This is a genomic window from Treponema bryantii, from assembly GCF_900111035.1.
GTDB lineage: Bacteria > Spirochaetota > Spirochaetia > Treponematales > Treponemataceae > Treponema_D > Treponema_D bryantii_C.
On the sequence record NZ_FOFU01000002.1, the window covers coordinates 115344 to 173014 of the forward strand.

45 protein-coding genes and 1 riboswitch (2 of these 46 cut by a window edge) are annotated in these 57671 nt (G+C 37.8%); of the genes, 20 read left to right on the forward strand and 25 right to left on the reverse strand.

The window, feature by feature from the left end; genetic code table 11:
• The 3 genes in view from BMY21_RS03780 to BMY21_RS03790 are tightly spaced (each overlapping or abutting the next) and all read right to left on the reverse strand, a layout consistent with a single transcriptional unit that may run on beyond the window.
• Positions 1-330: the 5' end (the start) of a chemotaxis protein CheB gene (locus BMY21_RS03780; protein ID WP_074641077.1), read on the reverse strand. The gene continues 723 nt to the left of window position 1, outside the view; only the first 330 of its 1053 coding nucleotides appear in the window; the start codon lies at positions 328-330; its stop codon lies off the left edge, out of view.
• Complete coding sequence (locus tag BMY21_RS03785) at positions 327-770, reverse strand: hypothetical protein (protein ID WP_074641078.1); 444 nt, start codon at positions 768-770, stop codon at positions 327-329. The genes BMY21_RS03780 and BMY21_RS03785 overlap by 4 nt, the downstream gene beginning before the upstream one ends.
• Positions 757-1263 (reverse strand): chemotaxis protein CheW, encoded by a 507-nt coding sequence (locus tag BMY21_RS03790; RefSeq protein WP_074641080.1) that lies wholly within the window; start codon positions 1261-1263, stop codon positions 757-759. The genes BMY21_RS03785 and BMY21_RS03790 overlap by 14 nt, the downstream gene beginning before the upstream one ends.
• A 126-nt stretch (positions 1264-1389) precedes the next feature.
• Here BMY21_RS03790 and BMY21_RS03795 point away from each other — a divergent pair, with 126 nt between their 5' ends.
• Both BMY21_RS03795 and urtA read left to right on the forward strand, forming a co-directional pair.
• Entirely contained in the window at positions 1390-4422 is a 3033-nt protein-coding gene (locus BMY21_RS03795; RefSeq protein ID WP_074641082.1) for an adenylate/guanylate cyclase domain-containing protein, read from the forward strand.
• Positions 4423-4440: 18 nt separating this feature from the next.
• Positions 4441-5637, forward strand: a complete 1197-nt coding sequence (gene urtA / locus BMY21_RS03800) for an urea ABC transporter substrate-binding protein (protein WP_083379671.1) — start codon at positions 4441-4443, stop codon at positions 5635-5637.
• 14 nt (positions 5638-5651) lie between these two features.
• On the opposite strand, the gene BMY21_RS03805 is transcribed toward urtA, so the two are convergent.
• Positions 5652-8528: an EAL domain-containing protein gene (locus tag BMY21_RS03805; RefSeq protein ID WP_177177710.1), complete on the reverse strand. Its 2877-nt coding sequence runs from the start codon at positions 8526-8528 to the stop codon at positions 5652-5654.
• 174 nt (positions 8529-8702) lie between these two features.
• Here BMY21_RS03805 and BMY21_RS03810 point away from each other — a divergent pair, with 174 nt between their 5' ends.
• On the forward strand, positions 8703-9467 hold the full coding sequence (locus tag BMY21_RS03810; protein WP_074641086.1) for an HAD family hydrolase: 765 nt from the start codon (positions 8703-8705) through the stop codon (positions 9465-9467).
• On the forward strand, positions 9464-9910 hold the full coding sequence (locus BMY21_RS03815) for a low molecular weight protein-tyrosine-phosphatase (RefSeq protein WP_074641088.1): 447 nt from the start codon (positions 9464-9466) through the stop codon (positions 9908-9910). The genes BMY21_RS03810 and BMY21_RS03815 overlap by 4 nt, the downstream gene beginning before the upstream one ends.
• Here BMY21_RS03815 and gltX read toward each other — a convergent pair.
• The 3 genes from gltX to BMY21_RS03830 all read right to left on the reverse strand — a co-directional run bounded on the left by gltX (position 9905) and on the right by BMY21_RS03830 (position 14601).
• Complete coding sequence (gene gltX, locus BMY21_RS03820; RefSeq protein ID WP_074641090.1) at positions 9905-11476, reverse strand: glutamate--tRNA ligase; 1572 nt, start codon at positions 11474-11476, stop codon at positions 9905-9907. The two genes, BMY21_RS03815 and gltX, sit on opposite strands and share 6 nt — an antisense overlap.
• A gap of 86 nt (positions 11477-11562) precedes the next feature.
• A complete protein-coding gene (locus tag BMY21_RS03825; protein WP_074641092.1) occupies positions 11563-12939 on the reverse strand; it encodes a sensor domain-containing diguanylate cyclase in 1377 nt (458 codons plus the stop codon).
• Positions 12940-14601: a putative bifunctional diguanylate cyclase/phosphodiesterase gene (locus BMY21_RS03830; RefSeq protein ID WP_074641094.1), complete on the reverse strand. Its 1662-nt coding sequence runs from the start codon at positions 14599-14601 to the stop codon at positions 12940-12942.
• A gap of 221 nt (positions 14602-14822) precedes the next feature.
• Between BMY21_RS03830 and BMY21_RS03835 the strand changes: the two genes are divergently transcribed.
• The 6 genes from BMY21_RS03835 to BMY21_RS03860 all read left to right on the forward strand — a co-directional run bounded on the left by BMY21_RS03835 (position 14823) and on the right by BMY21_RS03860 (position 26342).
• Positions 14823-16709 carry a methyl-accepting chemotaxis protein gene (locus BMY21_RS03835; protein WP_074641096.1) on the forward strand — a complete coding sequence of 629 codons (1887 nt, stop codon included), beginning with the start codon at positions 14823-14825 and terminating at the stop codon, positions 16707-16709.
• Positions 16710-16797: 88 nt separating this feature from the next.
• Entirely contained in the window at positions 16798-20526 is a 3729-nt protein-coding gene (gene dnaE, locus BMY21_RS03840) for a DNA polymerase III subunit alpha (protein WP_074641098.1), read from the forward strand.
• The gene (locus BMY21_RS03845; protein WP_074641100.1) at positions 20523-21116 is read left to right on the forward strand and encodes a YggT family protein; all 594 of its coding nucleotides are present in this window, start codon (positions 20523-20525) and stop codon (positions 21114-21116) included. The genes dnaE and BMY21_RS03845 overlap by 4 nt, the downstream gene beginning before the upstream one ends.
• A 38-nt stretch (positions 21117-21154) precedes the next feature.
• Positions 21155-23317, forward strand: coding sequence for an ATP-dependent DNA helicase RecG (locus BMY21_RS03850; RefSeq protein ID WP_074641102.1), 2163 nt, complete (start codon positions 21155-21157; stop codon positions 23315-23317).
• A 43-nt stretch (positions 23318-23360) separates the two neighbouring features.
• Positions 23361-25259, forward strand: coding sequence for a substrate-binding and GGDEF domain-containing protein (locus BMY21_RS03855; protein ID WP_074641104.1), 1899 nt, complete (start codon positions 23361-23363; stop codon positions 25257-25259).
• A 243-nt stretch (positions 25260-25502) separates the two neighbouring features.
• Positions 25503-26342 carry a sigma-70 family RNA polymerase sigma factor gene (locus BMY21_RS03860; protein ID WP_074641106.1) on the forward strand — a complete coding sequence of 280 codons (840 nt, stop codon included), beginning with the start codon at positions 25503-25505 and terminating at the stop codon, positions 26340-26342.
• Positions 26343-26408: 66 nt separating this feature from the next.
• On the opposite strand, the gene BMY21_RS03865 is transcribed toward BMY21_RS03860, so the two are convergent.
• The 8 genes from BMY21_RS03865 to BMY21_RS03900 form a co-directional block, all read right to left on the reverse strand.
• Positions 26409-28118 carry a type 2 periplasmic-binding domain-containing protein gene (locus tag BMY21_RS03865; protein ID WP_074641108.1) on the reverse strand — a complete coding sequence of 570 codons (1710 nt, stop codon included), beginning with the start codon at positions 28116-28118 and terminating at the stop codon, positions 26409-26411.
• Between the two features lie 48 nt (positions 28119-28166).
• Positions 28167-29072: a carbohydrate ABC transporter permease gene (locus BMY21_RS03870; protein ID WP_074641110.1), complete on the reverse strand. Its 906-nt coding sequence runs from the start codon at positions 29070-29072 to the stop codon at positions 28167-28169.
• Positions 29073-29095: 23 nt separating this feature from the next.
• Entirely contained in the window at positions 29096-30016 is a 921-nt protein-coding gene (locus BMY21_RS03875; protein ID WP_074641112.1) for an ABC transporter permease subunit, read from the reverse strand.
• Positions 30017-30156: 140 nt separating this feature from the next.
• Positions 30157-31875 carry a hypothetical protein gene (locus BMY21_RS03880; RefSeq protein WP_074641114.1) on the reverse strand — a complete coding sequence of 573 codons (1719 nt, stop codon included), beginning with the start codon at positions 31873-31875 and terminating at the stop codon, positions 30157-30159.
• Positions 31865-32461 carry a hypothetical protein gene (locus tag BMY21_RS03885; protein ID WP_074641116.1) on the reverse strand — a complete coding sequence of 199 codons (597 nt, stop codon included), beginning with the start codon at positions 32459-32461 and terminating at the stop codon, positions 31865-31867. The genes BMY21_RS03880 and BMY21_RS03885 overlap by 11 nt, the downstream gene beginning before the upstream one ends.
• Positions 32462-32583: 122 nt before the next feature.
• Entirely contained in the window at positions 32584-33990 is a 1407-nt protein-coding gene (locus BMY21_RS03890) for a hypothetical protein (RefSeq protein WP_074641118.1), read from the reverse strand.
• Positions 33991-34000: 10 nt separating this feature from the next.
• Positions 34001-34477: a hypothetical protein gene (locus BMY21_RS03895; protein WP_074641120.1), complete on the reverse strand. Its 477-nt coding sequence runs from the start codon at positions 34475-34477 to the stop codon at positions 34001-34003.
• 4 nt (positions 34478-34481) lie between these two features.
• Complete coding sequence (locus BMY21_RS03900) at positions 34482-35474, reverse strand: hypothetical protein (protein WP_074641122.1); 993 nt, start codon at positions 35472-35474, stop codon at positions 34482-34484.
• 307 nt (positions 35475-35781) lie between these two features.
• Between BMY21_RS03900 and asnS the strand changes: the two genes are divergently transcribed.
• Positions 35782-37242: an asparagine--tRNA ligase gene (gene asnS, locus BMY21_RS03905; RefSeq protein ID WP_074641124.1), complete on the forward strand. Its 1461-nt coding sequence runs from the start codon at positions 35782-35784 to the stop codon at positions 37240-37242.
• Between the two features lie 99 nt (positions 37243-37341).
• Positions 37342-38616: a YhjD/YihY/BrkB family envelope integrity protein gene (locus BMY21_RS03910; RefSeq protein WP_074641126.1), complete on the forward strand. Its 1275-nt coding sequence runs from the start codon at positions 37342-37344 to the stop codon at positions 38614-38616.
• On the opposite strand, the gene BMY21_RS03915 is transcribed toward BMY21_RS03910, so the two are convergent.
• The 3 genes from BMY21_RS03915 to BMY21_RS03925 all read right to left on the reverse strand — a co-directional run bounded on the left by BMY21_RS03915 (position 38585) and on the right by BMY21_RS03925 (position 40173).
• On the reverse strand, positions 38585-39166 hold the full coding sequence (locus BMY21_RS03915) for a GNAT family N-acetyltransferase (protein ID WP_074641128.1): 582 nt from the start codon (positions 39164-39166) through the stop codon (positions 38585-38587). The genes BMY21_RS03910 and BMY21_RS03915 overlap by 32 nt on opposite strands.
• A gap of 64 nt (positions 39167-39230) precedes the next feature.
• The gene (locus BMY21_RS03920; protein WP_074641130.1) at positions 39231-39689 is read right to left on the reverse strand and encodes a DUF3021 domain-containing protein; all 459 of its coding nucleotides are present in this window, start codon (positions 39687-39689) and stop codon (positions 39231-39233) included.
• Positions 39690-39699: 10 nt separating this feature from the next.
• Positions 39700-40173, reverse strand: coding sequence for a LytTR family DNA-binding domain-containing protein (locus BMY21_RS03925; RefSeq protein WP_074641132.1), 474 nt, complete (start codon positions 40171-40173; stop codon positions 39700-39702).
• A 165-nt stretch (positions 40174-40338) separates the two neighbouring features.
• Here BMY21_RS03925 and BMY21_RS03930 point away from each other — a divergent pair, with 165 nt between their 5' ends.
• Positions 40339-42042: a class I adenylate-forming enzyme family protein gene (locus BMY21_RS03930; RefSeq protein ID WP_074641134.1), complete on the forward strand. Its 1704-nt coding sequence runs from the start codon at positions 40339-40341 to the stop codon at positions 42040-42042.
• A 50-nt stretch (positions 42043-42092) separates the two neighbouring features.
• Here BMY21_RS03930 and BMY21_RS03935 read toward each other — a convergent pair whose 3' ends face one another.
• Positions 42093-44243, reverse strand: a complete 2151-nt coding sequence (locus BMY21_RS03935; RefSeq protein WP_074641136.1) for an immunoglobulin-like domain-containing protein — start codon at positions 44241-44243, stop codon at positions 42093-42095.
• Positions 44244-44559: 316 nt separating this feature from the next.
• Between BMY21_RS03935 and BMY21_RS03940 the strand changes: the two genes are divergently transcribed.
• Complete coding sequence (locus BMY21_RS03940) at positions 44560-45222, forward strand: nitroreductase family protein (RefSeq protein ID WP_074641138.1); 663 nt, start codon at positions 44560-44562, stop codon at positions 45220-45222.
• Here the strand turns inward: BMY21_RS03940 and BMY21_RS03945 are convergent, their stop codons facing one another.
• The 4 genes from BMY21_RS03945 to BMY21_RS03960 are packed head-to-tail and all read right to left on the reverse strand — an operon-like array spanning position 45223 to position 47998.
• Complete coding sequence (locus BMY21_RS03945) at positions 45223-45975, reverse strand: ABC transporter ATP-binding protein (protein WP_074641140.1); 753 nt, start codon at positions 45973-45975, stop codon at positions 45223-45225. It abuts the gene before it with no gap.
• 11 nt (positions 45976-45986) lie between these two features.
• The gene (locus BMY21_RS03950) at positions 45987-46964 is read right to left on the reverse strand and encodes an ABC transporter substrate-binding protein (RefSeq protein ID WP_074641141.1); all 978 of its coding nucleotides are present in this window, start codon (positions 46962-46964) and stop codon (positions 45987-45989) included.
• On the reverse strand, positions 46954-47706 hold the full coding sequence (locus tag BMY21_RS03955; RefSeq protein WP_074641143.1) for an ABC transporter permease: 753 nt from the start codon (positions 47704-47706) through the stop codon (positions 46954-46956). Before BMY21_RS03955 ends, BMY21_RS03950 begins: the two co-directional genes overlap by 11 nt.
• A complete protein-coding gene (locus BMY21_RS03960; RefSeq protein WP_074641145.1) occupies positions 47696-47998 on the reverse strand; it encodes a thiamine-binding protein in 303 nt (100 codons plus the stop codon). The genes BMY21_RS03955 and BMY21_RS03960 overlap by 11 nt, the downstream gene beginning before the upstream one ends.
• A gap of 61 nt (positions 47999-48059) precedes the next feature.
• Positions 48060-48167: riboswitch (TPP riboswitch) on the reverse strand.
• A 140-nt stretch (positions 48168-48307) separates the two neighbouring features.
• Between BMY21_RS03960 and BMY21_RS03965 the strand changes: the two genes are divergently transcribed.
• Together BMY21_RS03965 and BMY21_RS03970 are read left to right on the forward strand one after the other, a co-directional pair.
• A complete protein-coding gene (locus BMY21_RS03965) occupies positions 48308-48715 on the forward strand; it encodes a flavodoxin family protein (RefSeq protein ID WP_074641146.1) in 408 nt (135 codons plus the stop codon).
• A gap of 12 nt (positions 48716-48727) precedes the next feature.
• Positions 48728-49267 (forward strand): glutathione peroxidase, encoded by a 540-nt coding sequence (locus BMY21_RS03970; protein ID WP_074641148.1) that lies wholly within the window; start codon positions 48728-48730, stop codon positions 49265-49267.
• Between the two features lies 1 nt (position 49268).
• Here the strand turns inward: BMY21_RS03970 and guaA are convergent, their stop codons facing one another.
• Positions 49269-51158, reverse strand: coding sequence for a glutamine-hydrolyzing GMP synthase (gene guaA / locus BMY21_RS03975; protein WP_074641150.1), 1890 nt, complete (start codon positions 51156-51158; stop codon positions 49269-49271).
• A gap of 76 nt (positions 51159-51234) precedes the next feature.
• Here guaA and BMY21_RS03980 point away from each other — a divergent pair, with 76 nt between their 5' ends.
• Positions 51235-54711, forward strand: coding sequence for a DUF2157 domain-containing protein (locus BMY21_RS03980; protein WP_074641152.1), 3477 nt, complete (start codon positions 51235-51237; stop codon positions 54709-54711).
• Entirely contained in the window at positions 54704-55153 is a 450-nt protein-coding gene (locus BMY21_RS03985) for a hypothetical protein (RefSeq protein WP_074641154.1), read from the forward strand. The genes BMY21_RS03980 and BMY21_RS03985 overlap by 8 nt, the downstream gene beginning before the upstream one ends.
• Here BMY21_RS03985 and BMY21_RS03990 read toward each other — a convergent pair.
• Positions 55141-56796: a putative manganese-dependent inorganic diphosphatase gene (locus BMY21_RS03990; protein WP_074641156.1), complete on the reverse strand. Its 1656-nt coding sequence runs from the start codon at positions 56794-56796 to the stop codon at positions 55141-55143. The genes BMY21_RS03985 and BMY21_RS03990 overlap by 13 nt on opposite strands.
• A 130-nt stretch (positions 56797-56926) precedes the next feature.
• Here BMY21_RS03990 and BMY21_RS03995 point away from each other — a divergent pair, with 130 nt between their 5' ends.
• Positions 56927-57643, forward strand: coding sequence for a PHP domain-containing protein (locus BMY21_RS03995; RefSeq protein ID WP_074641157.1), 717 nt, complete (start codon positions 56927-56929; stop codon positions 57641-57643).
• A 1-nt stretch (position 57644) separates the two neighbouring features.
• Positions 57645-57671 carry the start of a galactokinase gene (locus BMY21_RS04000; RefSeq protein ID WP_074641159.1) on the forward strand. Its footprint extends 1179 nt past the window's final position, so only the first 27 of its 1206 coding nucleotides appear in the window; the start codon lies at positions 57645-57647; its stop codon lies off the right edge, out of view.

The following is a 57671-nucleotide window of genomic DNA, read 5'->3' on the forward strand; positions in this document are numbered from 1 at the left end:
AATTTTTGAAGTAGAAAAATTTATAAACTCCGGCATCTCAACGAACTTTATATTCTGCGGAGTAAAATAAGGTTTTGCATCTGGAGTATAATAAATAATTGCAGGAACTTGTGTTGTATGGCTGTAATCTGAAAGTGTGCTTGGTCTTTCTGAATCAAAAAGATTTTTATCTGAAATTACGATATCGGGATTCTGTTGTGACAGGCCATCTTTAAGAGCACCATAAGAAGCAGCTTCTCCGACCCACTCAAGTTTTGCGGTTTTGAGAATTATTTCTTTTAATACAGAACGAACAACGGCAGAAGAGCCAGCCACAAGAACACGAATCATAATTCCTCCAGTTCGTTATCAGTCATATAATGAATTGTCTTATACACATCTAACAGAATCCGCAGTTTCTCATCCTTAAAGCCACAGGCAAGTACACCAAATTTCTTAAACTGTTCTGCATAAAAATCAGAAAAAAGAGACAATTCACTTAATGGAATTGTACAGACCTTACATTCCTGTGTAGTGATGATGGAAATATGATTAAGCGGATTTTCAGTATCCTCAGATTTCAATACAATCATTGTTTTAATTTCTGATTCGTGAGGAGACTGCATAAAAACTGAAGCTACTTCATCAAAATCATAGATACCGCTTTCTTTACCCTGAATCTGCTTCATATCAAGGTCTTTTACACCAACTGAAGAAGCCACACAGTCATTTGGTATCAAAAAGTCTATCTGTTGATAAGCAATGCTAATAAATCTATCAGGCTGCGGCAATTTCTTTTCCTACTTTCTCTATAATTGACTGAACGTTCAGTACAAATACTTCCTGCCCGTTTATGTTAAGGGTGCCATCATAAAAATCAGAAAGTTCTGCTTCTGAAAATTTTACTACATCTTTTTCTGAGGCAGTAAAAAAGTCTTTTACATCTGTAATTCGAAGACAGGTATGACTTTCATCATTCATAACGATAAAAAGAAGCGATTTTTGAGGTTCTTTTCCTTCAAGTACGGCGGAATCAATTACAACATAAGGATCACCGTATCTGTTAAGGACACCATTTACATAGGGAGGAACAAAAGGAAGAGGAAAGACTGTTGCATCACGCAGAATTTCTTTTACAATTTCAGCTGGAATTGCATATTGATTGTTACCATCTGCCTGATTTCCGATTGTAAAAATAAGCCAGGTTGTTTTCTTTTCAACTTTATGTTCTGTTGTTTTTTCCTGTTTGCCACTTTTAATTAATGATAAAATCTCTTCTGACATAATACTATATTATAGACCTATATTTAGAATATTTCCACTAATAAATTAGTGTTATTCATGATTTTAATAAGAATAGTATTTTGAAAAAATTTGCTTTTATATAATTTTGGGCAGATAATATTTATTATGAAAAAGTTAGTTTTTTCTATAATAATTCTAACATTTTCTTTTTCATGTTTCTCACAAAGCAGTTTCTTTGATAATTATGTTTATCAGTCTTGGAGTGAGTTTGGAGGACTTTCGGGGACTACTGCAAATGACATTTATCAGACGAGAGACGGTTATATAGACATAGGAACATACGAAGGACTTGTTAAATTTGACGGAGTTGAGTTCACTACACTGAACCGAATTTCAAACAAAGAATACGATTTTGTTTCTGCGAGAACTATTATACAGGACAGCCGGGGAGATATATGGGTTGGCTCTAATGATGAAGGACTTCACAGAATATCTGATGCGGGCAATAAGACTTATAAAATGGAAAACGGTCTGCCTAATAATTCAGTTCGTGCTCTTTGCGAAGATACCATTGGAAACATCTGGGTTGGAACAGCCAGCGGTGTAGTTTACATTACTCCAGACGGGAAACTTATAAATCCTCAGTTCGGAGCCGGAACCACAGCAAACGGTGTAATCGCATCAAATCTTTTCTGCGATGACCACGGACGAATCTGGCTTACGACCTCTAATGAAAATGGACTCTTCCTCTGTGAAGATGGAGTTTTTAAACCTCGTGAAGAATTCGAAAAATATTCAACCTATTTTGCAACGGCAATTTACCAGGATCATAAAGGAACTTTCTGGGTTGGTCTTGGAGACAAAGGAATTGCCACAATGCGCAACAACAAGGTTACTCTTTTAAAAACAGATACACTGCTTGACCACACGCCAACTTGTACCATTCTTGAAGATGACAACGATGTAATCTGGTTTGGTACAGAGCATGGTCTTGTCGTTTATGCAAATAACAAATTCGAAGAATACAAGGGAGCACCTGAACTTACCGATTCAAATATCAACAGAATCATTCAGGACCGTGAAGACAATATCTGGTTTGCTACAGACCGAAACGGTATTGGAAAAATGACTCACGGTAAATTCATAATGCACCGCCTTGGTAAAACTGTGAACAGTATTGTAGAAGCTCCTGATGGAAAAATCTGGGCAGCAACAGACAAGGGACTACTGTGTTATGAAAATGATGAACCTGTAGAAAACACACTCACGCGATATACAAAAGACCTTCGTGTTCGTCACGTAGAAGCAACCACAGATGGAAAAATTCTTGTCAGCTGTTATACAAAACCTGCTCAACTCATCTATAATGGAAAAACAATTAAAAGCTGGGATTCCGGCAATGGCCTTGCAGGAAATAAAGTCCGCGTTGCAATCGAAACTGATAAGGATGAATACTACGTTGGTACCACAACAGGACTCAGCATCATTCACAAAGATGGCAGTATTGTTTCCCTTAAGCAGAATACCGGAGATCTCGACACAGAATATGTAATGGCAATTTACAAGGATACTCACGGAATTGTCTGGGTTGGCACAGACGGCGGCGGTATCTTTCTGTTGAAAAATGAAAAGGTTTTCTCACACCTCACCTCAGCAGATGGAATTGCAGGAAATGTAATTTTCAAAATCAATCAGGATGCAAATGGAAACTTCTGGGTTTGTACTGGAAGTGGAATTACACGTATAAAAGATTTTGACACTACAAGAATCAGTAGACTTGAATGTAATACTATAAACTCTGAAAACGGAATTGGCACAAACTCAATTTTCCAGATTATGTTTGATGCTTCAAATGATGCATGGATAACAAATAATCATGGTCTTGCATCTCTTTCAATGACAGAAATTGAAGAGCTTTTTGAAGGTAAACGTCAGAGCCTTACGACAAAATATTACAACAGGAATGACGGTCTTGATTCTGACGGAGCAACCTCTACAGCCCGTGCCATCATAGACAGCATGGGCAGACTGTGGATTCCTCTTGTAGATGGAATAGCAGTTTACGATCCTCAGAAAATCCGAAAGAGTACAATACTTCCTCTGGTTCAGATTGAAACAATTACTATTGATTCAGTAACTCATCAAAATACCGGCGAACTCATTGTTCTGAAACCAGGTACAAAGAGAATTGACATTAAATACACAGGAATCAGTTTTGATGCGCCTGAGCGTTTAACCTTCTCTCACATGCTCACTGGCTTTGATAAGGATTATACAATTCCAAGTTCTGAACGCGTTGTTTCTTACACAAACCTTGCTCCAGGAAAACATTCCTTCCTAGTATATGCAATAAACGGAAACGGACTTCAGTCAAATAACGACGAAATGATGTTCTTCTATCAAAAGCCATATATATGGCAGCGTCCTATTTTCTGGGTTGTTCTGTTCTCGTTACTGGCAGGTACAGGAATTGCTTATTTTTTAATTCGCGAACACAGAATCAAAATGGAAAACATCCGGCTTGAAGCTCTTGTTCAGGCGCGTACCGTTGACCTTGAAATCGAAAAGGATAAATCAGATAAACTTTTGCGTTCTATTCTTCCTGATAAAATTGCTGACAAGCTTAAGGAAACAACCGGCGACAAATCTTTTGGTGAAGATTTCGAAAACGTTACACTGCTCTTCTCTGATATTGTCGGATTTACAAAAGTTTCCAGCGGACATAACGCTAAAGAAATTGTAAAGGCACTCAACAATCTGTTTACCCGTTTTGATGAACGTGCAAAAGATATGGGTGTCGAAAAAATCAAAACCATTGGAGATGCTTACATGGCTGCCTGTGGTGTTCCTGAAGCAAATGAAAATCATGCACGAATAATGATTGAGTTTGCAAAGGGCATGCTGAAAGACCTTGCAGAATACAATGAAACCGCAGATATTAAATTCCAGATTCGTATCGGTCTTAACTGCGGCCCTGTAACAGCAGGAGTAATTGGAACTCATAAGTTTATTTATGATGTCTGGGGAAATACAGTAAATGTTGCAAGCCGAATGGAAACAGCAGCAAACCCGGATGGAATAAGAATTACAGAAGATTTGAAAGAACATCTTAGTGATCAAAAGGATTTAAAATTCAGTGAGCCTATTGAATGCCAGGTAAAAGGCAAAGGCAAAATGAAAACTTACGACGTTTTATAGATTTAGGATAGGAGAGATATGAAAAGATATTTTACTCGGGCGGTTATTGTCGCTGCCTCTATTTTGTGTATTTTAACACTCGTTTCCTGCAAGAAACCTAAAAAGAAATATGTTAAGGTTGGTATTCTGCACTCCCTCACAGGTACTATGTCTATAAGTGAAGTTGGAGTTAGAGATGCAGAACTTCTTGCAATAAAAGAATTGAATGAAGCTGGAGGTGTGCTTGGCTGTCAGATAAAAATAGTAGAAGAAGACGGCAAAAGTAATCCCCGCATGTTTGCAGAAAAAGCACGTAAACTTCTTGAGGAAGATAAGGTAGCAACTATCTTTGGCTGCTGGACTTCTGATTCCCGCAAGGCTGTCAAAAAAGTTGTAGAAGAAGATTACGGTCTTCTCTGGTATCCGGTTCAATACGAAGGCTTTGAAGCAAGCCCTAACATCATGTATATGGGAGCTGCTCCAAACCAGCAGGTAGTTCCGGCAATTGATTACTGTATTACAAACATTGGAAAACGAATATATCTTCTTGGAAGCGATTATATTTTCCCTCGTACTGCAAATGCAATAATTAAAGCTCAGCTCAAAAACAATGGCGGAACATGCGTAGGAGAAACTTACGTTCCAATGCATGAAGCAGATTTTTCTCAGGTTATAAAGGAAATCCAGAAGCTAAAGCCAGACGTAATTATAAATACCCTGAATGGAAATTCTAACCAGTCTTTCTTTTCTCAGTTAAAATATTCTGGTATAGATGCTGACACTATTCCTGTAATGAGTTTTTCTGTTTCTGACAGCGAAATAAAATCTATAGGAATTGAAAAACTGAAAGGCCATTATGTTGCCTGGAACTATTTTGAATCAACTGCATCTGCAAAAAACACAAGATTTGTTTCTGCTTACAAAAAAGAGTTCGGTCAGAATAAAGCTGTAGGAGATCCTGAAGAGGCTGCATATATTGCTGTAAATCTCTGGGCTTCTGCCTGCACAAGAGCCGGAACCTTTGACGTTGAACCTGTAAGAATTGCAGCTAAGGGGCTAACCTATATCGCTCCAGAAGGAATGGTAACCCTCGAGGGCTCTAATCAGCACCTGAATAAAATAACCCGTATTGGAAAGATCAATGAAAAAGGTCAGATAGATGAGTTGTATTCTTCCGAAGCACCCGTACGTCCAGATCCTTATCTGAGCACTTATGCGTGGGCCCGCGGATTATAATCTGTAATTACAGTTTATAAATGAACATTTCCTGTAAGAGAGGTTGATCTTTCAACCTCTTCTTTTTTTGCATAGAGATGAGGCTGTCTTGTCGTAACGGTGGTTCCTTTTCCAATTTCGCTCTTAATATCAATTGTTCCGTTCATAAGATATAACAGGGTTTTAGCTATACTCAAACCAAGACCTGCACTCTGAATACTGGCATTAACCTCGTTATCTTCCCGCGCAAAACTTTTGCAGATATAAGGAATAAATTCCGGTGAAATTCCAATTCCAGTATCTTCACAGATAAAAGTTATAATACATTCATTCGGATTTTCAGCCTGTTCCTGTCTGAGTCCAAAACGGATTTTTCCGCCTTCAGGAGTATATTTTATTGCATTCATTAAGATGTTCATTACAACATTTGTTGTATGCATAATATCCTGATAAATATACGGATTAGTAATTTCCGACCAGTATTCTACTTCGATTCCTTTTTCATTTACATCTTTTTCAATAAGGGCATAGGTCTTTTCCATAGCCTTTGTAATATCAATAGGAACCTCATTCAGCTGGATATCACCGTTTTCCATCTGGGCAAGCTCATAAACATTGTTTATAAAGCTGAGCATATGTTCTTCTGATTTTTCAATTTTCTTTATATTTGCAAGAGCCGCAGAGTTGTCTTTCACGCTGTTCTTGATTTCATTTGTGAGACCGACCATTGTCTGCATGTCTTCGAGAATATTGTGTGAGACATTGTACATGAAAATATTTTTTGCGCGGTTTGCATTTGAAGCAAGGTCTGCAGTTCTCTGTAATTCAATTTTTCGGACAAGTTCTGCCTCTGCATCTGCCTTTGCCCTTTCTTCCAGAGTAATATCATTAAGGAATACGTAAAAAATATCACCGTAATTTTTTGTCTTTACAAAACGTCCATAATCCTTTACGTATTTTACAGAACCATCCTTTGCCTTTATCCTATATTCAACATAATCAATATTGTTATGTTCTGTAATTTGCATATCAATGCTTCTCTGCACGCGGGTAAAGTCATCAGGATGAACAATTCCACAGAACGAGTTTCCTACATAATCCCGGAATTCTTCAGCTGTCGAACATCCGTACATGCGGATAAGTTCGTTGTTAAAGGAAATAAGTTCCAGGCCGCCATCTGCATGATAAGAGAAGAATCCTCCAGGAATTCCTTCTGCAACCTCATTCGCAGCCATCAGCATATCTTCGCTAAGAGACGTTCTGGTTTTAGCAAAATCTCTGAGTGTGATATTTCCACAGGAAAGGACTGAAGATTTTTTCAGGTATGCTTCAAATTCTTTTACAGGAAGCGGCTTTGAAAAATAATAGCCCTGTATGTAATCACAGCCAAGTGTTCTTAAAATCTTAAACTGCTCTACAGTTTCGGCACCTTCGGCAATTACAAGAAGCCCCATGCGATGAGCCATTTTAATGATATTTTCAATTACAATTTCATTTTTTACAATATTTCGTACAAAGCTGATATCAAGTTTCAGAACATTCAAAGGAAAAGTGGAGAGAGAGCCAAGAGAAGAATAACCGGCACCAAAATCATCCATCTCAATTACAAAGCCCATTTCCTGAGTTCTCTTAACCTGAGAAATAATAAGATCCGTATTTTCCGAATAAAGAGACTCCGTTACTTCCATGTGAATAAGACTGTGGTCTATATTATATTTTTCAACAATCTGATATTGCTTATCAATACAGCCAGACTCTATAAAATCGCGTCGGGAAACATTAACAGAAATCGGAACCAGAGGAAGTCCATCCTGTTTCCATCTCTGAATATCTTTACAAACCTGTTCAAGAACAAAACAGTCTAGCTTTACAATAAAACCATTTCTTTCAAAAAGCGGAATAAACTGCCCCGGCGACATAAAACCATATTCAGGATGATTCCAGCGAACAAGAGCTTCTGCTCCTGCAATATTCCCACTTATTGTTTCATGCTTCGGCTGATAAAAAACCTGGAACTGACATTCTTCAAGAGCCCGCTCCATTGTTTCTGTAATACGCTGTTCATTCAAAAGCTGACTCTGCAGTTCATCTTCAAAAAAGGCATAGTCTTTTCCATACTTACCTTTAATTCTACTGATTGAAAGGAATGCTCTGTCGCAGCAGATAACAATAGGGATCTCAACATCTATCGGAGTATAAATTCCCATCTTAACTATCTGATGAGGAATTGGTGCTTTATCAAGAATCAGTTTACTTATGCGTGTAAGGCGCTGCATATCAAAATCATGTTCTGATTCAAAGAAAAGAATATACTGGTCTCCACCATAACGGCCAGAAATTCCTTCAGGCAGAGCCTTCATCATTTCTCTTGCAGTAAACGCCAGAAACTCATTACATTTTTCTACGCCATACAAACTGTTAGAAGATTTGAAATTATCAAAATCAAAAGCAATTAAAGAATATTTTTTTTCCGGATTGGCAGCTATAAACTGTTCCGTTTTAAGCAAAAACGCCTTTCTTGTCAAAAGTCCGGTAAGTGCATCTCTCTCAAGTTCATCAATAGCCTTATTTGCTTCTGCAAGTTTTATGGCAGTTTTAAGGCGATTTAAAACACGTCTTTCATCATAAGGCTTTTTCAGAAAATCCAGAACCTCGAGTGTTAATAATTCAGCTTCTAAATCTGAATTTTCTATATCTGTACTAATAAGAATTGGAATCTTTTCGGTCGGAATAAAGCCACGAAGTTTTTTGACAATAGGAGCGGCCAGTCGAATATCAATAATTGCAGAAGCAATATCATAAAGACCGTTTGAAAGAATTTCAAAAACATCTTCAGGTGAAGTATCTATAACTGTGTACTGAGATGAAATAATTTCTTTCAGCAAGGCTATATTTTCAGCATTGCTGTCCACAAGGAGAATTTTAGTTTTTTCAGTGTTGTATTGATTGCTCATCTACAGTCGCACTTAATATATATAATTATACCACAGTTTATAGGCATTACAAATTTAATATTTCTTTCGTAAACAAGAAGTTAAGTCACTTCTGTGCCTTGTCAAAACTGAAAAAATCTTTCATAATTTATTATGGAAAATATATCTATCATCTTGTCCGATCTGGACGGAACTCTTTTTCACGACGATAAATCAATTTCAGATTATTCAAAAGCTATGATTGCAGAAACACAGAAAAAAGGTGTGCTATTCGGCGTATGTACTTCACGTGCCGGAATAAATGCAATTAAATATCTGGACGGACTTTCTCCGGATATTCTCATTACAAATGGCGGTGGCATTGTAACCTGCAGAGAAAAAATTTATTCCTGTGAGTTCTCCGTTGAAGAAATACGTACTCTTATAGACGCAACTTTTAAGGTCTTTGGACCAGATGCAGTTCTTTCTGTAGACAATGAGTTTGGACTCTACTCAAATTCAAAAGAAGAACTTCCTGATAAATTCTGGGAGTACAATGATTTTTCTGATTTCAATGAACCCTGCATGAAACTTTGTATTGAATCTCTGGACAAGGAAAAAATTGAAAAGGTTGTTTCCAGCATTGGTCTGGACAAAATTGATTATCTTCCATTTTCTGATATTCCATGGTATAAACTCAGTAAAAAGGGTGCAACAAAAGAAAAGGCTATAGAAGCACTGTGCAGTCATTTAAAAATATCTCCCGCACAGATTGCAGCCTTTGGCGATGATTATAATGACATCGGAATGCTAAAACTCTGCGGCAAAGGCATTGCCATGAAAAACGCAATTCCAGAAGTTCAGAAAATCGCAGATGAAGTTTGTAAATCAAACGAAGCAGATGGCGTTGCAGACTGGATTAAGGAAAATATTTTATGATTAAGATTTTATTTGTATGTCACGGCAATATCTGCCGCTCACCAATGGCAGAATTTGTTATGAAAGAACTGGTACGCCGCGCCGGCCGCGAGCACGAATTCTTAATTGAATCAGCCGCTACCAGTCGTGAAGAAATTGGAAACGATATACACTACGGAACCCGGACAAAACTCCGCGAAATGGGTATTCCATTCAGCCGCCGTGCTGCCCGTCAGATTACAAATGCTGATTATGATGAGTTTGATTATCTTGTCGCAATGGACGACGAAAACGAATATTACATGAACCGCTGGTGGGCTCCAGACACTGACCATAAAATAGTACGGCTCTTATCCTTTGCAGGTAAGAGCCGTGACATTGCAGATCCATGGTATACAGGCAACTTTGACCAGACTTATGAAGATATTCTGGAAGGCTGCACTGCATTCCTGGAAAAATTATAATGTAGCAATAGCTTTCTCAATTCTGGCAAGAGACTTCTCTTCGCCAAGAACTAAGATAGAACCGATGAGCGGTGGTGAAACACGGCTTCCGGTTACAGCCATTCGGATTGGCATCATAAAGTCGCCAAGTTTAATTCCAAGAGCTTCTGCCTTAGACTTAGCAAGAGCTTCTGCACCTTCGTGGTCGAGGCTGAAGCACTGGTGAACAAAGTCTTTAGCTGCTTCAAGAACTTCCTTAGTCTTTGCTGCATCAATCTTCTTTGGAACAAGCTGTTCTACTGGAGGAACTGCAGGTTCTGTAAACATAAAGTGAACCATTTCTGCTGCTTCTGTAAGGAACTTAAGACGTTCCTGGATAAGAGGCATAAGTCCCATCAATGTCTTTTCAACATCTTCTGAACTCATGTTCATACTCTTGTCTACGCAGTAAGGCTTTCCGTCTTCGCCAAGAGCAACGCCAGAGAACTCTGGACCAACATTTGGTTTTGGCTGTGGGTTCTCAGGATTGATTTCGAGAGTTGCATCGCCAGTACCTGTAATAAATGGAAGAGTCCATTTGTACAGTTCTTCTGTTGAGAGCTGGCGGATATAGTTAGCGTTGAAATATTCAAGCTTCTTGTAGTCGAATACAGCCGGTGCCTTATTGAGGTGCTCAAGCTTAAATGCCTTTGCAAGTTCTTCCATTGTATAGAATTCTTTTCCTTCTTCGTAAGAACAACCGAGCATAGCAACGTAATTTACGATAGCCTGTGGAAGATAACCGCGGGCACGGAACTCGTTCAAAGATGTAGAACCGTGGCGCTTAGAAAGTTTCTTTCCATCTGAACCGTTTACCATTGGAAGGTGACAGAACTCAGGATGCTCCCAGCCGAAAGCGCGGTACATCTGAACATGCAGTGGAGTAGAAGGAATCCATTCCTGAGCGCGCATTACGTGGCTGATTTTCATAAAGTGGTCATCAACAATATTTGCAAGGTGATATGTTGGGAAACCATCAGACTTAAGCAAAACTGGATCTGGAGAAATATCTTCGTTCTTCCAAACGATATCGCCGAGAAGGTGGTCAGAGAATTTTGTTTCTCCTTCCATTGGAACCTTAAGACGGATTACGTATGGCTTACCTGCATCGAGATTAGCCTTTACTTCTTCCGGAGTAAGGTGACGGCAGTTGCGGTCATAACCTGGAGCCATCTTATTTTCTGTCTGAATCTTGCGGATACGGTCGAGGCGTTCTGCATCACAGAAACAGTAGTAAGCCTCTCCCTTTTCTACGAGTTCATAAGCATATTTCTTGTAAAGCTCAAAGCGTTCGCTCTGAACGTAAGGACCGTATTCGCCGCCTTTTGAACCGCCTTCATCCCAGTCGATTCCAAGCCATGCCATTGTATCGTAAAGATTTTGAACATATTTTTCATCGTAGCGTGTACGGTCTGTATCTTCGAGACGAAGGATAAATTTTCCGTTTTGTGAACGTGCAAAAAGATAATTAAAAAGTGCAGTGCGAACACCACCAATGTGCTGCATTCCAGTTGGGGAAGGTGCGTAACGAACTCTTACTTCACTCATAAAAAACCTCGTTATTTCAAAAAATCAATAATATAGAAAGTAATGATTGATTATAATGATTTTGAAGAGTTGTCTCAATAGATATGCTATCGGTGGCGGCGGTCGTGCTTCTTATAATAGGCAGCTTTATCTGAATACATTTGTTCATCTGCACGGCGGAAAACCGACTGCACATCTGAATCTTTTCCAGAAGCATAAATTGCATATCCTTTTGAAATGGCAAGAGGAGCTTCTGAATTAAACTCTGTATTTTTTTCATTTGTTTCTGCAACTGCAGAATCTATAGCCTTAAAAATTTCATCTAATTTTTTATCATCAGATATATCTAATACAGCTGCAAATTCATCTCCACCTATTCTGTAAAGGTTTTCTGAACCAACGAAGTCTTTTAAAATATCAGAAGCTGTAATAATCAGCATATCACCATAGTCATGGCCAAAACTGTCATTTGCAGGCTTAAGTCCGTTAATGTCAAAAACAGCAATAGAAAAATCAAGTTCTCTTTCTGCCAGCTGTGCATCAAGTTCTTTAATAATCTCTACATAAGCGTTTCGATTTGCAGCTCCAGTGAGAGCATCTGTATAAGCCATTTTATGAGCATCATCAATATACTGCTGAAGTTCGTTCCGTACATATTTCAAACAATTATACAGTTCCTCAAATTCATCTCGTTTTAAAGACTGAGAATCCTCCTCATACAGCTTGTAAGAATCATTATATTCAAAAGAATCAGAACGACGACCGGAAGCTATTTTTAATGCATGAGCAAGCTCATCAACTTCTTCAGTAAGCAGATTCATCTCTATATTGATAAATGATAACCGTCTGTGTAATTTACTGATTACAAGAAATACAATAATGCCACCGGCTAGCAGCGAAACAATACAAATAATCAGAACTGTTATAATATGTTCCCTTAGCCGTTTTTCATACCAGTCTGCATCAGCATCAACGGCAATTATTCCACCAACCTTTCCTTTGGAATTAAAAACCGGAACGTAAGCACTATAGAATCGTCCCCATTTATCTTCATACGGTTCTTTATCAAAAGCCGCAATTCCAAGACTTGCAGAATAAAGAGCATCTGTATAAACAATCGGCTCACCAAATTCACCCGGGTCAACAGGAGCAGGATCAATAGTAAACGAAAACTGTTTATTTCCCATATCCCGGATTCCATAAATATAATCAAGTTTAAAGTTATCCTGAAAGGCGCGTAGAATTCCCAGTGAATACTGATACTCAGGAGTATCTTCATCTTCTTTCTGAAGTTTTTCAAGCACGTCACCATCAAGGAGAGACGCTGCACTATTCAAAATATCCAGCATACGCCCCTGCATCTGTTGGCGTAAATCATTACGTGACTGAAGAATTAAAATTGTTCCAAGCGCGCCGTTAACAACCAGTAATAAAATAGAGATAACTAAAACTGATAGTTTTGAGAAACTGGCTCTGGATTTCATTTATTTTGTATCCTTACACAAGCTGACAGCAGAATCAAAATCCAGAGGTTTACCCCATACAAAGCCCTGAATAAAATCACACTTGTGCTCTTTCAGAATTTCAAGTTGGTTTTCATTTTCAACACCTTCTGAAATAACTTCGCAATTCATGATATGGCCCATATAAATTACAGAATCAACCATGTCACACATAACAGGATCTGTTTCAATATTATCAATAAGGCTCTTATCAATTTTCAAAAGAGTTACAGGCAGCTTCATAAGCTGAGCAATTGAAGTATAACCGGTTCCAAAATCATCAAGGGCAATCTGAACTCCAAGACTCTTAAGCGACAGGATATTTTCTACCGTAGTCTCCATAGATTCTGCAAAAGAATATTCAGTAATTTCAATTTCAAGATTTTCTGGAGGGAACTGAATTTCATCAATAATCTGTTTAAGTTTCTGTGCAAAATTTTCTGTTCCAATATTCTTTGCCGAAACATTTATTGAAAGAACAAAATCTTTTTTTTCATTTACAACAACAGGCTTAAACTCTGTCATAGCACGGCGCAAAACATAATCATCAATAGAAGTGATTAGATTTGTTTTTTCCGCAGCAGGAATAAAATTTGCAGGACTAATTATTGAACCGTCCGGCTTTTTACAACGAATAAGAGTTTCAAAACCACGGAGTTTCTTTTCATTTGTAGTAAACTGCGGCTGATATACAAGGTAGAAATAATTATTCTGCATTGCATCTTTTATAAGAAACTCTGCTTCTTTCTGTTCAAAATCCTGTTTCTTTAATGAATCAGAAAAAAGACACATTTTTTGATTCTGTAACTTGCGGGCCTCCATCAGCGCAATTTCTGCATCACGCATAACAGAAGCAGAATCCTTGTAATTATCATTTGAACCAATATGAACAATACCTGCTGCAAGAGAAACAATACAACTGTTTTTTACAAGCAGATCTTCACCTTCTTTTGGAGGAAGCATCATGACTTCAGAACGGATTACATTTTTGAGTTTTTCTTCCGGTACAGTTTTTTCATTCAGCAGCATTGCAAAAAGACCGCCGGTAATTCTGAAAAGCATTTCGTTCTCACCAAGCTTACCTTTCAGTTTTTTAGCAGTATCAACTAAAATAAAATCTGCGGCACGAATTCCATATACATCATTTATATTCTTAAAATCTTCTATCTCAATACATGCAAGATAAAAAGTTTGTTTTACGCTGAGTCTTTCATTTACTTCTTTCACATAATAACGTCTGTTTGGTAAGCCTGTAATAAAATCTGTAAGGCTGTTCATAGATGATCTTTTATAGAAGGAATAAATGATGATTATTGAAACAAGAGAAACAATATTAGATACAATTCCAGGAAGTGGTGCCAGAGAATGAACGGTAAAAATAGGAATCAGGGCAAGAGCAATCGATATGCCCATTATTGTAAAAGCAATTTTGCTGCCCTTCTTAAAATCTATAAATACCATTATGATACAGCACAAAGCATTAACGGCAGCAATAATACCCTGTAAAGAGACAATCGGAATTGTAAAACTTCCCATCGTCAGAATTCCGGAGTTTCCATTTGTAGTAGCTGAAATACAATAGATACAGAATATTGATAGTGTTGTAAACAAGGCTAAAAGAAGAGATTTTTTATAGTAAAACACTCAAATATCCTCCAGAATACCTGACGTAATAAATTCTCTCCCCCCATCCTTAAATCACAAGTTTACGTCTGAACTTTTCGATATAACATAATTTTATCATGAGCCATTTATATCTGCAAGAAAAAAGGCTGGTCAAAATAATTCTTAACTTATTTTGAATCATGCCGTATAATATAAAGGATTATTGTTAATAAAAATTTTAACAAAAAACAGGAGATTTTATGAGCTCAAAAAAAACTTACGCTAATGGCATCTATGTTCCGTGGTACGGATATTTAATGATTTTCCTTCTATATGCTACACCATTTATGGTAATGACACCAGTTGCTTTAATTACTGGTTTGTTCAGCATGGATGACTTTGGACTTGTTTTCGGAGCTCCAATAATCAACTTAATGGTTGCACTTGTCGTAATTGCAGGTGCATGTATGACATTTCTGTTGCGCTATATAATCATGAAAGCACAGCTTACTCCAGAAGGAATTAAAAAGTTCAATAAACAGCTTAAACTTGTAGACCTTTTTAATATTGTAATACCAGTTGGTTCCATGATTCTTATTGGACAGGTTATGGGTATCTATGTACGAAATCATGGCATACATCTTTCTGCATTTAATGGTGGAGAGCCAGGAATCTTCCTTAGTCTTTTGATGCTTGGTTCTCTTTTTGATGTAAGTCTTTTGTTCTATATTCTTCATATTCGTATTATTGAACCAAAACTCTATGTTATTCCTTTTAATAGCAAAGAGCTCCCTCTCAATATCATCCAGAGAAACGTTCTTACACTTACATTTGCACTTCTTGGTTGTGTATTCCTGATTATATCTGTTCTTACCCCTGCAAACCTCGCAGCAGGTCCTTCAGTTGTTTACAAACGAATCCTACCAATTCTGATTTATAGCGTTGCTTACTTTACTGTAGCTACATTACTTCTTGTTGCAGATATTATTCATTGTCTTAAGCAGATTGCAGCCATTACCTCAGCACTCTCTCAGAAAGATTATACTGTTGCAGATGGTAGACCAACACATCGTAGTGAACTTGGTATCATTATTCAGGGAATCAATGCATTTAAAGACCAGGCTAGAGATATGCTTCGCGAAATCGATGTTTCAACAAGAAAGACTTCAAATCAGTCTGATGACCTTGTTCACAACATGGACCTTACAAAAGAAAACGTTGCAAATATTGTTGAATCACTTTCAAGCATGAAGCAGGAAATTGAAAACCAGTCTGCTGGTGTAGAAGAATCTAACTCTTCTATCGAACAGATTATGGGTAATATTCGTGCCCTTAACAATTCTATTGAATCTCAGGCTGCAGGCGTTACACAGTCTTCTGCCGCTGTAGAAGAGATGGTTGCTAATATTGCAAGTGTTTCTCAGATTCTTGAAAAGAACAATGTTGTAGTAAACTCTCTTACTGATGCAGCTGATAAAGGTCAGCAGCAGGTTAAGACAGCCGTTAAAACTGCAGATGCTGTACTCCAGCAGTCAGCAGGTATTCTCCAGGCTTCAAGTATCATTCAGAGCATTGCCAGCCGTACAAACCTCCTTGCTATGAATGCCGCTATTGAGTCTGCTCATGCCGGTGAAGCTGGTAAGGGATTCGCAGTAGTTGCTGAAGAAATCCGAAAACTTGCTGAACAGTCTGGAGATCAGAGTAAAGCTATCGACGAAAACCTCCGCTCTCTTTCTGAAGCTATTGCCGGAATTACAACTGATATCAATCACGTACAGGCAGCATTCGAAAATATTTATGAGCTTTCTCAGAAGGTTCGTGAACAGGAAACTGTTATTGCCAACGCAATGGATGAACAGACTGCAGGTAACCAGCAGGTTCTCGAAGCAATGCGCGCTATCAGTGACACAACTGTAGAAGTAAAGAATGGATCTGCAGAAATGCTCGTTGGTGGTGAACAGGTTATCAAGGAAATGCAGAATCTTTCAGAAGTAACAAGAATTATTTCTGATAACATGAATCAGATCAATGACTTCTCTCAGCAGATTTCTGATGCTATTGCAATTACAACAGCTTCTACAAACAGCACTCAGGAAAATCTCAAGGGACTTATGAAAGAGCTGGATATGTTTAAGCTCGGTAAATAAGACTCGCCTTTATTAAGAAAAACACGGCAGCGCGCCGTGTTTTTTTTTGTCTTTTATGTTATACTAAAATCTCCGGGAGCATTAAAAAATGGCTGATTATCATGAATTTCCGGCTGCCCCAGAAGGTACGCCAGTTTCAAATTTCGTACATCTTCATGTACACTCTGACTATTCTCTCTTGGACAGTTGTGCCACACTCGACAAGCTTGTTGCAAAGGCAAAAAGTCTTAACATGCCTGCCCTTGCCCTCACCGATCACGGAAACATGTTCGGTGCGCTCAACTTTGAAAAGCTCTGCCATGTAAACGGAATCAACCCGATTGTAGGTGAAGAATTTTATGTTGCCTACGGAAGCCATTATGAAAAAGAAGATGTTCCTTACAGCCATAAAGGAGAAGAAGGAGACCGTCACGCACACTACTTCCACCTTATTCTTCTCTGCGAAAATCAGAAGGGCTATGAAAATATGTGCTGGCTTTCCAGCCGCGCCTTTTGTGATGAAAATGCACTTTATTATGGTAAACCACGTATAGATTTTGAACTTCTTGAACAGTATCACGAAGGAATTATCTGCTGCTCTGCATGTATTCAGGGAGAACTTCCTCAAATGCTTCTTGCAGGAATGGACGCAGAAGCAGAAGAACTTGCCCTTAAGTATAAAAATCTATTTGGTCCTGATCATTATTATATCGAACTTCAGGACCACGGAATTCCTGAGCAGAAGGTTGTTGCAGAAAAACTGATTGCACTTGCTCACAAACTCGACATTCCACTCGTTGTAACAAACGATATTCACTATGTAGAAAAAGAAGATGCCATTGCTCAGGATGCATTGCGCTGTATCGGCTTTAAAAATCTGCTTCATGAAAAGCATGCCAAAATGGGCGGCGACATGGATCTGGACAACTGGTATTTCAAAACCGAAGCTGAAATGCGCGCCCTGTTCCCGCAGTGTCCTGAAGCTTACGATAACACAATCAAGATTGCCAACATGTGTAATCTTACAATCAAACAGTATTCAACTCCTGAACTCAAGGAATGTTTGCCGCGCTTCGAACTCCCTGCCGAGTTCCGAACCCACGGCGACGACTATCAGAGCGACCAGAACGACTATGTAAAATATCTTGTAGAAGAAGGACTTAAAAAACGCTACAAGGAAATTACACCGGAAATCCGCGAACGTGCCGACTACGAAATGAACACCATCTTTACAATGGGATTCTCCGGCTACTTCCTTATCGTATGGGAATTCATCAACTGGTCTAAATCAACTTATGACAATGTAAACAAAAGGCCAAAGCCATATATCCCGATTGGTCCGGGACGAGGTTCGGGTGCGGGTTCTCTTGTAGCCTACGCCATGACCATTACAGATATCGACCCATTCAGATATGGTTTGATTTTTGAGCGATTCTTAAACCCAGAACGTGTTTCCATGCCGGATTTCGACGTCGACATGGACTTCGACTATCGCCAGGATATCATCCAGCATACCCGCGACCTTTACGGTGACGCAAACGTAGGACACATTGTAACCTTTGGTACCCTTAAACCTAAGAACTGTATTGCCGATGTTGGCCGTATTTTGAATATTCCACTGTCAGAAGTAAACGAACTCAAAAAATGTATTCCTGATAATCCTAAAGCAAAACTCAAGGATGCATTCAGTGAGCCTACAGAAAAAATGCCAGATGGCGGTCAGCTGATAAAATACAAAGATGACCCGCGCTATCAGGAACTTTTTGATCTTGCATTCCGTCTTGAAGGTGTAAAGCGAAACACTGGTCTTCATGCATCAGGAATGGTAATTGGTCTTACTCCGCTTCCAGACTGGGCTCCTGTATTTAAGGATCCTAAAACAGGTGAAGTTGGTGTTCAGTATACAATGGATATTATTGAGCCTTGTGGGCTCGTAAAGTTCGACTACCTTGGACTCAAAACCCTCTCGCTTATCCGATATGCAGAAGCAATCATAAATAAACACCGTCCGGAAGGAACTCCGGAATTCATTACCGCCAACGTAAGTGAAACCGACGAGCAGACCTTTGACCTTTTTGACCGCGGAGACTCAGTTGCAGTATTCCAGTTTGAATCTCCTGGTATGCAGAAGATTCTCCGTGAATGTAAACCTCGCTGTATCGAAGAGCTTGTAGCGTTGAACGCGCTTTTCCGCCCGGGTCCACTTGCCTACATTCCAAAATATATTGAAGGAAAATGGCATCCAGAGAAAATTGAATATCCAGACCCTTCTCTTGAAGATCTTCTGAAAGAAACCTACGGTATCATGGTTTATCAGGAACAGGTAATGAAGGTAGCCCAGATTATTTCAGGCTTCTCTCTTGGTGGTGCCGATATGCTGCGACGTGCCATGGGTAAGAAAAAACTCGACGTTCTTATGAAAAAGAAGGAAGAGTTTATTGCCGGTGCCGTTAAAAACGGACACACAGAAGAACACGCCGGCGACATCTTTGAAATCATGATTCCGTTTGCGGGCTACGGATTTAACAAGTCTCACGCTGCCGCTTACTCGGTTCTTGCTTACCGCACAGGCTGGCTCAAAGCGCATTACCCTGCCGAGTTCATGGCAGCGAACCTTACAAACGAAATCACATCTACAGATGGTCTTCCGTTCTACATTGAAGAAGCGCGCAAGATGGGAGTTGCAGTAGATGCTCCGGACGTAAACCGCTCTGATATTATCTTTGACGTTGTAGACGGCCGCATTGTCTTTGGTCTTAAAGGAATCAAGGGAATGGGAGAAGGAGCCGCTGCTGCAATCGTAAAGGAACGCGAAACAAACGGTCCATACAAGAGCTTTATGGACTTTATTATGCGTGTATGTGGTCTTGTTGAAAAGGATGAAGACGGACGCGAAAAAACTCTTGTAAATAAAAAGGCAATAGAAGTTCTCATAAAAACCGGAGCTTTTGACCATCTGAAAGAAAAAGATGGAACCGTCTTAAACCGCCCTACACTTCTGGCAAATATGGATGCCGTTCTTGATTATGTTTCATCTTATCTTGAGGATCAGAGAAAAGGCCAGGGCGATTTATTTGGTGAACTTGAAGAAGAAGAAAAAAACTTTGCAGATTTCCAGTTTAAGAAGATTGCAGATATTCCAAATATGGAACTTCTTAATATGGAAAAAGAATGTATCGGTTGTTATGTAAGCGGACATCCTTTGGACAGCTACCGCAAGGCAATTGACAGAGCCGTTACCGTAAGGGCAAGCAACATCAACAGAATTGCAGAAGAAAGCAAGGCAGAAAAGGCAGCCCTTGAAGCAAGCGGTGCAAGAGCATGGCAGATGCGTGATGCCGGAAAATCATATGTTGCACTTGGCATGCTTACAGGAATCCATCAGATTACTACCAAAAAAGGTGCTCAGATGGCCTTTGCTAAACTGAATGATATGGACGGCCAGATTGATTTAACCTTCTTCCCAAAAACATGGGAGACAATGCGCGGTCAGATTGAAGATGGCAGTGTTTATGCCTTCCGTGGAAAAGTTGATGGCAGCCGCGATACACCGTCTCTTATCGTAGATGCAATTGAAGACGTTGAAAAGATGGAAGAGCATTCTGCACAGTCCGTACATATCAAAATAGACTCAAATTTCACTTCTGAATCAGCAATTTCGCAATTACGTGATTTTTTATTTGATAAAATGGGTAAATGCTCAGTATATTTTCATATAGACACGGGAAATAATCCTTATGTCGTAAAGGCAAATGACCAGATTTCCGTAAGCGCCGATGACACAACAATTAAGGCACTTAAGGAAATCAATTTCGTACGGGAGGTTTGGACAGAGTGATTCAAACAATTTTAACTATTTTAGCCGGAGTTCTTTCTATTTATACACTTTTATGTTTTGTATATATTCTGATGTCCTGGTTCCCAGGTGCAAGGTTTACAAAATTCGGACATGTAATGACTGCAATCTGTGAACCTTATATGGGACTTTTCAGAAAATTGGGATTTCTGAGAATAGGAAGCATTGATTTTTCTCCTATTGTATCTATTGGAATTCTTTCTCTTGCTTCTGCAATTCTTGCTGGAATTCAGCGTACTGGCAGAATCTTCTTTGGTGGAATTCTTGGAACAATTTTGAGCTCTCTATGGGGAATTGCTTCTTCAATCATAGGAATTTTTACACTTTTGATTCTTATCCGCTGGATAGTTCTTCTTATCAATAAGGGAAGAACCTCTTATGACTCTGGCTGGAATCAGGTTGATATGATTTTGAATAAGATGTCATACAAAATCGCCGGAACATTTTCAAAAAAGAATATGAGCTACCAGACTTCACTTTTATTGTCATGGATTATCCTTCTGGTAACTCTTGGCGTTGGACATTTCCTTATTCTGATTCTTGTGAACCTCTGTTATAGAATGCCTTTCTAATTTTCTGAAGTTCTTTTGATTTACTGTGGGAGCACGCCTTGAAGATTTCTGATATAAAAACCCCGGTTTCTTCAATTTCTGGAATCGGGCCTCAGCTTACCAAAACGCTGGCTAAAGTTAATATCTTCACTGTAGGCGATCTGCTCCAGTATTATCCGCGCGACTACGAGGATAGGACACGTAAAGTAACGTTTGGTGAGCGCGGACAGAACGGAAAAGTGCATACAGTTGCTCAGGTAGTCCGCCAGGAATGGTTCGGCTATGGGCGAATGAAAACACTCAAGCTTATTGTTACAGACGGTACAGGAACTGCAGAACTTATCTGCTTCAACCGTGCCTTTTTAGAAAAATCTCTTGTCCCGGGAACTATAATCACTGTGACCGGGCAGTTTTTTGTAAAATACGGTGCTTTACAGAGCACTGCATTTGAAGCAATCAAGCACACAGAATATACGGAATCAGAGCCCGGTAAAACGCTCGACCTCACATCCATTTCCCCAAAAGAAAGCGGTGTAATTCCAATTTATCCTCTTACAGAAGGACTTACTCAAAAAGCTATTTCAAAAGCCATAACACAGGCACTGTCACAATATGCGTTTGGTATTGAAGACGAGATACCGGCCGAAATTATACAAAAACGCGGATTACTTTCAAAACAGGATGCAATCCGCCTTATTCACCGCCCCACCGAAATATCCCAGGCGGCGGCCGCGCGCCAGACACTTGCCTTTGAAGAACTTTTTCAATTCCAGTCTGTGATTGCAAAACGAGTCTTTGAGAGAAAAGGCGCTTCGGGAGTTCTCGTCTCTTCAGCTCCGCAAAGAGAGTCCGACCAAAAAGTTGTCGACCTCAAAACCTTCACTGACAGCCTTTCCCCGCTGCAGCTCGATTTCTTCAACTCCCTGCCCTTCCCGCTCACAGACGACCAGCGCAGCGTAATTTACGAGATGGATGCCGAAATTGACCGCGCCTACACCGAACGGGAACGAATTCTCAATCAATTAGACCGTGGCCTTCCACCACCAACTACTCCAAGCTTTACCATGGCCCGTCTGCTTCAGGGAGATGTAGGCTCTGGAAAAACGCTTGTATCTCTTTTCCTTTGTCTGAGAATAATCAGCTGGAAGGGTCAGTGTGCTTTTATGGCTCCAACAGAAATCCTTGCCAGACAGCATGCTGAAACTACTGCAAAACTTCTGGCACCACTTGGAGTAAGAACAGCCTTCCTTACCGGAAATCTCCGTGCAAAAGGCCGTAACCCGCTGCTCAAAGCCCTTAAAGAAGGCGATATTGATATTGTCGTTGGTACACACGCACTTTTTTCATCAAATGTTGAGTACAAGGATATGGAGCTCGCTGTAATTGATGAACAGCATCGCTTCGGAGTTTTACAGCGCCAGGCAATTCTAGAAAAAGGTAGAGTAACTAACCGCGGCATGACATTCGAACCAAATCTTCTTATGATGAGCGCAACTCCAATTCCACAAAGCCTTGCTCTCACTGTATTTGGTGATCTTGATATTTCATCTATTCATACAATGCCAGCCGGGCGAAAACCAGTCACAACCTATCTTGTAAAAGAAGGAAACGAAATCAATGCTTACGAAGCCGTACGTAAGGAACTCGATCAGGGACATCAGGCATATTTTGTTTATCCGGCAATCGACAGCGATGAAAACATAAAATCGGCAGAGCGGGCCTTTACCCACCTGCGTGACCACATCTATCCTCAATATAAATGCGCACTTGTTCACAGTAAGGTCGACGAAGAAGAACAGGTTCAGATTCTAAATGCCTTCCGTGACGGCGCAATTCAGGTCCTTGCTGCTACTACAGTAATCGAAGTAGGTGTCGATGTCCCGAATGCAACCTGTATGGTAATTGAACAGGCAGATCGTTTTGGTATGGCACAGCTTCATCAGCTGCGAGGACGAGTTGGCCGCGGCACCGCTCAGTCTTACTGCTTCCTTATTTACAGCAAAGACATTACAGAAACCGGCATTGAACGAATGAAAGCCCTCCGCCAGAGCACAGATGGATTTTTCATCGCAGAGCAGGATCTTAAAACCCGAGGTCCTGGAGAACTCAACGGCACAGTTCAGGCAGGAGAACTCGGTTTCCGAATAGCAGATCTTTCCCGCGACATGGGCATTATGCAGGATGCCAGAATAGATGCACTTTCTTTTATCTCGGAAAAATAATTTTTTATTTAATTATTGAATTTTCTGTAATATAATTATAGATATGAAACGGAGAATTGCAGTTTTCGCCAACGGCTGGAACAATCTTGGAATCGCACAGGCTCTTAAAGGAATTCAGGAAGTAACTGATAAACAAAACATTGATATCTTTCTATTTTTAAGTTTTGCAGCGTTCAGCCACCCGGAATCCCGACAAAAGGGCGAAGATTCCATTTTTTATCTTTCAGATTACAAGAACTTTGACGGTGCCATAGTTTTTTCAAATATGCTTAACACCGGAAATAATCCAGATAATATATCAAAGCTTCTGGTAGCAAATGACGTACCGTCTGTCAGTATTGGAGTCCCGTTAGATGGCCTCAGTTATGTTGGAATTGATAACTACAAAGGCATGTTCGAAATGGTTGACCATCTTGTTAAGGAACATCATATAAAAAATCCAGCCTTTTTTGCAGGAACAAAAGAACATCCAGATTCAAATGAACGTCTAGATGCAACAAGAAAAGCCTTATCAACAAATGGAATTGAACTTAAAGACGAAAATATCCGCTATACAAACTGGGAATATATTACAAGTATTAAATATGCGATGGAGTTAACTAAGCGGGAAAATCCACCGGATGCTTTTATCTGTGCAAATGACAATATTGCCATTGCAGTCTGTATTGGTTTGAGAGACCATGGATTTTCAGTACCTAAGGATTTTATTGTAACCGGCTTTGATAAAATCTCTTTTGCCTCAACATTTTATCCTTCCATCACTACAGTTTATCAGGATTTCGAAAAAATCGGATACATTGCAGCCTGGCAGCTTATAGAAAAAATTGAGGGAACCGCAAAACCTGAGAAAGTTGTGGTTTCATCTTCCTTTGTAAAAAATGAAAGCTGTGGTTGTATGTCTGAAAGTGAGGGTGATTCATACCGTAAAGATTTCTGTATAAATGCATATATGAAAGAAATGGAAAACATCATATTCCAAAGTCAGGAAACTGATATGATAAATTCCATTTTCAATTGTTCAAACTATCCAGACTTCAAAAAATCCCTTATGAATTACTATAAATACAATAGAACTTTTGCAGATAAGGATTTTTACTTCATTCTTGATTCCGAAGCAAAAAACAGCTTTATAGATGCTTCTTTTAAAGGTACTAAACAATTTTCTGATTATATGGATTGTCTTGTCGGCATAAAAGGAAAAAAGATTTTTAGTAAAGAACATTTTCCGCGGCAAGACCTGATTCCAGACTTTGATGACAAGGCTAAGCCTTCTGTTTATACCTTTACTCCACTTCATTATGATGATTACATTTTCGGATATATTGTTGTTAAAGACGCTGTTGATTTTCTGATTGATACAACTCTGAATCATTATATGATCCAGATAAATGGAAACCTTGAGCAGTATCGAAAGAACTGTAAACTGGATGAAATGAACAAAACTTTACTCAATATTTCAAACACAGACCAGCTTACAGGACTTAATAACCGATTTGGTATGGAACAGAATGGTATTCCTCTTCTGGAAAAAGCAAATGCGCGTAATCAGAAGTGTGCAGTTGTATTTGTTGATATCAACAGAATGAAATATATCAATGATAACTTTGGCCATCTTCAGGGAGATCTTGCCATAAGAACAGTTTCCTCTGCATTGCTGACAGAAATGCCTAAAAACTGGATTGGTATCCGTTATGGTGGAGATGAGTTCATTGCTCTTGGTGTTTGCAATGATGAAAAGGCTGTCCAGAAATACATAAAGAAACTGACTGATAATCTTACAAAACAGGTTTCTTCCATGCAACTTTCATATCCACTTACTGCAAGCTGTGGTTATATCATTACAGATCCAGAATCTTCCAATACTATTATTGATTATATTAACCAGGCAGATAACCTGATGTATATCAGGAAGCAGGAAGCTCACAAATCTGAAAGCAAATAATCTGTTTTTTGCCTTTATGTGTCAAAATAACCCGTAAACGCCCCTCTCTAACATCACTGTATCAAAATGACACTAAATTCCGGTACAACCTGTTCACTGTGTCTTTTTAACCCCTTAAACAGGTGTAAAAATGACAAAATTCCGCTTTTTTTTATTATTTTTTTAGTTTTTTGATATTTTTTACTTGCCGTTTTCACTTGGCACATTACTTGCTATATCATAAGTATAAAAGGAGATTATGCCATGACACGCGATGAAAACATTCTTGCTATGTACCTTAAAGAAATCAACAAGATTCCTATGATTTCACACGAAGAAGAAGTTGAGCTTGCTCAGAAAGCTCAGGCTGGCGATAAAGCTGCTAAAAACAAACTTGTAAATTCGAATCTCCGCTTTGTAGTTAATGTTGCAAAGAAATACCAGAATCATGGGCTCGATCTTTCAGACTTAATCAGCGAAGGAAACCTTGGTCTCCTTACTGCTGTAGATAAATTCGATGCTTCAAAGGGCTATCACTTCATTTCATATGCTGTATGGTGGATTCGTCAGAGCATTCTTAAAGCAATCTGCGAAAAGAGCCGTGCTATCCGCCTTCCACTCAACCGTGCTAATGAGCTCGTTCAGATTGAACATGCACGCAAAGTTGTTGGAACAAAGAAAACAGAACAGCAGGAATATGAAGAGATTGGAGCTATGCTCAACATGGATGCTTCACACGTTCGCGATATGATTAACATCAGCCGCGAAATGATCAGCCTTGATGCAGAAGTTAATGATTCAGATAACGGACATTCTAAGGTCGGAGACTTTTTCGAAGATAACGCTTACGATCGTCCAGAAGAAAAGGCTATTGAAAAGTCTATGCATGAAGAAATTGACGGTGTAATAAATACACTTCGTCCAAACGAAGCTCGTGTTATCCGTATGCGTTACGGCCTCAACGGAGCAAAACCTATGTCACTTAAGGAAGTTGGAGAAGAATGCTCTCTCACAAAAGAGCGTATCCGTCAGATTGAAAAGCATGCAATTGTAAGACTGCAGCATCCTACAAGAGCACGTCGCCTTGAAGCTTACGTTGCTTAAAAAAATAAATGAAATCATAAAAAAAGACCGTCGTTACCGACGGCCTTTTTTTATTGCCTATAACAATTAGCGCATAGCAGCTAATTTAGCATTTACTTCGATTGTGTGTTTATCAACATCAAACTTATAGAGCTCATCAAATCCGAAGCCCTTTACTTCTGATACCATATCATCCCACATCTTATCGAATGCCTTATCATCAGCAGCAAAAATCATACGCCATGAAGCGTCACAAACAGAGTGATTTACACTGTTGCGGATTACAGAAATATCTGCCGAATCAGATGGCAAGCTTACACTTACACTTGGACTTACAACAAGTGCATTGTTCTTAACCATGTAGTCTGTAGCATTTGCTGCATTGTATTTCTTTTCCCAGTCTTTTCTCATCTGAGTCATATTCATTTCTTTGTATGACTTCCAGTACTGGTTGTTGTAGAGTTCACCAGTCTTAGGGTTAGTACACATAGAAGAAGCAATCCACTGGTTAATTGCATTGAATCCGTCGCTGTATCCACCGCCACCGAATTCTGCTGGAACAGGAAGGTTATCCATCAAAGCATTGTCGTTCATCTGGATATACTTTCCGTCTGAGCCAACTTTATAGTTGAAACCTTCAAGACCTGCATGCTGAATAATCAAAGATTCTGGACTAGCGTACCAGTCAAGGAATTCCATAATTCTCTTATACTTTGCAGGATCAACTTTTGAACCAACACCAAATACACGTCCGCTTCCGTAGTAAGAGTCTGAATCAGCATAGTATTTCTGATCCTTTACAGGAATGAAACAGAATGCAGATCCATCCTTATAGCGTTCATTTGTATTCCAGAAACCAATTTCCCATGTGTACCAGATGAAGTCTACCTGACCGTTAGAGATCTTAGCACAAACTGAGTTCCAGTCCTGTGTACCAGAATCTGGGTCTACAACTTTGAGTTTGTAAGCATCGTTAAGGAACTTAAGCATCTTGTAGTATGTTCCACTCTTTTCTGTAAGTGGATAGAAAGTCTTTCCATCTTCCTTAAGAATTGCAGAACCTTTAATCTTTTCACCATACCAGGTATTAAGCTGAACAACGTTAGCAATACCAATCATACCGTCACCACCATCCCAGTCTGGCCAGAGTGAAAGTGGATATGCTGGATCACCATTAGCATTTGTCGGGTGAATTTTTCTGATTTCTACAAAAGCCTTAAGAAGGTCATCAAGATTATTAATTTCTGGAGCGCCAATCTTGTTATACAAATCCCACTTGAGCTGTGGAAGAGAATAAATTCTTTCCTGGCTTACAGTTGTTGGAGATGTATCTGTCATTTCTGTAGGAATACCATAGAACTTTCCTGCAGAGTTTCCTGGAAGTCCTTTATTGAAAGTAGAAATCTGATCTTCGAACTTCATGAGATTTGGACTTGCCTTGAGTTCAGCAGTAATGTCCTTAATAAGTCCTGCTTCAAGACAATCGTTGAACTGAGTTGCTTCAAGAAGAACGATATCTCCAAGATTTCCAGAGCTTGCGCGAAGCTGATAGATGCTGTCGCCTGCAACCTGTGGAGCAATGATGTTCAATTCAATGTTAAATTTGTCCTTTACAACTTTAGCAAACCAACCAGACTGCATACCCTGATAGTTAGCAGCAACATCATAAATTTCAAAAGTCATAGGTGCATTATCATCACCAGCTTTTGAAACTTTCTTTCCATTACCGCAGCTACAAAGCAACGCAGCAGAAACAGCCATTACGGTAAGAGCAGAAAAAATCTTTCCTTTTTTCATTAGTGTTTCCTCCTAATTTTTTTTATATAATCGAATCGCAGATTCGTATTAACCTTTTACAGCACCAATCATAATTCCCTTTGTAAAGTAACGCTGGAAAACCGGGTAAACACAGATAATCGGCAATACAACAATTACAGAAACAGTCATTCTTATTGAAGTTGCCGTTGATGCATGGGCAAGACTCGCAGCCATAGCCGCAGCTGATGTACTGTTATTTACCAGAGCTTTAAGAGAACTTGCCTGATTTATATATTGATACAAAGTAAACTGAAGTGTGTACAATTTTGGATCTGTTACAAGAAGCAGTGTATCCTGGAATGAGTTCCACTGTGCAACCGAAGCAAAAATCGCAACTGTTGCAACAATCGGCTTAATAACAGGCACAATAATACTAAAGAAAATCTTAAGGGTACCTGCACCATCAATTACAGCAGCTTCTTCAAGTTCCTTTGGAACACTTTCAACAAAGGTCTTACACAAAACAATGTAGAACGGCTGAACTGCAACCGGGAAAATATATCCCCAGAAACTGTTTGTAAGGTGCAGGTTTTTCATTGTAATGAACCATGGAATGATTCCCGCATTAAAGTACATTGTGGCTACTGCATATCGATACCAGAACTTTCTTTTCCACAGACTCTCACGGGTAAACATATATCCCAGAAAGGCTGCAACAATTACAGTAAGCATTGTTCCGATAACAGTTCTTAAAATTGAAATCTTAAATGCCGAAATCAAACCGTTTATCTTCATTACCTGTGCATAGTTTGTAAGATGAAAACCAATCGGATACAGAAGAACCTTTCCACGCTCACTCAAATCGTTTGCACTCATTGAGTTGATGAATATGTAATAGAAAGGATATACACAGACAAAAGCAAAAAATGTATAAACGATATAAGTTGAAATATTGATTATATGATCTTCAAGTGTAAGTCTTTTTAAACTCATTTTCTTTACCTCACAATAACAGACTACAGCAGGCTGTCGCCGCGGATTTTCTTTGAAACCCAGTTAGTAACACATAGCAGGATAATACTTACAAAAGTTTTCAGAATACTGATAGCTGTTGAAAGTGAATATCCACCGCTACCCATTGCAAGGTTATAAACATAAAGATCAAGAACTTCTATTTTTGCTTTATTGAAAGAGTTTGCAAATACAAAGTACTGTTCCATTCCGTTTGAGAGGAAGTTTGCAAGACTCAGCATTACAAGTACAAAATATGTTGGAAGGATACTTGGAATTGTAATATGCCAGATGCACTGCATACGCGATGCACCGTCTATCTTTGCTGCCTCCATAAGAGACTCATCAATTCCTGTAATTGCAGCAATATACATAATTGCAGCCCAACCGGCATTTTTCCAGGTAAGCCATAACCACTGCTTAAACCATACATGGCTCGAAGACTGCAGGAACATAACCGGTTCATCAATAATACCCATGTTCATAAGAACACTGTTTACTGCACCTGTACTGTTGAAAACGCTGAATGCAATGGAATAAACAAGAACCCAGCTGATAAAGTTTGGAAGGGTTGTAACTGTCTGAACAAACTTCTTAAAAGGAACTGATTTGATTTCATTCAGGAAGACAGCAAATATCATCGGGAACCATGAGAACAAAAGACTGAGCCCGCTCATTGCAAAAGTATTAGTAAGAACCTGTACAAGTTTTTTTACCTTAACAGGATTTTCTACCATCGAAATAAACCATTTAAAACCAACGAACTTTTCCCAGGAAAGTGGAAACGGAGGTTTATAATCGAAGAATGCATAAACCCAGCCATATAACGGATAATAAGAAAAAACAGCGATAAGAAGAAGGAAAGGCAGTATCATCAGAAAGTCTTTCATTGAATTCTTCTGTCGGGCAGTCTTTAAGAATTTCATAATCACCTCAATACTTTTTTTGTTATAACAATTAGTTAAACGTTTTTAGTAAAACGTTTAACTAATTGTTAATTATACCACGGAATTTCCATAAGTCAATTTTTTTCTAGGGGAATTTTCTTACGTATAAATAAATGTTTTTACTCCATACAAATTAAACCTATGACCTGTCCTTTTATATCAGTATTAGTAATTATCAGTTCATTCTGATTATTACACTTCTCAAAAATTACAAAAGAATACGGAATCAAAGAAACATCTGTATCTTTCTTTAATTCCGGAAGTTTCAAATTCCATTTTTTTCCTGTTTCGATAAAACAGTACTCCCGATTATCAGGAAATAATTGAACAGGTTCTCCAGAATAAGGATCAAGAAGCATGGATTCTATATCAGAACGCTTATCATTTAATTCTTCTACCATATTCACATAAAGGATATCCGTTTTTAATCCAAAAATATTTCCAATATGTTCCCATCCAGTTCCTTCACTTGCTACAAGTCTCTGAAGAAAATCGATTCCGCCTCTGTCAATAATTTCCAGAGGATCTTCAGAATTCCAGGTTATTCCTCCCTTTTTCCAGAATAACCAGCTTAAAAACATTGTTGCAGCAGCACGGCGGCCATTAGTATCTTCATTGCCCATAAAATCTGCTTTACACACAGAATACTTTTCCAAATTATTCAGATAATAACTTAGATTACTAATATTTCCTCCAGAAATACCATAACCACACAGGCTTTCACTTAAATGGCTCATCGCTTCATCCAGAAAAGTTTCTTCAACAGGAGGATTAGTTATTTTTTTTAATACTCGCGAATATGTCTTGATGTTATAATTAATTGCATGAGTTAACTCGTGGGCAATAGTTGCTGAAATGCAATTTACGGAATACGAAAATTTTTCTGCCTCCGGAACTGCAATATAAAGAACATCCATTTCATTACTGAAGGGAGATTCAATATCTCTTGCATAAAAATCTTCGGAATTAAAAAATCCTATTGCCGTTTCTTCCTCATTTATTGTAGGTGTAAACAAAAGAGAGATTTTTCCATCATTATCAATATCCGGAAGTTCACCCCACAAAGTTTTTAAGCGGGGAATTATTCTATTTTCAATTTCATTAATACACAAATCCAGAGAATTCTCGTTTACACGAATATCAGAGTATTCTTCTGGATTTTTTGGATACCATACAACATAAGATTCTGAAACATGAATTACTTTTGCGAGAATTTCATGAGGTTCTAAAGACTGATACTTTGTATTTATAACATAAAACTTTTTTTCATCATTTAAGGAATAAACATTTTTATTAGCAGTTCGCGAACTATTCGATAGTATTTTTTTCCCTTTGGCATTGCAATCAATATGGAAATCTCTTTTTAATTCCCTCTCTATACTTTTTTCATTAATAGAAAACTTACTGACAGATCCATCCAGAGCTACAAGGCCTGGCTTATAAACACCATTTGGAATTGATAAAGCCTGTTGATTGGAATTAACTAAATACCTGAAAGTCTGCCCATGACTAATACTACGCTCTTCAACATAAATCAAAACAGACTTTTGATTATCCCTAAATACAGCTTTTATATTATGTACTCCCGGCTTTAGTTTTACCGTAAATCCGTTTCCATTCCCTAAAAATCCCGCTTTATCTGAATACCATAATATTTCATCACTATTCAAATTTGTTGATAGAGTGATAAGAGAATCTGAATAATAAATCCATTCTGATTTTGGAGTAATAATGTTGTAATTAATTTCTTGATTTTGAATATTTGTGCAGGCAGAAAAGAAGAACACAAATATAAAACCTAAAGAAGAAATTTGTATTTTTAATTTTTTACTGAACATTAAAACTTATATTCCCAGTTGAAAAAACTGAAACTGAATAATAATCTGCATCTTCAAAAAGAATATCTCCATAGGATTTTTGTTGTTGAATCTGGAGGTAAACGTATGAAGTTCCTGCAGGAATTGTATTTGCAGGAATTTCAATTGTTTTATTATTTGTAGATACTTCATATAAAATTTTTAAGGGAGTCCTTATAATTACTTTATATGTACACTCATCCATTGCAGAAAGCCAGGTAACTCTAATTGGATAAGCCGTATCAAATGAATCATATTTCTGATAACTTTGCCCAATTTGATTGGTCATTTCTATTAACTTATAATCGATAGAATCTTCCAGATAGGTATGAGGTATACTATAAACAACAGGAGAATCAAAAAGCCGAGACTTTACAACGACGGTATAAAAGCCATCCGAAGGTTTATCTATCAGCTTATAATAACACCCCTGTTGAAAATTGTAATCCAAAAGCGAAACTGTGTTTGCAGAATCCTTTATAGACACAATTGCGCCATTAACTATATTCCCATCTGGACCTTCAATATAAACTTTGGCTTCAACCTTATCATTGTATGGCGAAGCCAAAGAAATACGTATATCTCCAGATAACGAAATACTCGAAGAATTTCTACATGAAATAAAGTCTAGTAGAAAACATATTGTAAGCAAAATTATCAAGAAATATTTTTTCATAGCTCGTATTTTTATTAACGTTTTTTGTTAGTTCTATTTTTTATTCCAAGGATCTCATCTGCATAATCATTAATTTTATTTCTTGAAGCACTTCCAATGTCAGTAATATTTGCATGATTGCGATTATTGTAGATGATTCGGTTTGTTTTATTAAGTATTTTGGTCTCTGCAGAAGAACCAACTTTACTGTAAACTGGTAATTGCTGACTGCTTACAGCAACAAGTCCATCATTAGCAGATTCCCCAATTAATTCGTTAATCTCTCGCTTGTAATTATAACACCAGTCTGCAGCCTTATTACAATCAGAAGCATAAGCAGGACTATTTGTAAATAAGCCGATAATTAAACAACTTTTAGCTATATGAGCTATATAAGCAGCATTGAATACGTCTCCCGCAATACGCATTCCTTTATCAATGTTATTGCGAGTAGTTTCATCAGCCATACTTAATGAATCATTATATCCACCAATAAGAAAATTTAAAGGCAAATTTTTATCAACCTTCATATTTACATCTGTGGTTTGCACTGTTGAATAAACAGTTCTTCTTTCCAATGTAGGATAACGAATTCCTAACCAGCCCTTCTTCCATACAACTTCAAGTGTAGTGCCAGAAGCAACTTTATAATAATATGGTTTTTCTTCAAGAACATATTTCTTTACAAAATCACTTTGTGGACACATATCTCTAATCTGTGCATAACTATTCCAGCCGGTATTATTCATAATTGGATATGCAAATCCTTTTGTTAAACCAAGCCAATTACACAAAAATAGATTACCTAAAGCATATACACCATCAGCAAAAGCTTTCTCAAAAATACTATTAAATATAAAATCAGATATAAAATCAGTTGGTGTAAAATCTAATACTTTTACAGTTCCATATATACCATCAGTAAGAATGTTTACATCCGTATAAAGACCCGATCTGAAATTTGCTCCCTTATTCTCAAGAAGTTTCAAGCCTTTATCTATGCCAGAAAAAGTAACTACACCTTTGAGCTGCTTATACAAAACCGGGTCCTTATTTTTTAAATAAGTACTCATAGCCACAGATCTTAATCCACCCTGACTATGTCCAAGGAAAACAAATGGAACAGGTTTTTTATCAGACTGATTTTCTGCTGCATAAAATTCTTTAAGCAGAACATAAGTTTCTTCAAGCATTGGTTCAATACCTTTTGACTCGGCATCATAATGCGAAAAATCAAACCCTTCAAAGTAAACCACACCTTTTATTCTTTCACCGCGATTTACACTTCCTGTATTCAATTCTGGCAAAGTATCATTTATGTATACTCTTGCAGTTTTACTCCAGAAACCACGACCAGCTACATCTTCAAGCCCGGCATTTGAAAAAGCCTTAATTCCAATTATTAAAAATAATAAAACAGTTATAAAAAATCTTTTATTCATATATTTTCTCCTAAATTGTCTCATGTAAATCCCATGTAAACACAGCTGGAATAGGATTTCCGTTCTCTGCATATAACATGAAATTTACCTTATCTTTTCCATCTTCTGTTTGTGTGCTTAAAGTAGGAATATCCAACGAAGTCTCATATAAAACTCCATTTACAGTAACTGTAAAGAAAATCTTTAAATTCTTATGATCTTTAATCTGCCAGTTATGTGGAACATAAAAAAATCTATAAGAATTGCTGCCAGAAAGATTGTAAGTTTTTGTAAAATTACTCATTGTATCTGAATCTTTTTCTTCACATTGTGTAAAATCTGGAACATTTAATTTTTCACATTTACACATAACTGTGATATCAGAATCTGTAACTCCCTCTAGAAGCAGATAAGTATTATAAACTTCCTGAATTCCAAAATTTATATCATCACACCCAAAGAGAAAAAATGTCAAAAATAAAATAATCAAACAATATTTTTTCTTCATATTGTTATAACTCCATAATCAACTTAAATACAGAATCATCAATAACATTAATTTCTATGTTGTCATATAATTCTATAATAGTTTCTATGGAGCCAGGATCTGCTGGATCTCCCAGTGGCATATCTTCGATTGTCACGGCATTGCCAGCATCTACAAGCTGTTCATATTCATCCTGAGAAAGTTCCGGGATATCATCCAAACTTTCAAAGTATTCTATATCTTCAAGACCTTCATAACGGATGTCCGACTTCTTATCAATAATACTGTATTGTCCAATCTTAATTATAAGACCATCTTCAATTTCCTCATAAACAGGAGAAGTTGTTACAGTAACAATTGAACCATCTTCCATTTCTGTAACAGTTTCAACAGTTTCCATTAATTCATTGGTTGTATCATAAGAAACCTTTGTTAATAGTCTTTTTTCTTTATCAGTTGAAAAATATTTCGATGGTAAACTAACAGAAAGAACTTTTTCAGATTTATCTTCTGACATATCCAAGGCAAGTTTTGTTGCTTCAGTTTTTATTCTAGAAAGATCTATTTTTGTAAAATTCTCTTGTGAAATAATATACCCCAGATCATTAATTAATTTTAAATCACTTTCTGATGCAGTAATTCTCTTTTCAATCTGATTTGTTTTAGTATCAACTATAATAGTATCTGTACCATTTGACATAACCGTTTTGGCAGCTACTTTCTCTTTTGCAGGAAAATCAAAACGCACATACTGTTTATCAGCTACTGTCTTAACAGCCATTTTATACTGTTCTCGAAGTTTTGCGCCACCAGCTCTACGGTTACTATCATCATATACAGAAACGGTTGCTGCAAAGGTATCAATACAATCTGTTTTTGACGTATCCCATGTTACTGTTGCTGGATTTTCCTCAAATAATCGAGGAACCGAATTTTGTGAGTCATTTTTACATGACCCAAGAATGAATGTTGAAGCAATCGCTACGATAAAAAAAGATTTTGAAATTTTTCTTTTCATAGACTCATCTCCTTTTAATAAATTAATTGTTCATACGAACAATTAAAAATATAAGCCCGAATTATTACCACCGCAATTCCCGGTATATAAATTTATGACTAATGTCACCGCTTTTTCATAAAATTTGTGATAGATGTCACAGCAAATTTCGTGTTGTATGACCTTCATCATATTTTTTTTAATGACAAAAAGAAGAAAAATAAGAAAAACCAGCATAATTGTATCAACCATTAAAAAATGATAATATAGAACAACATTTTCATTATTAGAGGCCGTTCGTGACGGCCGTTACGAAGGAGGGTACATTATGGTACCAGTATTAATTAAAGATTTACTGGCTTCGGCTCCAGATGGCCGTAAAGTTACAGTATGTGGTTGGGTTCGCACAGTTCGCGACTCAAAGGGTCTTGTTTTTATTCAGGTGAACGATGGAAGTTGTTTCGCTAATATCCAGCTCACCTTTGACCGCAATAATCCTTCTAATAATGCAAATGTAAATGAAATCGAAGAAGAACTCAAAAAGCTCAACACTGGAGCAAGTGTACGCGCAGAAGGTCTTTTGATTGAAAGCCCTGCAAGCGGACAGGCTGTAGAAGTAACTCTCGAAAGCCTCAAATGTCTTGGTCAGGCTAATCCAGATGAATATCCATTGCAGAAGAACAAGATGTCTATGGAATACCTGCGTGACAACGCACATCTCCGCGCACGCACAAACACTTTCGGTGCTGTTTACCGTATGCGTAACCAGATGGCTTTTGCCGTTCACTCATTCTTCCAGGAGAGAGGCTTCCAGTACATCAACGCACCGGAAATCACCTGCTCTGACTGTGAAGGTGCAGGAGAAATGTTCCAGGTAACAACTCTCAGCCTCGAAAAGATTGCAGAGATGGGTGTAAAAGCCGGACAGGGCGGAATGAAGATTGAAGACGCTCACAAAATCATCGACTACAGCAAGGACTTCTTTGGAAAGAAGGCATCCCTCACTGTATCAGGTCAGCTCGAAGCAGAAACACTTGCTACAGCATTGAGCCGCGTTTACACTTTCGGACCTACTTTCCGTGCAGAAAACTCTAACACTCCACGCCACCTCGCTGAGTTCTGGATGATTGAACCAGAAATGGCATTCTTCGATCTCAACGACGACATGGACATTCAGGAAGACTTTGTAAAATATCTTTTGAACTGGGCTCTCACAAAGTGCCGCGAAGACCTCGCATTCTTTGACAAGAGAATTCAGCCAGGCCTTATCGAAAGTCTCGAAAAGGTTGCTAAGGCTAAGTTCACAAGAATCAGTTATACACAGGCAATTGAAGATCTTGAAAAAGCAGCTGCTAATGGTGCTAAGTTTGAGTTCAAGCCTTACTGGGGCTGCGACATTGCAACAGAGCACGAGCGCTATCTTACAGAAAAGATTTATAACGGTCCTGTTATGGTTTTCAACTATCCAAAGGAAATCAAGTCTTTCTATATGAAACAGAATGATGACGGCAAAACTGTAAAAGCTGTAGACGTTCTTGTTCCTGGAATCGGCGAACTTATCGGTGGTTCTGAACGTGAAGAAGATTACGGCAAACTTAAGGCAGAAATCGAACGCCGCGGAATGGACGAGTCTATCTACGACTGGTACCTCGACCTCCGCAAGTTTGGTACAGTTCCACACTCAGGCTTCGGTCTTGGTTTTGAACGCCTTCTGCGCTACGTAACAGGTATGGACAATATAAGGGATGTTATTCCTTATCCTAGAGCACCAAAACTTGCTGATTTCTAATACAGTTTTAGAACAATAATCAAAAGCCGGATTTCTCAAAGAAGTCCGGCTTTTACTTTTCCTATTCCCAAAATGTCCTTATAGGACTATTATATAAATATGACCCCGATTAAGGCATATTTAAAGAAAAAGTTCTCCCGCTTTGGACAGATTCTTTATCTGACACTTTCAAATTTTACAAAAAACGCATTATGGGAAAGTGCTTCTTCCTGTGCCTTCGGTTTTATTTTTTCTTTCATTCCTATCACACTGATTATCTTTGCAGTTTTAATCGGAATTCTTAGAGTTAATCCTAACATCTATAATTTCATTATTTCTTTTTCACAGGAGCTGACCTCTCTTGTAAACCTTCAGCCGGTCCTTGATAAAATGATGCAGACAAAATCCATAAACGGATTCAACATCTTTCTTGGTGTATGGGTAGTCTGGATGGCTCGTAAGCTCTTTAATTCTATAATCGGTTCGATGAATAAGATTTTCAGACCGGTTTCAAAACGAAAATCATGGTTTAATCAGATTCTTACTTTTATCAGCGAATTTTCAATGACACTGATTATTGCGGTTGTAATTCTTGTTGCATTTGCTTTCAGCCAGCTGATGGCTCTTCCTGTTTTTCAGAATCTGCTTCAGTACACACCAATTCTTATGTCACAAAGTTCAAAAAATCTGGGTACTCTGGTTTTGTATTTTGTACTTTTTATCAGTACAACTATTGCCTACCGCTTAATTCCAGGAACAAAGCCTTTGCTCCGACGCTGTATTTTCTATGCAGGCTTATGTACACTCAGTTTCTTTATCGTATCTTTTTTTATCAATATGTTTTTGAATGTAACAAAATATAACACTATATACGGAACCATCAGTTCGCTTGTAGTTTTGATGATGAAGGTTTACTTTTTCTTTATTATCTTTCTTTTCTGTGCTCAGATGATTTATGTTTCACAATTCTTTGTTACACTACTCCGTTCAGAAATCTATCAGCTTCCAGCCTATGGAACTAAAGGAATCGGAGCCTACCTGCGCCGCTTCCTCTTCATCAATCCATCTGAAATCCAGACAAAAAACAATACATTACTTCTTGATGTAGGCCAGACTTTATTTTCCGCAGACCAGAAGGTTGATTATGTTTATTATCTTAAAACTGGCGCAGTTTCAGAAGCCTCTGACAGAGGTTTTACATTGCGTACACAGGGAACTTTCCTTGGTGATGTTCAGTGTATTTTGAATGAAAACTACGGCTCAACAGTTACAGCTCTTGCTGAATGTGAATTCATCAGTTTTACATCAGAAGAGTTTATGCAGATTATTAACAAAAGCCATCATGCGGCACGCAAGGCAATTTCTAAGATTTCGGAATATACTGCAACTGTTTAAATGGTATAAACGGAGCCTGTGTCTGTTTATGCTCAGTAATTGTTTTTTCCATATAAATTAAATTATACCAGCGGTCAAATTTATAGCCGCAGCGATTCATTTTTCCAACCAGTTTATAACCTTGTGCTTCATGAAAGTGCTGACTATCGCGACTCAGATGTTCATCATTGTCTTCTGCCGGATCAGCAATTCTTGCATATAGATTTGTGATATTTTGTAAAGCAAGGATACTTTCAAGTTCTTCATAAAGAAGTTTTCCAAGCCCAAGTCTATGATAATTCAAACCAATATAAATAGAAGTTTCTATTGACCAGTCAAATGCAGCCCGTGTCCCAAAACGGCTGGCATAAGCATAACCTGCAATCTTTCCATCAAGTTCTGCAACCAGATACGGATAATTCTCGAGTGTTGTACAAATACGTCTTTCAAATTCCTGAACAGAAGGAACTTCATATTCAAAAGAAACAGCAGTATTCGCAACATAATATGAATAAATCTCCAGCAAATATTCTGCATCATCCTTTTTTGCAATTCTGATCTTAACTTCCATACCGGCATTATAGCATAAAGGACTGCCTTTTAGCAGTCCTTTATTTTTCGGTTTTATAAGCTAATTACAAAGCCTCGTTTATCTTTTTCACCTTATTTTTGTAGTACAGTGTAAAACTTGTCCAGAATATTATGTAGATTACGATGAACACAACAAACCAGATAATTGTGCTTGTTACAGTATGTGGGAACCAGCCGGAAATAAAACCTGCAATGTACATTAGTATTGAAGTAAAAATAAAATGTGTTGCTGTCTGACGAAGCAGGCTCCACTCATCAAGTTCAAAAATTACCGATGTACCGGCAAACATAGATCCCATAAGTCCTGTAATAAAATACTGAATTATAACAGCACCAATTTTTGTACCAGCAAGCTCAAACAGGCCTGTTGTAAACGGATAAAAATTTCCATCACGCATACCAAGTGATTCGAGTATCAGAATTGTCTGTCCGATAAACACACCAATCATAAATCCCAAAGCAGTTCTTTTGGCCACAGCCTTCTTTATTTCATTCTTTGTCATAATAAATCTCCTATTTACGAGTCATCAAAATCTGACTCTTAATTTTGTTCATATATCTTCTTGAAACTATTGCAAATCTTCCGTTGCCATAATTAACTTTTACAACTCCGGAAAGAGACATATCAAACTTCTCCACTTTTGAAAGATTCACAATATCCGTGTTCGAAATTCGTATAAAATCTGTCCAGCCACAGCGTCCTGCAAGCTCTTCAAATTCATACAATCTCAGTTTCAAAAGCAGCGGTTCCTCTTCTCCTTCACATTCCAGATAAACCTTTTTATCCAGACTGTAGACTCGAAGAATGTTCTGCTGCTTAACCTGAATACAGTAATCCCCGTCCCAGCCGGTAATCACCGCCTTATGCCCGCTTTCATCCATCATGCTGATTTTTTCGACAATAGTTTTGATTCCTTCAGTTTCTTCAGACGTATGAATCACGCAGTAAGGTCTTTCACATTTTTCAATTCTGATTTGTGTCTGCACTAAAGCCTCCTTATGATTTTAATGCTTACAAACTCTAGACTCCATTGTAAAACATGGAGAAGACTTTGCAAGGTTTTTATGATTCGGAGTATATACTGCATCTGGTTTTCTGTGTGTTTTTAAAAGATAAGTGGCATTATTTAATGATAAGTGGTAAAATTACCTATGCTTAAAAAGTTACAGACAGGCTATGCCTCAATTGATAAACCATGGCTTCAATATTTTTCTAAAGAAGCAATAGATTCTATAATTCCTGAATGCAATTTATATGAATCTATCTGGCAGCGTAATAAAGATAATCTGGATAAAACTGCTCTTGATTTTTATGGAAATCAAATTTCTTACCGCTTATTATTTGAGAACATTAAAAATACAGCAGCTTCTCTTAGTGCACTAGGTGTAAAAAAGGGTGAAACAGTTGCTGTCTGTATGCTGAATACACCCGAAACAATTTATCTGATTTATGCGCTGAACCTGTTGGGGGCATCTGCAAATATGCTTTGCCCAATGAGTCCACCAGAAGAATTACTTCACAATATTAAACTTTGTAATTCCAGATTTTTGTTTACTCTGGACATTTTCCAAAACACAATTCTTTCCTTCCTCAAAAAAAGTGATATTCAAAAGGTAATCGTTGCAAACCTTACAACATCTATGTCACTGGCTTCACGACTTGGCGCTGCCCTGTTTAAAAAAGTTAGGACTGTTCCTCTCGTAAAAGATGCCCGCTTTTTCAGTTGGAAAGTTTTTCTTAAAAAGCAATTGGATTATCAGATAAGCAATGATGCAGACAGTACTGCCGTTATTCTTTATACAGGCGGAACTACCGGTGGTTCAAAAGCTGTTGAGTTGACTAACTACAATGTTAATGCCGTTGCCTGGCAGAATTTATACGGTGTGCAGACTATAAAACGAGAACACGTATGGGTGGGAGGCCTGCCACTTTTTATTGCCTATGGATTAGCCTGTAGTATACAAACACCGCTTGTGATAGGTATGACAATTCTTTTAAGGCTTCCAATGACAGATACACTGGAAAAGTTAATAAAGATGAAACCGAATTATATCTGCAGTATCCCAAATTCGTGGAAGGAACTTGCTCAGTCAAATAAGAAAATAGATCTTTCATTTTTCTTAGTGCCAATAAGTGGCGGTGATATAATTCCAATTACCATTGAAAATAAAATCAATGAATTCCTGAAAAAAAATCATTCAAAGCTTCCTCTTTATAACGGCTATGGGCTTAGTGAAGTATGTGCTCAGGCAACCTGCGGGCATCCTGTAAATCAAAAGCCGGGAACTGTGGGTGTTCCATTTGTTAAAAATACAATAGCTGCATTTGATTTAGAAACCGGTGAAGAACTTAAATACGATGAAGAAGGAGAACTTTGTATAAATACTCCATCAATGATGAAAGGCTATATCAATAATGAAGCTGAAACAAATAAAGTCATCAGACGTCATAAAGATGGTTTATACTGGGTACATACTGGTGATTTAGGTTATGTCGACAGTGATGGCTTTATTCATATAAATGGTCGCATGAAAAGATTTTTCGTCCGTCAGTGTGATGGTATGGTAAAAAAAATATTCTGTCCTGATGCAGAAAATCATCTGCTGCAATGCAAGGATATTGAACAATGTGTATTTGTTCAACAGCAGAGTGAAACAGAACAAAAAATTTGTGCATTTATTATTCCCTCAGATAAAACCATAAGCCAGTCAACACTGATTGACAGGGTAAAGTCTTTCTGTAAGGAATCACTTGGAGATTTTTACAGTCCGGACTGTCTTTATGTAATTGATAAATTCCCTCTGACAAAAATCGGAAAAATTGATTATAGGGCACTTGAAAAGAAAATAATATAAAAAAAGGTGGCTGCGAATTACGCAACCACCTGCATAATCAAATTTGATTATTAAAGATATTCAGGATTAAAGGATAATTTAGCTGAACCAGAAATGATTCCTCCAGAAATAGTTATTGTACCATCTTTATTATCCTGAATATTAATAGTAAATGGCTCGTCTAATGGCTTACCATTATCATTTGTTTTAGCTGTGAATGATGAATAATTTTCATTCCAATTTCCAATATAATAATTACCATTAATCTTAACATCAGTACTTGATGAGTCTATTCGATATTCATAACTATCATCAGAAAATGAACCTCTCTGGTCATACCATGATTTTGCTTTCATATACTCAGCCTTGAAACTAAGAGAAAAATCATCTGGATATTCCTTCTCATTATAAGTATCAACAATGATGTAAGTATAATCAACATTATCTGGATATGATTTCAAAATCGATCTCTTTTCAGCTTTAATTACATCTTCAATAGTATTGGCTTCTGATATTCCCATCATTTGAGTAAAAAGCTCAAGAAGTGTATTTATAACCGTAACCTGCACTTCCGAAGAATCTCCCTCTTGTCCACCACAATAACCAATGTATCTTTCGAAGGTCTTCTGATCCATAGGCGCAATCTCATTTAATTTCTCGAATAAATCTTCATATGAAACAGGAGGATTATTTATAAGTTCATTCAATTTAATATACTGGTCACATCTCTGAGCTATTAATTCATCTATTGTAAGCCATTCTTCAGACATCGGCTCCAGAACTTTTAAAGTGGTAAGCTTGATTTTATGATTGTCTAAAACTTCATAAGAATACTGCCACCCTTCTTTGATATTTTCGCCAAAATCATCCTCTACTTTTGTCAAAACCTTTGTTGCATTATTAAATGTATATTTTGTTTCTCGTCTTAAAAAATCATAATTGTAACCTCTTGAAGTGTACTCGCTCAAAGCTGGAATTTTAATAGAGATTTCTTTAGTATCTGAGATTTCATTATATTTAAGTGTTACAATTACTGTTGCTGTGCGATCAACAATATCTTTAGAAATTTTAATTGACTTTTCGTTTCCATAATTATTTATCACTGCTGTTGAAGCGTCTGATTCACAATTATATGAAAGTGCAATTGTTTTTCCTTCTACCTCTATTTCGTTTGGAAGTGTTATTTCTTCAAAAACCTTTTTTGCAGTATAAAGAATTTCAACTTTTCCTTTTGCAACCTCAAGGATTTCTGCATCAGTAAGTTCTTTATCTGCCTGTGGAACCTTTACAGTATACTCCTTAGTTTCAGTTTTTCCTTCATAAGTCAAAGTTGCTGTCAATGTAACATTATCATCACCAGTTCCTTTCTGATGTTTTACAGTTCCAGTTTTCGGATCAATAATTGATTCATTTGAAGATGACCATGTTATGCTTACATCTGAATAACCTGGAACAGTCTGTGGAAGAGTAATAGAGTCCCCTGTTACAACAGATGGAATAAGATCCTCGCTCATTGCAGCAATTGCTTCACTTAGAATATTTCTCTTCTGTGAAACCTTTACTTTAAACTCCTTTGTTTTATTCTTTCCTTTATAAGTTAAAGTTGCAGTTAATGTTACTTCATCTACTCCAGTACCTTCTTTGTGAGTAACTTTTCCTGAAGTTACATCGATAATACTTGAATCTGAAGAAGTCCATGTAATTGTTACTCCATCATATCCGGAAATTGTTTTTGGAAGAGTAATTGTATCACCTTCAACATAATCTACGATAAAATTGCTTTTCATTGCAGCATAAGCTTTACCAAGAATGTCTGGTGACTTCTGCTCAACTTCTACAGTATAGACTTTAGTTCTTGTTTTTTTATCATAAGACAAAGTTGCAGTTAAGTTTACCTCATCAACATCAGTACCCTCATTATGAGTAACAGCACCTGTTGTTGGATTGATGATAGCTTCATTCGAAGATGTCCATGAAAGTCGAACTGATTCATAATCCGGAATAGTCTTTGGAAGAGTAATGGAATCTGTATCCGCATCAACATAAGATGAAATAAAATTGTCTCCCATCTTTGCCAAAGCTTCATCAATGATTTCTGTTTCGATGTTCTCAACAGTGTCTTTAGCTTTGCCTACAAGCTGATCACAGCTTGTAAAAAGCGTAACGCTTGAAAGTAAAAACAAAGCAGAAATTAACGCTGAAATTTTTTGCATTTTTTTCATAAAAACTCCTTTAAAAATTTATTTTTATATATAGTTATACAAACCAAATTAGGATTTTATTTCTTTTTTCTATTAAAGTATAGGAGGTAAATGCATTTTATGCTGTTACATTTGTCACAAATTTTCAGAATTTTCCGTAACTTCTGTCACAAATTCATTTTTTTAGGAAATTATTGGTTATGCTTTGTTATAAATACTGATATTCTTTATGTACCTATGTTTATAAAATTCAATTATATATGAATTAATTTGTTGACATCATATATTTCACAAAATACAATTTTTATGAAATATTAAAAAATTAAGGAGTAGTCATATGGACATTAAGCAGGCAATCAGAGAGAGACATTCTGTAAGACAGTACAAGGATTTACCATTAAAAGCAGAAGACAAAGAACGTCTTGAAGCTCTGGTAAAAGAATGCAATGAAGCCAGTGGTTTGAACATTCAGTTAATCTGTAATGATCCAGACTGTTTCAACACCTTCCTTGCTCATTATGGTAAGTTCAGCAAAGCAAATAATTATTTTGCAATGGTTGCTAAAAAAGACATGGCAAACCGTGATGAACTTATAGGCTATTACGGACAGAAGCTTGTTCTTGAAGCACAGATGCTCGGCTTGAATACCTGCTGGGTTGCCGGAACTTATGGTAAGGGAAAATGTAAGGCAGACATTGCTGCTGGTGAAAAAATCATTTGTGTTATTTCCCTTGGCTATGGAGAAAATAACGGTTCCGTTCATAAATCTAAGCCTGTAGAAAAACTTTGTAAAGTTCCTGAATCAGCACAACCAGACTGGTTCAAGGAAGGTCTGGAAGCTGCACTCCTCGCTCCTACTGCACTTAATCAGCAGAAGTTCAGAATTACACTTTCTGATGGAGAACCTGTAATCACAACAAAAGGCGGTCCTATGACTCAGATTGATTTAGGAATTGTAAAGTACAATTTTGAAATTGCCTCTGGTCATAAGTGTAAATAATTAAAGCATATTATAGATTTTCTGCTTCATTCGGGCAAACTGCTCGGTGAAGCAGAATTCCATTGTACGCGGACGCTCGCTTTCCACCATCAGTTCCGCAATAATATTTGTCTCTTCAGAATCATTAACATTATTCATTATCAAAATCCTGTCAGAAAGTAAAATTGCTTCTTCTATATCATGAGTAATTAAAAGTGTTGTAAGGCCAAGTTTTCGTACAGTCTGCAGATACCATTCATGCATATGATTTTTTGTAATCATATCAAGGGCGCTGAACGGTTCGTCTAAAAGCATTACTTTTTTTGAATTAAGATAAGTTCGTAAAAAGGCGGCACGCTGTCTCATTCCACCGGAAAGCTCGGACGGATACTGAGACTGTGTACCTTCTAATCCAAATTGCTTGAACAAAGGCTCTGCAAGTTTTTTTGCATCACCTTTTTCAGTTCCCTGAATTACGAGTGGAAGAATTACGTTATCTAAAATTGTATAATACGGAAAAAGCAGATCTTTCTGAAACATATAGCTTACTTTTCCCTTCTGATTTGTAATGCTGCATCCTTCAAGATACATACTGCCGTTATCAGGTTTTTCGAGTCCTGCTATTATGTTAAGCAAGGTTGATTTGCCGCTTCCGCTGACTCCGACAAGTGAAACAAATTCTCCTTTCTTAAGAGAAAAGTTTATATTTTTTAAAACCTGTCGTTCACCAAAACTTTTATTTATAGCCTCAATTTTTAATAACGAATCTTCCACCTGGAACTCCCTTAGTTCAGATAATCATTTGTAAAACCGGTATTTTCCGGCAGAGTGCCATCGAGAAGTCCTGTCTCATTAAGCCAGCGGAAGAAACGGTTCCATCTTTCAGGATTGATATAACCCCATGGCTCAACTTCAGCTTTGTACTCTTTAGAAATCCATCTCTGGCTTGCATATACAAGGTCGCGATCGAGTTCTGGAGCAGCCTTACAAAGAATTTCTGCTGCCTCATCTGGATTATCTACAGCAAATTCATAACCACGTCTCAAAGCCTTAAGGAACTTTTTTGCAGTAACGCTGTCTTTTTCAAGGAAGTCTGTATTTGAAATGAACATAGGTGTGTAATAATCAAAAGTATCATCTATCTTTCTGAAATCCAGATAATTTGCATCTATACCTTCAAGTTCAAGTTTTACACCATCCCATGCATAGTAAATCCATACACAGTCAATTTCTGTATTAAGTGCAGTTACAACATCGTAAACTGTAGAAGGAATCAGTTTAATTTTTGAAAAATCTCCGCCATCCTGCTCAACAATTTTTCGGATTGTAGCATGTTCGATTGGAGAATCCCAGGTTGCATATTTTTTTCCTTCCAGATTCTTTGGTCTGTCAATTCCAGTTTTCTTAAGAGAAATAAGACCAGAAGTATTATGCTGAAGTAAAGCGGCAACTGCTGTTACCGGAAGTTTTTCATCATTAAGCATAGAAGGAGCAATTGAATCCTGAAAGCCAACTCCAAACTGTGCACGGCCGGAAGCGACCATCATTGTTGCACCATCTTCTGAAGGCTGTACGATATCTACATAAAGACCTTCTTCTGCAAAATATCCTTTTTCCTGAGCAACATAAAGACCAGTATGATTTGTATTTGGAGTCCAGTCCAGAACAAAGGTAATCTTTTTTGCATCTGATTTTTTACAGCCGGCGAACATACTGACAGCAAAAATTGTCATCATCAAAACTGTTTTAAAATTATTTTTCATATTTACAAATCCTCTTTTCTAACAAAGAAATAAGTTTTATCAGACCAAGACTCAATGCCGAAATCAAAAAGATAACTGCAAAAAGCTTGTCGTAGGAATACGATTTTTTAACGCGTGTCATATACACACCAAGCCCGCGCATTCCGCCGAGCCATTCAGAAATTACAGCACCGATTATGGAATAGGAAATTGAAATCCTGAGTCCTGAAAAAAGACTTTTCACACTCGAAGGAAGCTTCGCATATTTCATAATCTGATTTTTAGTTGCTCCCATAGATTCCATGAGTCTAATCATATCTTTATCTACAGAAGCAAAACCTGTCAGTAAACTAACAGTAATCGGAAAGAAACAGGTAAGCACAATCAGAATTACTTTTGATGACATTCCATAGCCGAACCATAAAATCAGAAGTGGAGCAATTGCAATTGTCGGAATAGTCTGGCTCACAATCAGCACCGGGTACACTGCCCTGTGAATAAAAGTAAACCTGTCCATCACAATTGCAAAAACAAAAGAAAAAATTATGCTTACAAATATTCCGGCAAAAGCTTCTAAGAGTGTTACTTCAAGATGATAAATCAGAAGTGGAAAATCCTTACAGAATGCCTTTACAACCTTTACTGGAGACGGAAGCATAAAGCCAGGGATAAATCCGGATACACTCAAAAGCTGCCAGATTATGAGAATCAGAAAGATAAATACAAAAGGCGCAGCCTTGTACTTAAACTGATTAGTTTTCATGGAATTTCTTTGTCTTTTTTTCGATTGAAAGAACTTCGCCGTTTGGACGGTAACCGATTTTTACATAAGCGCTTACAGAAGGTGCTCCAGCCTTAATTGCAACAAGCTGACAATTCTTTACAATTTCCATAAGCTGATTATAGTCATCACCTTCAATTGCAGTTTCACAAGGTCCAACAAAATAGTTAAGACCAGTGCTTTTGATGTAGGCAATTACTTCATCAACAATTCTGCAAACTTCTTCATCTGAATCAGCCTTTGGTAAAACCTGAATAGCTACACTCGCTTTCATAGAAAACTCCTTAGAGAAAAAAAATACGTCCCGAAAATGCGGACGTAATCTGAAAGCGAAAATAAAATGATATTATCGTTCCTACGCCAGCATTATCTGGATCAGGTGCGGTCGGAACCAGGAAGTTCCCTCTCAGCCGAATCTACGTTCAGCTCCCGTGGCCATGATATTATATTTTTTTGAAAATCTGTGCAAGAGTTTAAAATATAGTTTTTTGTTAGAATTTAATTTTTCATCCCCTCAAACTTGACAATTTATATTTTACACAATACAATTGTATTAAATTAAACATTAAAGGAGTCATATGATATGAAATACGCTGTCCGATTCTATACAAAGACAGGAAATACAAAGCGTCTTGCAGACGCTGTTGCAAAAGAACTTGGTGTTGAAGCTTTACCAATAACTGAGCCTATCTCCGAACCAGTTGATATTCTTTTCCTTGGAAACTCTTATTATGCTTTTTCAATTGATCCGGAAGTACGCAGTTTTGTAGCCTCTCTTTCAAAAGACAAGGTTGGAAAGATTGTTAATTTTGGTTCAGCCGCTTTACTTAATTCTACTTACAAAAAGGTAAAGGCCGAAGCAGATAAGGTTGGCATTCCAATGGACGAAAATGAATTCCACTGTAAGGGAGAATTCAAAGGACTTCATAAAGGTAAGCCAGATGAAAATGATTTACGTGCAGCAGCAGAGTTTGCAAGAAACTATAAATAAGGAAGGAATAAAATGATTTACGATTACGAATTAACTACAGGAACAGGTGATACATTAAAACTTTCTGATTATAAAGGAAAGGTAATTCTCGTTGTAAACACAGCAACAGGCTGCGGTTTTACTCCTCAGTATGCTCCAATTGAAAAGCTCTACAAAGACTATCATGAAAAAGGTCTTGAGATTGTTGATATTCCATGCAATCAGTTTGGAAATCAGGCACCTGGAACAGACAGCGAGATCCATGAGTTCTGTACACTCCACTACAACACAACTTTCCCTCAAATGAAGAAAGCCGATGTAAATGGAGCAAATGAACTTCCACTGTTCACATACCTCAAATCTCAGAAAGGCTTTGAAAGTTTTGAACAGCATGAGTACAAAGAACTCCTTGAAAAGATGTTCTCTGCTGCTGATCCAGACTGGGCTAAAAAACCGGACATTAAATGGAACTTTACAAAGTTCATTATCAACCGCGAAGGTGAAGTAGTCGCAAGATTCGAGCCTACAGCCGATATGTCTAAGGTTGAAGAGTGTATAAAAACTCTTCTTTAGTTTATTCCCATCCAAAAGTTGCAGGCGGCTTATTTGTAGCGTCAAAGTAAAGGGCGTCTACAAATGGCAGTTCTGCAATTTTGTGAACGATTGTTTCAAGCAAATCTTTTGGCAGCATTGCAAAGCGGGCTGTCATAACGTCTTCTGAAATTACAGGGCGCAGTACAAAAGTTGCATGGTCTGCGCTACTTGCGTATGGCAGGTCGATTGTAAGATGCTGGAAGATTTTGTCATACCAGCCGCTCTTGTGGAGTTCTGTAAGAACAATGTTGTCTACTTCACGGAGCTGGTCGAGACGGCGGCGGTCACAGTAGCCTTCCTGAATCTTCAGGTCGCTGTCTGCAATACCTGGCTTCTGATACAACTTAATACAAGTGCGGTTAATATATTTTGCAGCATTTGTGATTGTTGAAGAACATGCTTCGATTTTTTCGCGCTTATCAGGGAAGTGGTAGAAACCATTTCCTTCATCAGCAAATGTCAAAAGTGCTGGGAAACGATAAGTTCTGAAATCTCCCTGAACACCTACAGAGCGAACAGGAAGTACACTGCGCTTCAAACCTGCCTGACATTTTTCACAGAACATATCTAACTTAATTTCATCAAGTTCTTTCTGTGCGAGAGGAAGTTCTTCTTCATTCTTTGCATCCGGCTTGCCATCATTACAAAGCACGTTGATAGAAAGTCCAGGACCCGGGAATGGATGACGCATAACAAGTTCATCAGAAAGTCCAAGCTTCTTACCGATTGCGCGAACTTCATCTTTATAAAGGTCGCGGATAGGCTCAATAATCAGTCCTTTAGCAATAAGTTCCTGAATACCAGCAACACGGTTATGATGGGTTTTGATTGTATGAGAGTTCTTTGTTCCACCCGATTCAATAATATCCGGATAGAGTGTTCCCTGAGCGAGAAGCCAGCTGTCATCAAGATTCTGGCGTGCTGTTACTTCGTTACGAACTGTAATAAAGTTTTCACCAACAGCCATTCGTTTTTTCTGAGGATCTGTAAGACCGGCAATTGCCTTAAGGAAGCTTTCCGAAGCATCTTCTACGATGAAGTTTGTAAAGCCGAATTTGCGGTAAGCTTCTGCAACGTTATGGCTTTCGTTCTTGCGCATAAAGCCGTTATCAATATGGAGACCAAGAACACGGTCCTGACCGAGAGCTTTATTCAAAAGAGCAAAGGTGATTGTTGAGTCTACGCCACCGCTGAGGAAGAGAAGAACGTTACGTCCGTCTGCATCCTTTTTAATATTTTCAAGAATGATATTTAATACTGTGTCCTGATCCCAGTTTTTCTGCATGCCACAGAAATCTGCAAAGTTCTGGAAAATCTGATTTCCACAAGGAGTATCTTTTACTTCACAGTGGAACTGAAGTGAAAAACGTTTTTTAGCAAGATTCTGAGTTGCGGCAAAAGGACAGTCCTTTGTGTTACCGACCATTTCAAAACCATCACCCATCTGGAAAACTGTATCCTGATGGCTCATCCAAACCTGCTGTTCACCTTCAATGCCTTTGAAAAGCGGACACTTGCTGTCAGCTCCACCAACACCGTCTGCAAAACGAAGAGTAGCAAAACCGAACTCGCCAACTTCACCTTTTCCAACCTTACCGTTGTAACCAAGCTGAACGATGTAGTGACCATAACAGAGCCCTAAAACAGGAATATCAAGATTTAAGATTTCAGAATTGAATTCCGGGATTTTTTCATCATAAACTGAAGAAGGACCTCCGGAAAAAACAATACCCTTCGCATTCTCGAAGGCCTCAAGACCAGCAGAAGGAAGGGCAATTTCAGAATAGTAGCCAAGCATACGGAAACGCTTAGCAATCAAATGCGCATACTGCGAACCAAAATCTAATACAACAATCTTTTCACGTGACATAGACAGATTATATCGAGTTTACACGTGAATTGGAATATGTATACGACAGCAATTCTATGTGCTATAATTTTATGTTATGGAAGAAAAGTTTATAAAATGGTTCATCAAAGAGATTCCCATTCTTACTGAGAAAGGAATCATTTCGGCTCAGATTGCGCACATTCTGAATGAATATTATATCAATAAACTGGCAGAACTCGAAAAACCACCTGCCCCTAAAACAGAGGCCGCACCTCCACAAAATCTTGATCCGGCATTTTCAGAACTTACCACCATTCAAACACCATCAAAAAAATCAGAGCAAGTTACTGCGCCAGTTCATTCCCCAGCCCCAGCTCGTGCAAAGAAAATATCAAAACTGTCTGTTTCTGTAATCCTTACAATAATTGCAAGTGTTTTAATTTCCTTTGGAATCATCTCACTTATTGCCTACAACTGGGCTGCAATTCCACGTATGGCAAAAGCTGTAACGGCAATTCTTCTTTTAGCCGGAGCACAAATTGCAGGAATAATTCTTCTGAAAACCGGAAAAGCCTCCGTCTTAAAAGTCCGTGAAAGTTACTCTCTGTTTTGGGCGCTTTTATTCGGTTCAATGGTTGCCTTTGTTTCCCAGATATTTAAGTTTCCGGGGGACAGTTCATCCTTTATGTTTGTGTGGACTCTTTCTACCATAATCATAACATTACTTTTTTCCGCATATACAACCTTCTATCTTTCTATGCTGTTTATCCTGATTTTTGGTTTTATTAGTATGGACAGCTCTTCTGCAATACTACTGTATCCTCTTTTAGTTACCTTATACTTTGCCGCAAGAAAATCAAAGAAAAAAGTCATTCCACTTTTTATTCTAGGCTTTGTATTTTATGTTATCCGCGTCAACCATATGTTCATCAACGGAAATATAAGGAACATGATTTTAGTTTTCTCATACGCTTCAATCGGCTACATTTTCCTTCAGAAAAAAGATTCAGAAGTTCCGTATTCTTACATGGGAATAATAATCATTGCTTTAGCTTCCATTATATCAATTTACGTCTCAACTTTTCACATCACGGGTTATCGCCTTACGGACAAAAAATATGTAATCGCTATAAAAAGCATTGAACTTGGAATAATCGGATTAATTTCTGCGGGCTTTTATGTGCAGGGAGTTGTCATTCCGTTTATAAAGAAAATCAGAAATAACGAAAAACTGAATTTTGAAAATCTGGTCTATCTGATTCCATTTATTCTCGGTCTGAACGCTCTGTTCCCAAAACAAACAGAGATTTTATTAACAGCCCCGCTTTCCGAGTGGTACAGAATCCTTATCTCTCCTTTCACCCTGATGGTTCTGTATACAATGGCAATGTTCGTACTGTATTCAAAAAAGAAACATAAACTCAGCTGGCTTTTTCTGGCATTCCTTATCCTCCAGTTATTAAAAATAAATGAACTTTCAGTTTCTCTGTATTATTCGTTTACAATTATTACAATTTTCACAATCGCAGTTATTCTTTGGAAAAATGATTTTTCGGACACAGACGAAACTTCAGTTACTCTGATTACAACGCGGGTTCTCTCAGCAATACTGTTTTTTATTCCCGCATTCATGAGCCTTGTTCCGGATTCAAATTTCTATAAACTTTCAAAAGCACCGCTTATCGGTTTCTTCGCTTACACTCCGGCCGCAATTGCAGGAACTACACTTTTCGTTTTATATGCAAAGAAAAATCTGAAAAGCTTCCTCAAAAATCTTGATATAATCATCAATCTGATTTTTGGTGTAGTTTCCATTGCAGCCGCAAACGAGGCAGATAAAACCGCCATTGATTTAATAATCAGAATTTTTGCGGTCCTGAACTTCATGTATTATTCGACCATCGCAATCAAAAAACAAGATTATAAATTGCTGCTAAATACCGGACTTTCCATAGCATTCTTTGTTTTGTCACTTATGAATCCAGAACACGGAACTTCGATTCTGTATCTTCTGTGTTTAATTCTGATTTTTGCAACCGGAAGTTTCCTGTGGAAAAACAATTTCAACACAACAGCAGAGACAAAAAACTGCCTTATTCTTGTAAGAGTTGCTGCTGTAATAATTCTGTTTTCCACAATTCTTCTTGCCCGTAACACCGGGTCAATTCTGTATAAGAACGAAGGTCTTGATCATTTCATTCTCTTTGGATTTGCACCTGTTGCAGTTTTCGGACTTCTTATGTGCGGTCTCTTTGCAAAAAAGAATTTCAAAGAATTCCTGTTGAACATCGACATCATCGTAAATACTCTGGTGACCGCAGTTATACTTTCTGTAGCTTATCTTTGTGATGAAAAAATCATACTGCTGATTCTGGAATTTATGATTGCCATAAATCTCATAACTTCATGCGTTTACATAATCAGATCCGGTCGTTACGAATACGCCTTCTATGCACTTTCTGCAGTTCTTTATTTTGTGATTTCATTTATATCACATGAGTTCTCAACAACCATCCTATATCTGATAAGTTCAATAATTCTCTTCACTTCCGGAGTTTTCCTATGGAGAGAAGACTTCAAGCTGAACGATACCAGTAAACAGATTTTATCGATTACACGAATTGTATCCGCCGTCTTCCTTCTTGGAACAACAATTCTTGCAAGATATCCAGAATCGATTCTCTTCGACAATACTGGAATTGAAACATACATTTTAATCTGTTTCACACCGGCTGCCATTTTCGGTCTCACACTTTACATTATTCTGGCAAAGAAAAATCTCAAACTGTTCCTGCAAAATCTGGATATCATCATAAACCTTATTTTTGCAACTGTGATTTTTGCCATCGCATTCATGTGCAAAGCTGAACCAATACAGTTGATTTCTGAAATCCTGATAATTTTGAATCTTATTGCAGCCTGTATTTTTATTCTGTTGTTCAGGAAAAATGAATATCTGTACTATCCTGCAATTTCTCTAATATACTTCTTTGTCTCTTATCTAAACACAGACGGAACAAATATTGCAGCTGGAGTCTTTTTCTTAATCTCTATAACAGCCGCAGTCATTCACTATTTTGCACAGACAAAAAACAGTTCTCCTGCAAAAGGAATTTATACAATCACAACAGGCATCGTACTCTTTTATGAAACTTCTCTACGGAATGCCTGCGAGGGAAATCATAATCATATTGCAAAAAATTTCTTTATCATCAGTTGTATGATTATTATGGGAGCCACTGCCATTTACTATCTGATTCAGTTAATCAGAAATCGACATCTGTTTAACCCGGCTGTTTTTCTCACTCCAGCACTTGTAATAAGCCTCACCTTTATGGATGATAAATTTTCCGTACTGCTCTCTTTCCCACTGGTTCTGCTTTTCTGTGTTTATTACTTTTATCTTGCCTATAAAAAAAATTCGCTCAAGACAGCAAACCTCAGTACAGTATATTTCGGCCTCATGCTGATGATAAGATTCTTCTCATCAGGATATGGACTTAGTGTACAGGGAATCACTTTAATTTCTATGGGAGCAATTCTTCTGATTATGAATATCCTGATGACAAAAAGGAGAGAAAAAAATGAATAGAAAAAAGATTATCGCACTTTCAATTCTGATTGTTTTTCAGCTTTCGGTAATTGCCGTTATGTTTATAAAAGCCGCCGCAGTCAGAAGCTATGCAAAGAAAAATGATACAATTGTAAGAATCCGCTGTACTGCGTACGATCCGTTCCATCCGCTCAAAGGCCGCTACGTACAGCTTAATCTGAATGATGATGATATTAAGGATGCAGAAAACAAAACCGGCTTTAAGCTTGCGAATATACAGAAAACAGCAGATGCATACTATCTGCAGGAAGAATATGCTCTGATTGTAGATTCCATGAATAACAATGATTTTAATGCACTCGAACCGGTGCTTGAATTATACATCGGAAAGAACGGCTCCATTATTCAAAAAGAACTTTACGTCCATCATAACGGCGCCGAACTTCCGATAGAACAGTATATAAAAGACTATGCGCTGTAGTTCAAAACCTGCTCGGTGATTAAAGGAATAAGCTGCTTTTTACGGCTTACAACATCCTGCAGGTAATATACACCGTCATCCAGTTTCGGGAATGTAATAAACTGAACAAACTTCGGGTCACAGTCAATCAAAAGTACACTCGACAATTTCGTAATATCAGTAACAAGCAGACACGCAAAAAGGCCTTTGTTTGCACGACGTTCAACCGCGAGCTCTTCCATAAACTCAGCCTTACGGTCCAGAATTTCCTGAGGATTTCCAACTTCAATCTGACTTGCAGTATATGTAAGTTTACCCTCTGAATATTCTTTCATATCCTGATGGATAATTTCTCCGGCAGGTCTTCCGCCAACCTTACTTCCTGCCATAAGAATCTCGTTTCCAAGTTCCTTAATGTCGAGGTCTGTAATGCTTGAAAGATATTCTGCCATATCGCGGTCTGTATCTGTTACAGTAGCCGACTGCAAAATCAAAGTATCAGACAAAATACCGCACAGCAGCAGAGAAGCCACATCCTTAGGAATAGGGATTCTGTATTCTTTATAAAGTCCTGCAATCTGTGTTGAAGTTGAACCAACCGGACGGTTAATAAAAGTAATTGGATTTTTAGTCGGAATTGAACCGATACGGTGATGGTCAATTACTTCCTGAATCTTATAGTGCTCAATGCCTTCAACCGCCTGAGTGATTTCATTATGATCAACAAGAATAACTTCTACATTCGGTTCCTTCATCAAATCGTGTTCAGAAATCATTCCTATAACTTTATTTTCATCATCAACAACAGGAAGATACTTACAGTGAGCATTTTTCAGAATTTCCTTAATCTTAGAAATTGTATCATTTGCATGAACTGTAATAATCTCCTTATCACCCATTGCAGAAACAGGCATAGAGTAAGCAATGAGCATGGAAGTTGGGGATGTTGAATAAGGGCTCACAATTACAGAAACACCGTTTGCTTCTGCAAGTTCACGGAGCTTTTTATCAATTACACAGTTTGAAGTTGTGATAAGCAGCTTAACCTTATGCTCAATACAGATGCGCTGAATGTCTTCTCGGTCAGAAGAAATAACAACAATGTCTTCACTGGCATGCGCTTCAAGACGTTTTTCAAAACTTTCTGTAGAAGAAGATCCAACGTGAATTGAAGCATTAAAGTTTTTATCTGCATCACCTGAAATATAAATCGGCTGTGCGTTTAAAGTTTTCTGAATCAGACTGATGCTTGTAGAAAAACGATGTTTCTTTTCCGGATTAAGAATTGTAAGAACACCTTTTGCAAAACCAGAATAATGCAGAAGTGACTGATAACGGCCTTCTCCATCAACAACCGGCAATACACGGGTTTCAGTTTTTTCCATACGTGCAATTGCTTCCCAGACAGAAACATCAGCCGTAACAGTTTCAACCTTATCCTGCATAAAATACTTTACCTTTGGAACTAGGTCAGGAAGATATTCAGGGCGCTGAATGCCGAATTTTTCAAATATATATGCGGTCTGAGGATTCAAGTGACCGGCACGGGCAGCCTTATATTCAGAATAGCCCAGAAGATTTTTCAGAGTTGCGTAACCGACAGCCGAAACTACAGCATCGGTATCAGGATTTCTATGTCCAATAATATAAACTGTTTTGTCCATAAGATAATAATATCAAAAAGAATGATGAGGGGAAATAGGCATTCTGAAAACTTAATCCAGACATATTATAGACTTATTATGACCTAAGTGTTTGATATTTCCTAACAAAACATTTATACTTAACGGTATTATGAAAACATTTAAATACGAAACTCATCTCCATACAAGTGAAGCAAGCGCCTGTGGTTCTTCCAAAGGTGCAGAATATATTTCAGTTTATAAGAAACTGGGCTATGATGGTATTTTTGTTACCGACCACTTTTTCGGTGGTAATACAGCAGTTTCTTTTGAACTGGACTGGCATACAAGAATCGAACAGTATTGTGCCGGCTATGAAAATGCTCTCGCTGAAGCAAAGAAACAAAATGCTGCCGACGGCGGTAATTTCAAGGTTTTCTTTGGAATTGAGCAGACTTTTTCCGGAGATGACTATCTGATTTACGGACTGGATAAAAGCTGGCTTTTTGATCATCCGGAAATTGAAACAATGAATCACCGCGAACTTTTTGATGCCGTAAACCGAGAAGGCGGGCTTATGATTCAGGCACATCCATTCAGACTCCGCGGCTATATCAATGCAATTCACATTCATCCGCGCGAGATTCACGGAGTAGAAGTCTACAACGGCGGAAATACTCCGGATCAGAACGTGCTGGCGCTTGCCTATGCAAAAACCTACGATTTTCCTATGACCAGCGGTTCAGATATTCACAACATTGCTTTTGCACAGGAAGAAAAAACTGAAGGCACAATGGCAGTCGGCGGAATGGAGTTTGATACCCCGCTGAATTCATTGGAAGACTATATAGTAAGAATCAAGAACAAAGAAGGAAAGGTTATCTGTTAATATGAAAGAGAAATTTGATGTAACACCA

Coding starts and splice junctions, on each gene's coding strand:
- BMY21_RS03950 (WP_074641141.1), bottom strand. CDS start 46,964: ATGAAAAATAATTTTAAAACAGTTTTGATGATGACAATTTTTGCTGTC.
- BMY21_RS03890 (WP_074641118.1), bottom strand. CDS start 33,990: ATGAATAAAAGATTTTTTATAACTGTTTTATTATTTTTAATAATTGGA.
- guaA (WP_074641150.1), bottom strand. CDS start 51,158: ATGTCACGTGAAAAGATTGTTGTATTAGATTTTGGTTCGCAGTATGCG.
- BMY21_RS03880 (WP_074641114.1), bottom strand. CDS start 31,875: ATGTTCAGTAAAAAATTAAAAATACAAATTTCTTCTTTAGGTTTTATA.
- BMY21_RS03955 (WP_074641143.1), bottom strand. CDS start 47,706: ATGAAAACTAATCAGTTTAAGTACAAGGCTGCGCCTTTTGTATTTATC.
- BMY21_RS03935 (WP_074641136.1), bottom strand. CDS start 44,243: ATGAAAAAAATGCAAAAAATTTCAGCGTTAATTTCTGCTTTGTTTTTA.
- BMY21_RS03990 (WP_074641156.1), bottom strand. CDS start 56,796: ATGGACAAAACAGTTTATATTATTGGACATAGAAATCCTGATACCGAT.
- BMY21_RS03910 (WP_074641126.1), top strand. CDS start 37,342: ATGACCCCGATTAAGGCATATTTAAAGAAAAAGTTCTCCCGCTTTGGA.
- BMY21_RS03985 (WP_074641154.1), top strand. CDS start 54,704: ATGAATAGAAAAAAGATTATCGCACTTTCAATTCTGATTGTTTTTCAG.
- BMY21_RS03930 (WP_074641134.1), top strand. CDS start 40,339: ATGCTTAAAAAGTTACAGACAGGCTATGCCTCAATTGATAAACCATGG.
- BMY21_RS03795 (WP_074641082.1), top strand. CDS start 1,390: ATGAAAAAGTTAGTTTTTTCTATAATAATTCTAACATTTTCTTTTTCA.
- BMY21_RS03940 (WP_074641138.1), top strand. CDS start 44,560: ATGGACATTAAGCAGGCAATCAGAGAGAGACATTCTGTAAGACAGTAC.
- BMY21_RS03980 (WP_074641152.1), top strand. CDS start 51,235: ATGGAAGAAAAGTTTATAAAATGGTTCATCAAAGAGATTCCCATTCTT.
- BMY21_RS03900 (WP_074641122.1), bottom strand. CDS start 35,474: ATGAAAAGAAAAATTTCAAAATCTTTTTTTATCGTAGCGATTGCTTCA.
- BMY21_RS03860 (WP_074641106.1), top strand. CDS start 25,503: ATGACACGCGATGAAAACATTCTTGCTATGTACCTTAAAGAAATCAAC.
- gltX (WP_074641090.1), bottom strand. CDS start 11,476: ATGAGTGAAGTAAGAGTTCGTTACGCACCTTCCCCAACTGGAATGCAG.
- BMY21_RS03825 (WP_074641092.1), bottom strand. CDS start 12,939: ATGAAATCCAGAGCCAGTTTCTCAAAACTATCAGTTTTAGTTATCTCT.
- BMY21_RS03790 (WP_074641080.1), bottom strand. CDS start 1,263: ATGTCAGAAGAGATTTTATCATTAATTAAAAGTGGCAAACAGGAAAAA.
- BMY21_RS03920 (WP_074641130.1), bottom strand. CDS start 39,689: ATGACAAAGAATGAAATAAAGAAGGCTGTGGCCAAAAGAACTGCTTTG.
- BMY21_RS03855 (WP_074641104.1), top strand. CDS start 23,361: ATGAAACGGAGAATTGCAGTTTTCGCCAACGGCTGGAACAATCTTGGA.
- BMY21_RS03895 (WP_074641120.1), bottom strand. CDS start 34,477: ATGAAGAAAAAATATTGTTTGATTATTTTATTTTTGACATTTTTTCTC.
- BMY21_RS03875 (WP_074641112.1), bottom strand. CDS start 30,016: ATGAAATTCTTAAAGACTGCCCGACAGAAGAATTCAATGAAAGACTTT.
- BMY21_RS03870 (WP_074641110.1), bottom strand. CDS start 29,072: ATGAGTTTAAAAAGACTTACACTTGAAGATCATATAATCAATATTTCA.
- asnS (WP_074641124.1), top strand. CDS start 35,782: ATGGTACCAGTATTAATTAAAGATTTACTGGCTTCGGCTCCAGATGGC.
- BMY21_RS03995 (WP_074641157.1), top strand. CDS start 56,927: ATGAAAACATTTAAATACGAAACTCATCTCCATACAAGTGAAGCAAGC.
- urtA (WP_083379671.1), top strand. CDS start 4,441: ATGAAAAGATATTTTACTCGGGCGGTTATTGTCGCTGCCTCTATTTTG.
- BMY21_RS03965 (WP_074641146.1), top strand. CDS start 48,308: ATGAAATACGCTGTCCGATTCTATACAAAGACAGGAAATACAAAGCGT.
- BMY21_RS03835 (WP_074641096.1), top strand. CDS start 14,823: ATGAGCTCAAAAAAAACTTACGCTAATGGCATCTATGTTCCGTGGTAC.
- BMY21_RS03915 (WP_074641128.1), bottom strand. CDS start 39,166: ATGGAAGTTAAGATCAGAATTGCAAAAAAGGATGATGCAGAATATTTG.
- BMY21_RS03865 (WP_074641108.1), bottom strand. CDS start 28,118: ATGAAAAAAGGAAAGATTTTTTCTGCTCTTACCGTAATGGCTGTTTCT.
- BMY21_RS03960 (WP_074641145.1), bottom strand. CDS start 47,998: ATGAAAGCGAGTGTAGCTATTCAGGTTTTACCAAAGGCTGATTCAGAT.
- BMY21_RS03815 (WP_074641088.1), top strand. CDS start 9,464: ATGATTAAGATTTTATTTGTATGTCACGGCAATATCTGCCGCTCACCA.
- BMY21_RS03970 (WP_074641148.1), top strand. CDS start 48,728: ATGATTTACGATTACGAATTAACTACAGGAACAGGTGATACATTAAAA.
- dnaE (WP_074641098.1), top strand. CDS start 16,798: ATGGCTGATTATCATGAATTTCCGGCTGCCCCAGAAGGTACGCCAGTT.
- BMY21_RS03810 (WP_074641086.1), top strand. CDS start 8,703: ATGGAAAATATATCTATCATCTTGTCCGATCTGGACGGAACTCTTTTT.